Below are 57,671 nucleotides of genomic sequence, written 5' to 3'. Positions count from 1 at the left end.
TGCCTCCCTCTTCGCAGCCATCGACAACGGAAGAAAGAACGCCAAAGCCACAGTTCCCACTATTATCCTATTTCTCATTACTTTTCTACTTTATGATACTCAAAACTATCCACATCCACATAACCGCCAGCAGCCTTTGTGGCATAATTGTAGATGGCGATACGGGTTCCCATAAAGAGACGTCGATAATCATACTGCATCTTAAAATCCTTGATGGCAGGAATCCAGGTCTTTCCATCTATACTATATAATAAGGTGGCGAGATCCTGATGAAGACGGAAATCGCAACTCATCTTCAGATAGATGATGCTTGATTTCGTTGCCTTATCCTGCTTCAGATTCAAAGGCTGGCGATATACCTCCTCACGTTTTACACCGGTCACCGCCTTCTCCTTATCCGTCAGAGCCACACTCTCCTTGGTACCTACTACAAAGAGCTTCTTGCCTTCCTTCACGATAGAAAGCAGGGCTGCATCACCCTGGAAGGCAGACAGACCAGCCACATCGCCATCCTTCATCTTGCTCACATCCATCTTGATGATTCCCTCGCAGGTTGGTCCTTCGGTACGGGTACTGATGGTATTTGGAGCCAGGAAGATATTAGGAACGATACGGGATGTCTTCAGGCGGAGCCAGCCCTTGCGCTCTGTGAGCGACCAGGCATCATCCACCGGATTGTGGTTCCACTGCCACTGCAATTCCAGCTTGTCTTTAGAGAAGTCGTCGCTATACACGAGTCCCTTGCCGTCATAACCCAGTACAGGCTTCTGCATCTGGGCAGGAATATTGCCCTTCTCATCGGTCAGCATAGGCCATCCATCCTTCCAGGTACATGGCTCCAAAGTGAGAACTCTTCCTACACCACCACGATCTTGGAATACAATACCATACCAGTTGCCATCCTTATCATCTACAATCGTACCTTGTCCCACACCGTTGAATCCAGCAAACTCTGTCTCCAAAATCACCTTCTTTTCGTAAGGACCCGTTATCTTATCTGCACGATAGCACACTTCACGGCGCGGATGCCCCTTGGTCCATGAAATCATCAGGAGATAATACTTGCCATTATGCTTAATCATACGGGAACCTTCGAGCAAGCCTGTTTCATCAGCATCACGTTCAAAGAGTTTGCGGTGACTGCCTGGCACCACATCGGTTAAGTCTGCATTCAGCTGCACCATCTCTCCCGTGCCATAAACCACGTATGCCTTGTCGTCATCATCAAAGAATAGAGCGGCATCATGGAAATGCTGCAAACGGCTGTGGATGGTCCATTTACCCTCGATATCATCGGCGGTGCAGATATAAGTCTCTCCACCAGGACTGTCGTTAGGAGCAAAGAGCGCATAGAACTTGCCACGATGATGCTGCAAAGATGTAGCCCACTGACCACGACCATACACCGTACCCTCCTTCATGTCATACTTAGGCGAATCGGTGAGTTTAGGGAAAATATAGTTCACTGTTTCCCAGTTTACCAGATCCTTCGATTTCATGATAGGCGCACCCGGCATCAGATGCATGGTGGTGCTTACCATATAGAAGCTGTCGCCCACACGGATTACATCCACATCAGGCACATCAGCCCAAACCACAGGATTGGCGAAATTCTTTTCAAACTTCCACCAGTCGAAATTAAAGAGTTTGCTTCCCTTCAATCCCTTGAAAACGAAGTATATATCATGCTTTCCTGTCACTTTCTTCATCATTTGTGCCGAGAAAGTCTTCCACTTTTCCCAGCCACCAGTTTTGCTGACATCTATCTTTGCCACCAGTTCACCATCCTTTTTATCAAGATGAACCTCCAGTGAACCGCCGAGCGATGAGCACGCAGCAGAGATGGCAAATGCATCCGGACTCGCATTTCCGAAATCTACCTCGCGTACCTTGATATAATCATCATTGTGGATTTCTGAGATATAAACACCCGTATCATCGGTCTGCTCCGACTTCACACCCTTAGAGAAAGCGATGGTTTCAGCTTCCTGACGCTTGTAAGGATTGAGGGTTGCGATAGGAGCCACTCCTTCCTGGGTATGATGGATGATTGGGAAGGTGCCGTCGGCATTGTATTTGAATTCTTCCACGGCTACGCTGCGTCCGAATCCGCCACCCAGTTTACCCGTATGATAGAAGAAATAAGACTTGCCCTTGAAGTCGGTAACACCGCAATGATTGGTAAAGGAACCAGTATCTTCCAAAGGCATGATTTCTCCCTTGTATTTCCAAGGACCGAAAGGCTTCTTGCTCATGGAGTAAGCAATGTGCTCAGGCACTCCACCTGCTGCATAAATCATATAATAGTTCTTGCCACGCTTCATGAACCAAGGACCCTCTGTATAGCAATCTTTATATTTTCGGGTTGAATCGCGCTTCTCCACGTCAGGCGAACCAAATCCCTCCTCAGTCATCACGATTCTGCCCACTTCACGCTTTTCATCAACAGCTGCCTTAGCATCTATACCACCCTTGAAGCTGATCATATCTTCATTCAGTTTGGCATAGTAAAGATGTGGATTACCCCAATAGAGGTAAGCCTGACCATCCTCATCCATCCAAACCGTTGGATCGATATTATCCCAACTTCCATTATCAAAAAGCGGCTTTCCCAGCGCATCCTTGAACGGACCTGTAGGAGAATCTGCCACAGCTACACCAATAGCCATTCCGCCCGTCAGTTTAGAGTGCGCACAGATGTACCAGTAATACTTACCATTACGTTCGATGGTCTGTGCTGCCCAGGCACGGTCGTCTGCCCAGGAAAAAGAACTGAGGTCGAGCGGAGAACCATGGTCGGTCCAGTTTACCATATCAGTAGTGGAATACACACGCCATTCGTTCATCCAGAAGAAGTCAGCCTTATCTTCATCATGACCGGCATAGACATAAAGCCGGTCACCGACAGGAAGAGGAGCTGGGTCTGAAGTCAACTGTGTTTGCACGATAGGATTCTGCGCATTCATCGTTGCGCTCATACTCATGCACAAAGCCGAAGCAATCAAAAACTTATTGTTCATTGTTTGTCCAAAATTATTAGTTACTATTTTTGAGCGCAAAGGTAGCAATAAAACAGACATTTTACTTTGCTGTATGTTACAAATACTTTAGCAAAACAACCATGGTGTAAGAAAAAAACGGTGCATTTCAAAAGAAACACACCGTTTTTACATCTTTACCTAAAAGTTTTGCCCGAAATAGCTGTATCTGTTGTTGTCTGGATTGATAACCACCTGCTCCAAGACAATCTCAGGGTCTATCATCACGATACGAAGCGTATGCTTACCAGCCTTGACTGCAGATGATGATGTAGCTGCCAACCAACGCTGGTTGTCAAAGATTTCATCTCTTCGCAACTGCTTCTTCCCTTTCCACCAACCATTCAAAACCAGTTTAGGCTGCTCAGGCAATGGTTTCAACACCTTGGACACAGCGAGGTTCTGAGGAGTGTACTCGGCAAAGGTATCCACAAATCCTGCGCGAGCATCCACAATCTGCAAGGGCTGGTCGTCTATCTGCACTCCGATGCGAAGACCACGAGCTGGATAGACATCCTGGGTTGGCAGAATGCCGAGGGCGATGGAAAGCTGCTGCATATCAGAAGAAAGTTCGAAATCGTATTCTAGCGATGCCCCCTTGCCATCCGGCTCACTTGCTGCCATCACATGGTCGATGCCCATGCATCCCTTACCTCTGCCCAAGTCTGGCAAGAATATCCACTTGGCATTCTTGCCTTCCTTGATTCGGCAGTACTGATAGGCAGGAATGCCAATCTCCGTGGTGGAAACAGGTACATTTAACGGATGCTCCACCTTCATACCCAAAGTCATCGGGTTGCGATTCTTGTCTGGAATTGACCATTTAGTATAACCGATGTGATTATCCATCATCATGCCTTTCCACTTGCCTCCTGCCAACACATTATTATAATAGTCGTTCAACTGCTGGTCTTTCTTCATCAACACCTCCACACCGAGGCTGTCACCCATGGTGGCATGATTGTATATTTCTGCCACACCAGCACTTGCCACCACTGGATAATAAACCAACTGGTAGAAAGCATCCTGCTTCTCCTTAGGCATCTGCTTGCGCAACAGCTCTGCCCTTTCCACCAACGACTGCCAACGCTGTGACATCACCAGCATCTCATGCTCATTAAACAAGCCTGGCACCTGAGCCTCAGGCTTGCGCAGAAGATTATACTTGCTGTATTTGGCTATCAAGTCGGCTGTTTCCTTGGCATATTTCTCTCCGAAGATGCTTTGAGAGAATCGTTCCAACCATGGCAGTTCATCTCCTGGTTTCACCGCATCTGGGTTCCATGCATAGTCCATGATGAAGTCGATAGACACCTCCTTCGGCTTCAAGTCGCCCACGTTGATGATCCAGATGCGGTCGATGCCGCTGGCGTATGCCTCATGCAGCTGCTCACGGAGTTTCGGGATGGTTGTGGTGTTCACCCAACGGTCGTTCCATGGACCACCATTCATGTCGATGTGATAATACAAGCCCAGTCCACCCTTGCGCTTGCGTTCTGCGGCGGTACCCTTACGGCGGATATAGCCCCAGTTGTTGTCGCAGAAGAGCAGGGTTACATCATCAGGTACGTTGAAACCTGCATCATAGTATCGCTGCACCTCGGTAAAGATAGCCCAGAGCTGCGGCACAGAGCTTGCCGGCTTGCCATAGCAATCCTTGATGATGCGACGCTGTGCTTCAATCACTTTTCCTAATGTCTTGATGTTGTCCTCGTCCTTGCCGTTGCCCATCGCCACATCGCCATCACCTCGCATACCAATGGTAATGATGTTCTCATACTTGCTGTTCCGCTTCAAGCCATCAGAGAAGAACTTCTCGATGCGCTCAGGGTTCTGTGCATAATCCCATGGACCCACCTCAGCCTTGCGACGCACATACTCCTTATGTGCTCGCATCATCGGCTCATGGTGGGAGGTACCCATCACGATGCCCATGTCATCTGCCAACTGTGGTGATTTGGGGTCATCCTCATTAAAGGCAGTAGCCCACATGGCAGGCCAGAAATAGTTGGCTTTCAAGCGGAGCAATAGTTCGAAGATATGGCTATAAGCCTTGGAATTGATGCCCCCAAACTGGTTGCCGCACCATCCACCAAAAGATGGCCACTCGTCATTGATAAAGATGCCACGGTATTTCACCTTGGGTTCTCCATCGGTATAAGTGCCAGGAAGGATATACAATTGGTCATGATGCTGGATAGGCGCATCAGCCATCCAATACCAAGGCGACACACCTATCTGGCGAGACAACTCATAGATACCATAGATGGTGCCACGCTTATCGGAGCCTAGAATGACAAGTTGCCCCTTATCGGTAAAGATGAGATACTGTTCCCACTTTCCCTTCAGCAGCTTGCAATGCTTGGGATATTTCTTGGCAAGTTCGCTCTTGCCTACAGTGGCCACCAAGATGGGAGCGCATTCGCTGCCCGTTACCTGACGCAGATCATTGCGCAAGTTTGCAACAGCCATCTTCACTCCCTTCCAATCGGAAGAAGAGTAGCGGATGGAATCCTTCGTACCCGTCAGGCGAAGGGCCTTATCTGCTAAAGTTACATCAAACTTCACAAACTGTTTGGCTGCATCAGCTGTAGAGATGATGCCTAGCAGCACAAATACTAATAAGAGATACTTCTTCATAAGAAAATAAGAAAGATTTTATTATTCATTGATTTTTTCTGCAAAGGTAGACAAAAAAAAGGAACACAGCGTTTCACCATGTTCCTTTTTCTTTGCTAATTATTTCACATGCAATCATTCTTCCTCATCATTCACATTTTCCTCTTCGCCAAACTTCATTTCATAATCAGTAGGCGACATGCCGAAGTGTTTTTTGAAGACGGTCGGAGATTTCCGACTTCGATGTCAACATACTTACAGGCACATCACTGATATTGGCATCAATCTGTTTGAATACATTAACGATGTCATAGAAAAGACCATTGAATGGCAACCGAATACCCCACTAGAGAACCTGCCACCACCAAGGCACGCTCCATGCCCTTGGCAGGATGATCAAGGGTCTTGATGACAAAGCTATCCCACTTGCCCTTGAGCGAACGCTCTGGCAAGATGCCTTTCTTGGCAAGACGAGTAATAACTTCACTCACTCCGTATGTACCAATGAGGATGGGATCACACCTTGTTTTTCGTGAGCATCCATGCAGATACCAGACATCTGAGAGGCGGTGGAAATAGGGAATGCTCCCCCTTGCTGTCGGAAGCTGATAAAGGAATCAGCCATTGATGTGAGGGCAAGCATCACAAAACAACAGGCCAAGAGAGGCCTTGACCATGGAAAATTGACCTTCATTTGAAATTTCATACTGTAATTTTTAGTAAATAGAGAAATTATGAAAAACTGAACTTTCGCATGTGGGGAAGTTAAGTAAAGTTAGGGAAGTAAGAAGGAAGTTAAGGGACAAATGTCCTACATTTTAAACTAGAAGACTATTGTCTCTTAACTTCCCGAACGACCGTAGCGAGTGATAACTACTTTAACTTCAATTAATTCTTCACAAGTCGAACTCCATAAATCTGTCCAACTTGCTTGCCCTTATGAGCCACAAACTTCACTCTTATTTCCTTCTTGCCCTTAACATACTCTGAAGGAATGGCATAATCAACGGTCTTAAACTGTGTGGTGCGCCAGCGATGACTGTTGTTCACGCTGCAAAGCAACTTGTCGTTGACATAAATATCAAACTCACTTGTACGCCACTCATCCTGTCCCCAGAACTTGAGCTGAAGGCTAAGATTTGTCTCTCCCTTGGTCTGCATCAGATAGCTGAAATAATGACCATCCTTTGCATCACGGAAGAAGATACCCTCTGTATTACCCTTGTCCGAATCATCGGTCTCCATACGATGGTCGGTCTCCGGCTGTTGTTCTCCAGGGCTCACCTTATCCACAGTTCTAGCCTCCAAAGCCTGACGGGCTGTTTCCTCATCAGCCAACTTCTGCATATAAGCCTTGTAATCATTCTCACCGAGTGCCAACCAATACATCATATAGCGGGAATCATGAATCTCGAAGAAAGGCTGCAGTTCACCATCAATGGCATTCTCCATTCGGGTGGCAAGTTTAAAGTGCAATGGTTTACCAGGAATTGGCTTCAAGTCCTTGGCGATGTCATTCAGATGCTTAGGCAGAAGGATTGGAGCTTTATCGAGCGGCAACTTCATACCACCGGCATACTGTCCGAAACGACTGTCGTCAGCAATGAGCGAACGCATATCCTCCGTTCCCGTCTTCATGCCGAGCAGGATAGGACCATACATGATTGCCACATACTGAGGCACATTGATCATCGGTTTGATGTAAGCATGCATAGGCATAGAGATTTCGACCTGGTCACCCTTTTTCCATTTGCGCTTGATGCAGACAAATCCATTCTCCTCATAACTATTGGCATCAAAACCAACACCCTTCACGGTGAAGTTATCACACCAAGATGGTTTACGAATCTTCAAGGTGAAGATACCTTTTCCCTTAGTTACTTCTATATGAGATGTCTCAGCGTATGGGAAAGCGGTCTGCTGACGAATCACCATCTTCCGTTCCTTCCAGTTCAACTCGGAAGCCACGAAGAGATTCACATACAGTGCATCATCCTCCGCCTTCACACCCTTATCGTGCGTCCAGACAAACTGACCATACTTTCCATGGTCTTCCATGCCTGTTCCCACACAACACCACATCGCCTCATTAGGGGCAGAATAGTTGCGATAATGGCGAGGACGGGCGGAAGTGAAATAAACATAGCCGCCATGTTGCGGATGCTGGGCAGAGAGGATATGGTTGAACATCGCAGTCTCGTAAAAGTCGCCATACATACCATCGTGCTTCACTCGGTTCAAATCCTCAGTAAGCTTCAGCATATTATAAGTATTGCATGACTCAGGACCATCGATGTCGTTGATATAGTCTATGCAATTTTCCTTGGTTGGGAAATGCTCACGACGACTGTTTCCACCCAAAGCCAGCGAGCGCTGACGTGTCACAATTTCCCAGAAATACTCGCTGGCATTATGATATTGCACATCATGAGCCAACTCAGCGATGCGCTGATAGCCGACAACCTTCGGAATCTGCGTATTGGCATGCATATTGTCAAGGCAGTCCTTGCCGTTTTCCAAAGGCACAAGCAACTGTCTGTGGGAGAAGCGGCGGGCACAATCCAGATATTTCTGCTCTCCGGTAATAGCGTATGCATCGGCAAGCACCTCGTTCATACCTCCATGCTCGTTACCCAGCATTTTCTCCATCTGTTCATCGTTCAGATCACGCGTAATGTCCACAGCCCAATCACAGAACTTCAGAAACAGATTCTTTGCCTGTTCATTGCCGCAATAGAGCCATGCATCACGAAGACCAGCATACATCTTATGAATGTTATAGAAAGGTGCCCATGTTCCAAAGTAAGGTCCGAAATCGCCCTTACTGAAAGCTGTCCACATCTTGGCACTATTCGGAACACCACCTATATAGTTATGACACCAGGCTTCAGGACGCTGATTGTTAGCATCAAGCACCAGCTGGAGTTCGGATATCATATATTCCATGCGCTTGCGGCATTCCTCATTGCCTGTGGCTGCATTGATGGCAAGAGCCGACAGATAATGTCCGCCCACATGTCCGTCCAGTCCATCCCAGTTGGGATAAGAAGGTTTGCGAGGCTGCAAGCCAGCCTCCTTGCGATAAGGGGCCAGCATGCGGTCGCAATCATATTTCAGGAGCACCTGCACGTTCAAGTCGCGGGCATGCTTCAATGGTCCGTCCAGAAGGGTGATGTCGCCCAGCGGGAACTCATCCTTATAAAGTTTATCCTGCGCCACAACACCCAAGGCTGGCGCAATGCTCAGCAGAGCAATCATTAGTTGTTTCTTCATTTTCTTATTTACTGATTACATTTATTATTTGACTGAACTTTTACTCCCCAAACTGCCACCAATCCAGGAAGAAGAGGTTCTGTTTCTGGATATCACCTCCCTTGAAAACGAAGAAGAGATCATGAACACCCTTTACCTTCTTCACCTGGGTAGAGAAGGTTTTGTATTCATCCTTGGTGTTGCTGATATCTACCTTGCCGATACACTGACCGTTTACCCCATCAAGACGGATTTCGATGCTGCCGCCCAACATGTGACAAGAGGCAGAAACATCAAACTTACTTGCACCTTTCTTGAAGTCAACGCCCTTCACGAGGATATACTCATTCTCATCAATATCAGTTACTATCTGATTCCATTTATTCTTCTGCGCCCATTCATTCTTAGGCTGCGTCTTCAATCCATATCCCCAAGCCATTGTCTCAGCCTCAACCTGGCGATAAGGGTTGAACCATTCTATCTGCTCCAGCTTGCAGTCCTGGAAGTATGGCAACTCCTGGATGGTTCCGTCAGGATTGTATGTCATCTCGGCAGCAGATACAGAACGCTGCTCAGCATGACGTCCCGTCTTCAAACGGAAGATGTCATAATTCAAGCCGAAGCAATAGCTCTTGCCCTTGTAGTCGATGATGCCCGGATGATTGCCTCGAGTACGAGGCGTATGGTTCATGATATGTCCCTTATATTCCCATGGTCCGAGCGGATTCTTGCTCATCGCGTAACCGATGCCCTCAGGACAGCAGGTAGAAGCATAAGACAGATAATAATTGCCATTGCGCTTCCAGAACCAAGGACCTTCCTGATAATCCTGAATCTTCGGGAAGTGCATGATGGAATCAGAATAAGAAATCATGTCCTCGTTCAGTTTCACTGCCTTCAACACGGGGTTGCCCCAATACATGTAAGCCTGGTTATCATCATCAATCCATACGGTAGGGTCGATGTCGAACCAGTCGCCCTCCCATGCCAGCGGCTTTCCGAGAGGATCCTTGAACGGTCCGTATGGACTATCTGCTACCAGCACTCCGATGCCATGACCGTGGATAGGACAATACATATACCATTTGCCATTGCGCTCGATAACCTGCTCTGCCCAGGCACCATTCTCACCCTTAAACCACTTGAAGTCTTTCAATGAAGCTACGGCACCACGGTCTTGCCAGTTCACCATATCTGTTGAGGTATAGAGCAGCCAGTCTTTCATCAGGAACCCCTCAGCCCCATCCTCATCGTGGGTGGTATAGAGATATACCGTATCGTTGTGCACATAAGGTGCAGGATCGGCAGTGTACTTGGTCTGGATGATTGGCAAGTTGATGTTCTGTGCTGTTGCTGCAGTTCCCATGCCAGCCAAAAGCAGGGATAAAATCATTCTGTATCTAGTCATTTTATGATTTAAATTAATTATCAGTATTTCAAATTGTTATTTGCGCTGCAAAAGTAGCAAAAAAAAAGGAACACAGCTTTTCACTATGTTCCTTTTTCTTTTCTAATTATTACTCATGCTATCATTCTTCCTCATCATTCACATTTTCCTCTTCGCCAAACTTCATTTCATAATCAGTAGGCGACATGCCGAAATGTTTCTTGAAGACGGTAGAAGAGAGCCCTCACCTCACGTAAGGACTCTCTAGCATTCCTAGATGAGTAGGTTTATACCCGCCAAGATTGATGAGTATTTTCTCAAATACAATACCAGGCTGCATAGGACGAAGCCTCAAGGTATGTTCAGCCTTCCCCGTGTTTTCTACAGCCATCCTCACCTTCTTCTCTATGATGCGCGATGCGGCTGTAGGATACATCAAGTCGTACTTATGCTCCCAGTTCAAATTCTGATTCAGCCCTACAATCTCTTCCTTGCCACCATCCAGCGACACTGCCACATAATGACCGCCCAGCACAAAGGGCATCACTGCATCGGTAACAAGATGTACATCCACCGAATCCACATCTGCCTTAAATCTCATCTTATAGGTAAGGTATGCTCCTGCTGTTGGCTGGGTATATGGGAAGAGAGCTATACCCGACTTCGTTCGTCCTAAACCTGGGATGAGTCTCCACTGCGACTTCTCTGATTCAGCAGGTGTCAGTGAGAAGAGATGCTCTGCCTCCATCACCACCATGCCGCCATCTTGCTCGAACACGTAGCCTGTACTAGGCTGCGTAACGGCAAAAGGGGTACTCTGCTGAATGCGAGATACCATAGGCATAACTTGATGCTGCGGGGCATGCCAGTTTTGATAGCCGATATGCACTTGATCCATCATGTGATTCCACTTGCCATTGGCGATATGGTGATTATAATTGTCGCAGAGCAAGGAGTCTCTCTTGTAACATTCCTCCACCCTATCTGCCCATGTATTAGCCTCAATACGTCCCTCACGATAGAGTTGCTTGTTCATCGCCAAAGAGTAATACATATCATAAAGATTAGCCATGCCCTGTATAGGGAAGAGGACCAACTCTTGATAGGCATCTTTCGCAGTCTCATCCAGGGTGATATACTGACGCAGGGCTCGTGCCTCCAAGGCCAGGAATTCATCCCGTACGCCCTTAAACTCTCCCGTCTGCAAATTGTATGTCTTGTCATCCAGCAATTCGGCTTGCACCCTAGACGCATATCTTCCATAGCTCATCAAGAGACGAGCAGCCTCTTTCGCCTCTTTATCACCAAACTGCTGGGCACAGAATCCCTGTGCATATTGCTCCAGGTTGCTGGCATCGAAGGCATCGGGATTCCATGCCATGTTCATAAAAAAGTCGATGGCAAACTCATGGGGCTTGATATCACCGACATTGAGCATCCAGAGTTTATCCACACCATGTTGATAAGTGGCTTGCAACTGCTCCCACATCTCGGCGATATGCGACATGGTGAGCCACTTGCTGGCTCTCGGCGCACCATAATAGCCTACATGATAATACATACCATAGCCGCCCTTGTGGAAATTTTTCTTTCTATCAGGAAGTCGGCGCACATGACCGAAATTGTCATCGCAAAGCATCACGATGACATCATCGGGCACCTTGAGTCCCTGGTCATAATAATCGAGTACCTCACTGTAGAGTGTCCAGACCTGTGGGGTCTCGGAGGCTGGTTTCCTGGTGACATCAGCTATGATTTTTCGCTGTTCCGAAATGATCTGTTCCATCAGCCGGAAGTTAGCCTCTCTACTACCTGCATCGGTCATCGGACGGTCTTCGTCACCTCTCATACCGATGGTCACGAGCTTGTCGTAACCCTTGCTATTCTCGATTCCCTCTCGGAAGAAACGTTTGATGGCATTCTTGTTGGTCAACCAGTTCCATTCACCGTTGCCATAGTTCTTCTTATGTCGAATCCACTCTTGCTGCGAGCGTTGCATCGGCTCATGGTGCGAGGTACCCATTACGATGCCATATTCATCAGCCAGTCGGGCATTCTCCGGATCATCCTCATTGAAGCAGTTGCCCTCATACAATCCGTTCTCATCCTTCAGGATAGGTACCAAAGGCTTGTATTCCTTGAACGAGCCCCACATGGCAGGCCAGAGGCAATTTGCCTTGAGGCGAAGAAGGAGTTCGAAGACATGGGCATACATCTGGCCGTTCATGCCCCCAAACTTATTTCTAGCCCAGGTGGTCATACAAGGGAACTCATCATTGATGAAGAAACCACGATATTTCACCTTCGGCTCTCCACTCTCCACGGAGCATGGCTTGGCAAAGACCTCCTCATGCTTGGCTATCGGCGCATCCGCCCACCAATACCAAGGCGACACCCCCATCTGTCGGGAAATCTCGTAAATGCCATAGATGGTGCCACGCATATCGCTACCTGCCACCACCAAGGCACGCTCCATACCCTTGGCAGGATGATCAATGGTCTTGATGACAAAGCTCTCCCACTTGCCCTTGAGCGAACGCTCTGGCAAGATGCCTTTCTTGGCAAGGCGAGTAATAGCTTCACTCACTCCGTATGTACCAATGAGGATGGGATAACGCACCACATCCTCGCCCTGGCAGCACACTCTGGGTGAACGACCCGACACGGTATAGATATCCTTACGCAGGTCTTCCGCAGCTCTTTTCACACCTTGTTTTTCGTGAGCATCCATGCAGATACCAGACATCTGAGAGGCGGTGGAAATAGGAAATGCTCCCCCTTGCTGTCGGAAGCTGATAAAGGAATCAGCCATTGCAGTGAGAGCAAACATCACAAAACAACAGGCTAAGAGAGGCCTTGACCATGGAAAGTTGATCTTCATTTGAAATTTCATACTGTAATATTATTAAAATAGAGAAATTATGAAAAATAGAGAAGAAGGGGATTGCCCCACCTATTCCCTTTTTTATGCAAAGGTACAACTTTGCTCCAAGAACAACTTTTCTCCATGTTCCAAACACTTTGGCGTACATTCCCACATCAACAAAAATATGATAAATACTGCCCAATTAAGTCAACATCTAAGACTAAAGCGCTAACATGATGACCTGCCATCTTACCATTAACATAGATCACCTTTCTATATGTTGCAAAAACATCGCAAATTTAAACTTGTAACAAAACTATATATTTAAGGAACATACGAAACATCAATTATATCATTATTTTTATAACTTTGCAAGCACAAACATATAATAATATATAGCAATATGACAAAAATCAAAAATCAGTGCATGGGATTCATGCTCACAGCCATCCCATTGCTTTCGCTCAGCACTCCTTGCATGGCACAAAATCCATATCTCCCACTTTGGGAGCATGTGCCAGACGGAGAACCTAGAGTATTCGAAGACCCTGACAACCCAGGGAAGTACAGAGCTTACATCATAGGCTCTCACGACACATCCTTCAAGTCTTACTGCGGATCAGACATACGCATGTGGTCTGCCCCAACAGAAGACCTCACCCAGTGGAGAGACGAGGGAGCCATTTTTTCCTATCACATCAACAATCAATGGGACACCATGTTTGCTCCCGATTTGGTAGAGATAAAACGAAAAGATGGAACAAAAGATTACTATCTCTATCCTCACTCCCGAGGATACAAGCGTGTGAGAATGGTCTGCAAAGGCAAGCGACCTGATGGTCCTTTCACTCCCATCAACCTCAATGCAGATGGAACGGAAGAGCTGCCAGGCAGCATCCTCGACTTCGACCCTTCCGTATACATCGAGAATATCACTGACCCAAAGGATCCAGATTACGACACAGGATTCAGAGCATACGGCTACTGGGGATTCCAACATTCATCAGCCGCACAACTCGACCCTAGCACCATGTACTCGCTCAGACCAGGTACTGAGCTCATCAAGTACTCGCTGCCAGCTTGCGACGCACAAGGCAACGTAAGAGACCCTAAGGGAACAACCTACCCTATCATCAAGGGACAGAAGCCTACAGATTTCAACTTCTTCGAGGCATCATCCATCCGAAAAGTAGGCAACAAGTATGTGATGATTTACTCCGGCTATTCCGGAAAGGAATACGGATTAGGCAACACCAACTCCACCTTGCGATATGCCTATGGAGACACCCCATTAGGTCCATGGAAGAATGGTGGTGTATTGGTTGACTCACGTGGAGTGGTTCCTAACGAAGACGGCACCAAGTTAATCACCAGCAATGCCGCCCATAACACCCATGGAAGCCTACAAGAAATCAACGGTCAATGGTATGTGTTCTATCATCGCCCACCACGTGGATTTGGGTTTGCCCGTCAGTCTGTCGTTGCTCCCGTTACCATCCAATGGGATAAGAAATCTGTGGAAGAAGGCGGAAAAGTGGTTATCAGGGCATACGATCCATACAACAAGAAAGGCATCTGGACCGCCAAAGCATCCGACAACACAGAATACACGGGAGCAGAAGTCACTTCGGAAGGATTCCAGATATACGGCTTGAATCCATACCACTACTATTCTGCTGGTATCGCCAGCTATCTGAGCAACAACCAAGCCATGCAGGATGCCTGGGACGTATGGAACAACCACATGCCTGTAAACATGAACGCTGGTGACATCGTTGGATTCAAGTATTTCGGATTCGGCGGTCTCAGCAAAGCACAGAAAGGATTGCAACCTTTTGAGGGAACAAAAAAAGGAAACGGCACCCAACTTAATATCTTTGTGAAGGCAAAAACGCAAAAGAGCTTCAAAATCAAAGTAATGATGGATGGTCCATGGGCAAACAAGACATGGAAAGGCAAATTGCTTGGTGAGCTAACGGTTCCTGCCCAGACTTCAGCGCAGGGAATCCAAAAGTTGACACTGGACGTAGCAGACAAGGTAGATGGTATCGGCAAGAAACATGCCATCTATCTCATCGCCGAAGGTGAGGGCAAGCAACTTTGCGAACTGGAGGGCCTCGGATTCACCAAGAAGGGCGAGAACATGGAATGCCCAATATCGCCTACCATCGAAATCAAGATGAACGGCAGAAAACTGGATGTTCCTACCATTCCAACGAGAATGACCAATGAGAATGGCAACTTCGGTTACAATGAGTATGATGTCATCGCCTCTTTGCAAACAGGCGAGAAGAGCGCACCACGCATCACTGCATCATCCGACAACAAGGAGGTGGAGATAGAGATTCTTCAGCCTAAGACCTTGCAAGACAAGGCTTATGTGAAATGCACCTACAAGGGCATCAGCAAGAATTACACCATCCACATCAAATAATACATTCAATACATTCTAAAAAAACGCTTCGCACTTTGTTTGGTGCGAAGCGTTTTTTGGATTTGATAACCATCACAAAGCCACCACGAGGCTGTGCATTGATATAATCTTTCATACCCCTAACCTTACGGTATGAAATTTTCCAAGGATTTTTTGCCGTTCCGCTATCCTCGAACAAAACAACACGTGAGTTTTGCTTTGTCAGAGAAGATAAATTCAGGGCCAGTTTCTGGGATTCATCCTTGCCATTAATGCCAGCCACATACCAGGTGCTTCCCTTTCTGCGAGCCATCACGACACTTTCGCCCGGATAACCACTGAGCAATCGCGTCTCATCCCATGCAGTCGGCATGTTCGAGATAAAATCCTGCACTTCCTTTGGCTGGGCAAGATAACTCTCCGGCTTATCAGCCCAATGCATCAAAGCCGACTCGAACAAGATTGGCAAAGCCAACTCATGAGCATGGGTAGTGATATGCGGATGCTGAGAATCAGAAAAGGTGCAAGGCGTATAATCCATCGAGCCCACGATGCCGCGGGTAAATGGCAAGGTAGCATTATGGCAAGCAGCCTTTTTTGTCAGCACAGATTCATTATTATACCATTCCGCTCCATACACACCCTCGGTAGAGAGCAGGTTGGGATAAGTGCGCTGCCAGCCGCGGGGAACAGTAGCACCATGAAAGTTAACCGTAAGATGATGGCGTGCCGCACACTCCAATAGGTCGATGCAATACTCCATCGTTTCCTGTTTATCGCCAGCAAAGAAGTCAATCTTCACTCCAGCTACGCCCATTTTCTCCAACCAGGCAAACTCCTTCTCCCTGTTTTCCGGAGCATTCAGTCTATTGTGAGGACCTGGTGCACCCCAAGCCTTAATCCATGCAGTAGAAGAATTATACCAAAGCAAAGGCTTCACACCCCTATCCTTAGCATATTTCAAAGCCTCCTCGATGGTGGCTCCATTCTTCATCTCATCCCATTCTGCATCAATCAATACGTATGGCAGATGCAAGGTCTTCGCCATATCTACATACTTTTTAATGATATTCAAGTCGTTTGAGCCATGGTTGTAAGCCCAATAAATCCAGCTTACACTTCCCGGTTTAATCCATGAAGTATCTTTCAGACGACAAGGGGCACTGACATCAGTTACCAGGGTCGAAGCTATCAGATCCTGCTTCTTTCCAATGACAACCACTCGCCAGGGAGATTTCCAATTACCCGAATAATGCTGTGTGTTTTCATCCAGGAACACATGATAGTCCTCCGGATTCTGCCCATTCTTCAAGGAAGAGGCACTGTTGATTCGTTCTATACCAGCTTCAGTAATAAGAGAGTACACACCATTCTGCTCAAGCAGACAAGGATAGCCCCAATGTTGTTTTCCACCTTTACCGGTAGTGGATAAAGGGAAGAAATTCTCATAAGACTCCGTCCATTCCTGAAACCACCGGCGCGTGCCTTCACTGATATGATAAGTAGTCAAATCCTGCTTGATTGACGTATGCTGCAAACCCTCCAACTCATAACGGAAGGCAACGCCATCGTTATAAAGTCGAACCACCATGCGCAACGGGCGCTGCAGATCATCCTCAAAGGTATAAACTATTTCATTCGCCTCGTTCTTGCATTCACTCTTCTTTCCCATGAGCATCTGATAATGCTCCGAAATATACTTGGGTTTGGAAATGTCTTTCAAGACTAGATTTCTTCCTCCACCATCACTGGTATTCAAACCATAACCGGTAATATGAAGCACCTGGCTTTCCTTATTTCCTTTACAGGCATCGCGATAAGCTACCTCAAAAACCTTCACCTTATTTTCCTCACCCTCAGCCTTCCATTCAATCTTTCCATTGGGAGAAGAGAAAGTTTCCCGCAGATTCTGCGCAAAAGCTGCGCCCTGCATGGCAAGCAGCCATACAATCATCAGTAACGGCTTTCTGAAAGCCAAGATTTTCGTTGTATTCATCATTATGATTGTTTATTCGTTTAACGCTACAAAATTACGAATAAACAATCATAATGACTTATTTTAGTGTTTCAAAAACTTTACTCAGAGTATCTTGCCGCATATTCTGTAGGCGACATACCGAAATATTTCTTAAATGCAGTGGAGAAATGACTGTTATTGGCAAATCCCACCATATATGAAACCTGCGTAATGTTGATTTTATGCTCTCTTATCAATCGGGCAGCCTCATTGAGACGGATGTTTCTCAAGAACTCGCTAGTAGGAACACCCGTCATCTCCTTCAACTTACGATGCAGCTGGGTGCGGCTTACACCCACCTCATCACACATCTTCTCTACATTGAAGTCAGAATCGCCCATGTTCTCGTTCACCACCTTCATGATACGTTCCATCAGCTCCTCGTCGTTGCCTTTCACCTCTATCTTCTCCACCTTGTCGTCCTGCTTCAGAACTCCAGAGAACTTACCTTTCAGGCGACGTACATTGTCGATGAGATTGTCTATCGTGAGATGAAGTTCCTCCAGGCTGAACGGTTTTGCCAGATAAGCATCAGCACCCAGTTTGATGCCCTCCAGACGGTCACTGATTTCCGATTTGGAAGTAAGCATGATAACAGGCACATGGCTGATATTGGCATTACCCTTGATGTTTTTAAGGAGCGTGATACCATCCATCTCAGGCATTACCACATCGCTTACCACCAGGTCGAAATCACCAGAAAGCAACTGCTTCAATGCCGCCTTGCCATTGTTGCAGATTACAAAGCGATACCAATCGCTCAGTTCCTGCTTGATGTAACGGCATATCTCGATATCATCATCCACGAGCAGGATTTTACAGTTTCTGTTAGCTGCACTTCTCCGCTGTTTCATTCCGATATCCACGTATTCCGAATAAATCTGGTTATTCTTAAGATGCTCTTTACCCAAAGGCAATTCTATGATGAAACAGGCACCGCTCTTTCCATCCTCACGGTTGCGTGCAGTCACATCGCCTCCATGAAGCCTTACGATGGCCCGGCACAGATTCAAGCCGATGCCCGAACCACCCAGATGCATATCAGCCGAATTCTTTCCCTGATAGAAGCGTTCAAACAGGTTCTTGGCATCATCGTTCTTTCCCAATCCCTTGCCGCTATCAATCACATACAGGAGCACCTTCTCTGCCTGCTTTTCTATGCGGAAGATGATTTCGCCGCCATTAGGCGTATATTTAAAGGCATTAGACAGCAGATTGGCTATCGCCTTATCCAGCTTGTTGCGGTCTATCCATGCATTCACAGGCGTCTCCGGCATCTCCAGCCTGATATTAATACCACGCAGGTTGGCATTATAGGTGAAGAACGAAACCAAACCCTGCGAAAACTCCACCAGGTTGGTTTCCCTGCACGAGAGGTTCATCTGATGCTTGTCCAGGCGTCTTTTGTCGAGAATCTGATTCACCAGGGTGAGCAGACGCTGTGCGTTTCGGTCGATGGTATCAATATCCGCCTGATATTCCTCAGCATTTCCCAATTGCTCCTTCAATTTCTTCAGAGGCTCCATAATCAGAGTAAGCGGCGAACGGATATCGTGGGTGGCATTGATGAGGAACTGCATCTTAGCCTCTTCAAGATCTCTTTTTTTCTTGTGCAGATAGATAAAGATGACAGCAGCCATAAAGCCGAGAACCAGGCTCAGATAGATAAGCTTAGCCCAAACTGTGAGATACCAAGGTGCCAGCACATCCAGGTTGATCACCTTATTATATATAGAGTACTTACCGTTGCAATAGGTACGCACCTCTATACGATAATGTCCATACGACAAACCTGTGAAGTTGAAGCTATTGTCTCCAGCCGCATTGCTGATCCATTTGCCCCCGTTGATGCGATACTGGAACACGATGTTACCCACGCTCTGATAATCAAGCTGGGAGAAGCTGAGCACTATCGACTTGAAATCAGACGGAACACTCAGATTATCTCCAATAAACGGAGCCATCTTTCCATCAAGCAACACACCCGACAGATAAATGGCGGACGTTTTCTCATCATAATTCTTTACCTGAGAAGGCCTAAAATAAGTCAATCCTACGGAGTTTCCATAACAGATAACCCCATCAGATGTAGAACCTACTACTCCAGCCAGATATTCCTTGGTCAAGAGTCCGTTTCCCTTTTCAAAAGAGAAAAACGACTTAGCTTTACTATCATAACACCAGATACCCTGCGCAGTACTCATCCATAGGTTTCCCTTGGCATCCTTCTTCAGCGAATAAATTCTCAATCCGCTAATACTCTCGGAATGAGGCCAAGGGGTAGTCTGCTGTTTTTTCCTGTCATAGAGATAAAGCCCCATCTCTGTGGCAATAGCAATCTTACCATCCGACAGTTCTAATGTAGAATAGCACGTTTTACCCTCTAACAAAGGCCGAGAAAGAATGATGTCAAAATATCCGGTTTTGGTATCCATGCACGACACACCATTGGCTGTTGCACACCAGAGCCATCCCCGGGAATCTAACCTGATCTCCGATATCCAGTTATTGCAAATGGTTTTGTGTGGACGCTTATCATCCATCAGATATTGCGTCATCTTGCCACTCTTTCTATTCCATACATAAAGTCCGTTGCCCGGGCTCGTAAAATAAATATTACCAGCAGCATCTACCTGCATACCATCTAGAGAAAGTCCATTGGCAGGCAGCAACAACCGGTAAGTCTGATGCTTCCAATCATACTCATAAATGCCATCACGGCCATATACATAAACATTCTTCCGAAAATCCGAGTACACTTTGATTGGTCCTGCAGGACTTTGCAGTAGCTTGGTATTGCCCGTCTTCTCATCCAAGAGATACAACCCATGATTTTTGACCACAAAAAGCATCAATCCGTCAGCAACTCCCACTACAGACGAAATGGTTTCCATACCCCCCCCAATTCATCCAAAGAAACCGGATGGAACACATTCTTATCATTATTCGACAAGAAAAGTCCTTTCATATAGCATCCATACCACTGATTACCATCTCTATCTATCAGCAAATCGCTGATATGCGCATTATCAAAGATAAACGATTGGTTATTCAACTCCACCCGATAAGCCTTTCTGCTTCCATGCGGTATCTTGAAAGTTCCATCTCCCGAAGTACCCAACCATAAATTGCCATACTTATCCAAGGTAGCAGCACTGATATATCCTGCTCCCTGATGAGCTGAAAAATCGAAATCGTAGCGTGAGAAGCTATCCGAGGCATAATCATAGCGCATAATGCCGCCCGTATGCGCCACAAAGAACCCCTTCTTGTCTGTGGCATATAATTTACGGATGCCAAACAGATCTTTAGGTTCATATACACTTACCAGTTTGATAGACTTGCCATCGTATTTATATTTTCTCAACACCTTTGTATGATTAGCCTGCCACAGATATCCCTCATCATCGAAGAACAGCATACCAAAGAAATCATCCACTGAATTTGCAGATTTCCTTGAAAGGCGAGTAACTTTACCTGTAGTCATATCCAACCTATAGGCACCATACCCGGATGTACCTATCAGGAGATTATGCTTTCTATCCTCAATAAGAGAACTTACTCTTATCTTCTCATCTTTCTTTTCCAATACGATATGCTGGAAACTATTGGTAAGATAGGAATATTTATAGAGTCCACGATTTGTTGCCACAAAGAGGAACTCTTTGCTGTAAGGATAGAGTTTTACGATATCATTGTCCTGAATGGTTGTCGTATCGGCAGGATTGCAAAGATAGGTACTGAATTTATAGCCGTCAAAACGATTCAGTCCATAATTCGTACCCACCCAAATGAAACCATACTTATCCTGTATGATACATCGAATCAGGCTACTCGACATGTCGTTGGATGTATAAAGTCGTCCAGAGCTAGCATGAGAGAAGCTTGTCAACATTTGCACGAGGCAAAGAACTCCAAAAAGTAAAAAACGCTTCATAGGTTTATGATTGAATATATATAATTGTTATTTACATGATTATTGAATGATGCAAAATTATATAATTTCTGCTAGAAAAAAGAATGAAAGCCCAAGAATTTGCATCCTTTACCTGTTTTTTTACTCAAAAAGTTACAAGAGATAAAGTTTATTATACGATATACTCAAAAAGAGGATGCGTCATAAGTTTATGATTCACCCTCTTCTTGTCGTTGGAAGAGACAGGATATGTCGTTGGAAGAGACAGGATAAGTTGTTGGAAGAGACAGGATAAGTTGTTGGAAGAGATAGGATATGTTGTTGAGACAATCAGTATCTCCGGTCGCACAACAGCTGTTGTGCGCTTGCATAACAGCTGATATGCGCATGCACAACAGCTGTTGTGCATGCGGTGACCAACTGTTATGCACCAACTATTATCCAGTTTATTATTTTTTGATTACCTTTCTGGAAACCTTCTTACCATTGGCAAACAGAATCTGCTCTATAACCAAGCCCTTAGTCTGTGCGCTGATGCGCTGACCCGACAAATTGTAGGTTATGATATTCGCTTTTCCGAAGGCATCGATTGTACAATCAGTGATACCCGTACTGGTATCCGCCTTTTTAATCTTCACATTGCCAAGAATAACCGCAGCCCAACCAGAAGACATGGTGAAATAAAGTTCATAGTCACCTTCTTTTTCTACAGTGAAGTTCAAGAAGTGAGCCAGAGAACCTTTCACCACCTGATTGGCATTCTCCTTCAAGTTACCTTCCGAATCCAAGTTCTGTTCCAACAAGACAGAATTATTGTCGCTTATGCCAGCAATGCCAGCATCAAAGGTCACTGCCCCATTCTCGGAACCATCATTCCAATAAGAAGAGTTGAAAGAAAGCTGGTATTTGCCAGGAATCAAGTGCAGACGATGCCCATCATACAAGCCATAAGAGAGCTTGCATTGGTCAAAGTCACGAGCACTGAGATAGAATCCTGTATTGAAATCACCACCAGCCACGAAATCCTTGATACGAGCACCACCCGTATTGGCAGCGCCGTTCGCTTTCTCATCGCTGCGGCTCCCACCATTCATGCTATTGATGCGCTTCCACCCAGCAGGCACGCCTTCACCTACGTTGATGACCTCGTCTTCCCAATTGTCAGAGAACAATACCTCACCCTTAGCCTCGCTAGAATCTTCATTATCAGGAAGATCGAGCTTATACTGCTTGAAGAAGTTCCAAAGCTCGCGGGTAGAATAGACTGCATTAGGATCATCCGAATGCCAATGTCCCTTACCATCAATGGCGATGAGAGTAACCTCCGTACCATCCACCTTATTAATATAGCGAGTACGAGTGGCGGCAGCATAACTCATGGTTGCTGGATAAGGGCGAATCACCTCCGGATTATCCACATCACAATCTTCATAAGCAGCCCACTTCTTGACATAATCGTCAATCCTACCATAGCCACCAGCGGCATGGTTTGGATCGCCACCCCATTTCACGACATCATCTCCCGTGCCATGGATGTGCATAATAGGCACATGGCGTGGAGCCACAGGCTCACGATAATCGACAGGAATACCACTCACAGGACCAAAGGCTGCAACTACAGTTCCCAATTTGGTCATACAATGATAAGTCATCATTCCGCCCATAGAGAAGCCAGAAATATAGATGCGATTCTTGTCTACCTTATATTTCTTCTGCATGGTCTTCATGATGGTTTCGATAAACTTGACATCGCCAGAGCCAGAGATGTCCCAGGCATTACCGTTTCCCTGAGGATAAACCACCAAAATCTTTGCCGTATCTGCCACCTCGTTCCAATGAGTCTGTCCCATCTGAAAGTCAGGGTTTTGATTAAAACCATGCAAAGAGATGACCATCGGAGCCTTCTCGGGTAAGTTGGTTGGTACATAGACCAACATTTCTCGTGTAGATGTACCCACTTTTACAGTCTGCTTCACTGCCTTCTGCGTATAGGAATGCTCAACAGCAGCTACCACTTGCATGCACAAGGTAAAAAGCAAGCACATCAAGAAAGTTGTTCTTTTCATTTTAAGTTATAATTATCAGTTATACGATTATCTGTTGTTATAATTGTCTGTTGTTATGACACAAAAAAAAATCGGCAAAGTATCTGCTGGATTCAACAAATACTTTGCCGAACATCTGAACTAGGGACTACTCCCTAGTTACACAAAAGGAGTAGAATTTCTGCCATTACTTATTCATTACTTTAACAACCTTACCACTCTGGAGCTTCTTGATAACAAGGCCCTTGGCGTTGGCTGAAACCTTAGCACCAGCAGCGTTGAATGTTGCAACCACTGCATCATTTGCTACATTAACGTTCTTGATACCAGTTGCTCCACCTCCGAGTTCCTCTGGAAGGGTATTGTAAAGGTAGATTGAAGAAATAAGGATAGTACCGCCCCATGGAGCCTTGATAGTAACCAAGTGGGCAAAATCATCAGCTGCAGGTTCTTCACCAGGTACAGTACGAACCAAATCTTTCTTCAAATCAAGAACAATAGCACCTGTATTTTCATCAAAAGCTTTGTTATTGATTTCAATCATACCTCCATTAGCCTGTTGACCACCATCAACGGTACGGTTGAACATGAAACGAGGTTTGGCAACTTCACCTTTATCGTTTATGGAACCTTCACCATAAACTACCATGTAATGATAGTCTGACAAGTCGGCATAGATATTTGGAGCCACAGTAGATGTACCTACGATAACAGAACCTGGGGCATTTGGATTCTCTGCACCCACAGTCCAATCCATATAAACCTTCTCATCAGTTGGTTGTGCATCCTTTGTGAATCCATCCCAAATGTGGAACATGTCCTTAGTCAATTCAACACCCTCATCTGCACTCTCTTCCTGTGCAGAAGCTGAACCAAAACCAGCGAACAATGCAATGGCAACCATTGCTAAACTCTTAATTGTTGTGTTCATAATTGTAAAAAATTAAAATTGTTATTAATAACTAGTTATTTATAAATCTTCTCCGTATAGGTTTTGCCGCTACGAAGATAAACTTTCTTGATACTGACACCCTGCTTGGCTGCAGATAAGCGCATGCCCTGCAAGTCGTAATACTCTACATGGTCTATCAGGTCGGCATCGGTGGTTACACCGGCGATACCCGTCAAGGCACCCTTGTAGTTCAGGCGGACGCAATCGAGCACAGCTCTCTTTCCGCTCACATAGTTAACCGTCATATTTCCCTTGACATCAGCGATGTCCATGTCAAACTCCACTTCTGACCATTCCTTGCTGGAAGTAGCATTCTTTGGCAGTGTAACCTGCTTGGTCTGATTACCGCAGATAACCTTGACAACAGCATCACCCATGGAAGCCTGATAACGGATAGCCACCTTGTAATTACCCGGCTTGGTAACAGGAATGTAGCCACGAACGGAAGCCCCCTTCTGGGTACCCAGGTTCAAGCAGCCCTGACCATAGTATCCACGGAAACCGTTGTTCCAAGCATTGCCATAGCAACCAGCTACGTTCTTGTAGTCGAAGTTCTCAAACTCATACTGCATCTCTCCATCGTATGCCTCAGGCACAGCTGGCATCTCGATAACAGAAGGGGTAACATCAGAATCCTTCAACTTGCCCGATGTAGAAGTACCCTTACAATTGATGGTCAACTCCAAAGGACCGTTGTGCTTCACATAAACGATGAACTGAGAGTTCTTCCATTCGCTGGTAACAGTACTTGCAGAGTGGCTGGCATTATCCTTCCAAGAGAAGGTTGGTTCTGCCGTGGCACCCACTACGGTGATGGTATCCACCTGCTGAGCATACTCTGGGAGGTTGGCATCATCAGCCAAAGCAGGATTTCCCTGTGCATAGCGCTTGCCATCTTCCAAACGATAGTTCTGCATGTAGAGGCTCAACTTATCTGAGTTCTCACGCATAAATACCAATGAGTAAGGAGCCAGGTTCATCTTGATCTGGCGACAAGTGTTGTAAGCAGGTTTCAGTGTACCCTTGGCACTACGCTTAGTTGCTGGGAAATCACGATAGAACGTCTGTCCATGCAAAGGAGTTGCGAGGTTCACATGCTTCTCATCATACTGATATGGATTGTAGCAAACCCAAGCATTCTCATGACGAGCAGCATAGATATCACCTGTATACTCCTGCTTGAAGAGCTTGTTGAGATAAGCCTTCTTGCTATTTACATTGTTCCAAGTGCTGTTGCTGGCATAATCCTTGGCTGTAACGGCAACGGTTAGTTTCTTAGCCTCATCATCCAAGAGGTCGTAAACTACAGGAATGGCAGGATAGCGACCTGTGCTCTTCAACCACCAACGGTTATTGAGAGGAGCATTCTCAGCATTCCACTGAGTGCCACCATAGTCTTGCTCATTACGATAAACTCCATCATACAAACCCTGAGGAGAAACGTATGGTTCCATCTCGTTCTTACTTGAGTTAATATCTTTAGGAGTTACATCATTCTTCACACAGATTTTGGTGCGTTCTATCACCTCACTGCGGGTAGGAATACGGATAGTTCCATCAAGAATCTTGCGGAACATATCAATGTTGATGTTCTTGAAGTGAGGGAACCAGCCCCAGTTGCGATGTGTATAGCCATCAGCTGTCTTTGTGGTTGCTATCTCACGAGAATCCTCCAATGGAATGGTCTCAGGACCATCAATCACAGTCTCACCAGTCAAAGCCACATGCTCCAAGATAGGAATGGCACCACAAGCCTTCGGGAAGTCGTTGAAGTAATTAGACAAAGTTTTGCCGTTAGAATCTTTAATCTCATTACCATTTTCATCCACCTTGGTGGTCTCCTCAAACCATCCGCAGGCATCGAAACGGATACCATACTGTCCGGCATATCCACCAAGATAAGCACCGAGACAGTTGCTCTCAATATCGAAGAAACCATTCTTCATGGTGTACTTCTCGCAGCAGATGAAGTGATCCTTGTCTTCTGTCAAGAGGCGGTTCATCTCCGCATTACGCTTCATGTAAGCCACAGGCATCATGTTGGCAGAATAAACAGACTGGGTGAAGCTCACTACCAAATAGCCACCATACTGATGACAGAGTTTCATAATCTTAGTAAAGAGATCCAAACGAGTCAAGAAAGAAGGATTGGTTACCGTTCCATTCTCACGCTCGCGCGTCTCTCCAAATCCCCAGAACTGCTCAGCGAAATTCCAACCCAAAAAGTTAGGATATTGCTTGAAGTATCGCTCGTAGATTTCCATGTCGTCATCGGCGAAGGCACTGCAAGCACCACTGGCACACTGAATCATGGTCCAGACACGGTTCTCGGCGCATACCTTCATCCAGGAGTCGCATACCTTCTCGCCATCAGGACAGGTAGCCTCGGTGGCAGAGAGCGAGAGGTTGAATATCACGTAAGGCTTGATGTCTTCCGGTACCATATTGATGATGGCTTGCGGATTCGGAGAATTCCATGTGTCGATATGGATAATCCATGCCGGCTGGGATGGCGAGATAACTCTTCGCAGGGCAGGCCCGTCATGAGCCTGCGCCACTGCGAATGTCAGTATCCCAAAAATAAATATAAATAATCTTCTTACCATTTTATTTCTGTTTTCTGAAGTCCATTAACCACACCCACGTAAGTAGGTAGGCGATTGAAATGATTCCACAATCCTACACCCGTAGTGCCCTGATTGATAGTAGAGAAAGATACCCCATAGAGTTTGTCGCCCAACACATCCTGTGCCTTGTTCAGGATATAGGCATAGAGTTCAGCCATTCCCTTGTAATCCTCGAATGTAGCCATGCTCTGATCGGCTACTGTTCCGTTGGCATCAGCCAGGTATACGTTCATATCAGAAAGACGAATCTCCAGACCTGATGCTTTCAGCGTAGCAAGAAGATTGTCGATATTCGCCTTAGCTTCTGCCACAGAACTGCTATTGTATGGCACGTCGAGCTTCACATCGATGCCTTCAATCTGTGCACCAGCTTCATTCCACTGCCTGATGTAGTTGATGGCAGCCTCGGTCTTCTCGGCATCCGTCAGCAGATTTTCTTCACTGTAGAACAGTTTGGCATCTGCCTTCTTTGAATGGATTTCCTTGCATACATCAGCCACCCAGTTCTCATCCAGATAGTCGTTAGGATAGAATTCATCAGTAGCTCCCATGTTCTCTGAAGACTTCAGAGAGTAGAAGAGATCTTCTATCAGGTTAGAAGCCACATTCCATGCCTGCACCTTGTCTCCATAGTTCTGCATAACGGAATCAACGTAAGCAAACATAGCCTTCTTTACATCAGCAGCCTTCTCTTCTACAGGACGAGGTTTATAATAACCCGGCTTCTGATATGGAGCGTAAATATCAATATTGTCAACATACACCTGCTGAGGAACAGCTGCCTGACCAATTACCAGAGAAATATTGGAAGATTTCATATCATCTGCATCAAAGGCCTCAGTAAAGTCAATCTTTGACAAATCCACCATGAATGTTTCCCAAGTCTTAGCCTTGGTAGGAACACCGAAGTTTCTCAGTTCCTTGGCTTTGTCACCCACCTTTACTCTGATAACCACATTCTTCTTGACATTTGATGAATAATAATCAAAGGAGATGGTCTTGATAGTAGACAGCGAAGCTCCTTCAGGTAGATTCACTGGGAACTCGATGAACTTGGCAGCCTTCTTGTTGAAGAGCGACTTTCCGTTTTTTCCTGTCGGATCCTTTGCCACTTTGGAATTCGTGTCAGTTCCGAAGACATCACCGATGGCACTGCTTTCGAAATCAAACTTCTGATGGAGATCCACATTCTCACCATCTACCCAAATATCCTTAGTTGCCTCTTTCATCACGGTCAAATTCCATGCGTTAGGTGCAAAAAGGGAAGCTGTAGGAACGAGTCCTGCGGCAATAGCAGCACCAACTTCATCTTTTGAAGCATCGGCACTGACCGTACCATCATCAGCAACCACAGCAGCATGGGAGAAGCCATCTACGACATTCACTTCATTGAAGTTGGCCAAAACGGTACTAAAGCTAGTATTGGCAGCTTTCAAATCTGCAATGGTCAAGTTAGCTCCCAGCTTCATACCCGTATAGTTCTTCAGAACTTCATAACCTCTGGTAAGGTCAGCCATCGCAACGCTTTCAGGCTTATTGCCGGCAGCGTAGCTTGTATCGAAGTCCTCCGCACAACCAGTGAGCAGCATGGAAGCTGCTGCACTGGCCAAGAGGATATTATGTATTTTTTTCATAATTCTGATATCAAATTAAAAATGTTCTTACCGCTCAGGAGTGAAAGTCTGGAATCCAATACCACGATTGCGGACCACCATGGTATCTGTGGTTTCAACCGTACCCAAGGCATCGCTCTTGATGTTGTAGTTCAAATAGAGTGTGTTGCGTTTAAACTCGCCCAAAAGCTGGTCGTTCTTGACAAACTTACCATTACCCGAAACCTGAACTCCGTCACTACCGGAAGAGATGGTGCAATCATCACCGTTGAAGGTCATCAGCACGTTCACCTGATGGCTTTTGCCACTAGCATCCTTCACTTCCACAGTCATCTGTGCCTTGTACAAGCCTTTGGTCACCACCTTGATTACCTCAGCCTTCTCAATATATGGATAAGCACGGTGAGATTCCTTGCCGTTGCTCACATCCTTACCCTTGCGAAGATAAGTGGCAGTCCAAGGATTGACGAACTTCACAAGGCAGAATGTAGTATTCTTCGACTCCAGCACCTTGTCAACTCCCTGAGCCTTGGTCAGCTTCACAGGAATTACGTAGCCCTGCTCATAGCTCTTGTCATCGTTGAAGAACGCATCAGTAAGCTTCACTCTTACGCCTCCCATCTGCTGTCCCTTGGCAATGACAAACTGGTTAGGGTTCTCTATCTCATAGTAAGTGGATGGCATCATCTGGATGGCAGCGCCATTGATTTTATAGCCATCACAAAGACTGGCATCAGATATATAATCCACGGTAACGTCATTGTTGTTGCCATAACCACCGGCACAGTAGGCCTTGATGTTGATGATGTGGTTGTTATCGTCGGTAAGGTCAGCTTCCTGATCCTCACCCAGCTCCACGGTGCGCACATAACCAGCATTGGCAAAATAGACAGCAGTTTCTCCGTCATATCCAAATTCCTTGTTACCGCTCTCGCAGGAAGCGGTCATCAACAAAGTCATGGCAGCAATGCCTATTGTATTTAATAACTTAAAACTTTTCATTTTCATTATCATTTTTAACTGGTTTATTTCCATCCCTTGTTCTGATGGAGATTAGAGTACTTCAATGCTTCTGAATATGGAATATAACCATAGTTCATATAGCTATCGAAATGGCGCTCTTCTACATTTGGCAAGATGGTAAACGTATCGTTGTTCCAATCGATGCCCTGTACAGAAGTAAGCTTGTCCAACTGGTTCCAGCGGCGCAAATCCCAGAAGCGGAATCCCTCGAAGCAAAGCTCCAGGCGGCGCTCGTTGCGAATCAGCTCACGCATCTTAGCCTGGTCGCCCGCACACTCGTCGAGATAAGTATCATCTGTCAAACCTGCACGGTGGCGGATTGCCTTGATCACATCGTATGCTGAGTAAGCATGTGTGCCAGGGTTCTTAGGTCCCCAAGCCTCATTGGCAGCCTCAGCATAATCGAGGAAGAACTCGGTGAAACGTGCCTTGCAGCTATACTTGGTTACCTTAGATGTGCTGCTAGGATTACAGTTGGCAGTCATGCGCAACATCTTCTTCATATAGTAACCGGTGCGGGTAGAAGCATCACGGCGGCCGATACCGTCATCGCCCGAAGAACTACCCGTCTTGATTACCTTGTTTTCAACTCCCGCTGTGGCTCCATTATAGATAATGTATTTAGCCAGACGAGGGTCACGGTTGGCGTATGGATTACTCTCATCATATTCACTGCGTGCATCGGTGATAGGATAACCCTTGGCATCAGGGAAGGCATCTACCAGATTCTGGGTAGGATTGGTTCTGCCGTTTCCGTAGAGTGATGGAGGGAAATTGTTCTTCTCGTCATCAATCTCTTCTGCATTTCTGGTACTGCGCCAGATGATTTCAGGAGGATTGGAACCATTCTTCAAGTTTTTCATCTCATCATCGTTGTCGTAGTAGGTAAGACCTGTTTTAGGCAAACCAGATGGACCGCCTACATAGTCAACCACCTCGGCAGCTGCATCTGCAGCCTGTGCCCAGGTTACATTGTTCTGGGCAGGATCCTGGAAGGCTGGACTTGCAGCGAGCAGCAGGGTACGAGCCTTGATGGCACGCAGAATCAGTCCGTTAATCAGCTGGCGTGCATTCTCGCCCATCACCTTATTATATATACCCATCTTGCCATCCTTGACAGATGTTACCTCAGGCACATTCAGGATATCATCATACTTGGCTGGCACCTTGTCGTCGCTTGTCACTGGCTCATAATCCATAGGCAACAGCTTGTCAGCCTTCTCGATGTTCGCCAGGATGAAATCCACATGCTCCTGGAATGTCTTGCGAGGCTGGTTGAAATCAGCATCCGTACCTACAAATCCGTCAAAGAGCTGTGTGCCGAGCAACTTTCCTTCATTGTCAAATCCGGCATGGGCACGAAGCAGATAATAGGCATGGGTAGCCAGAAGGCCGTATGCCTCACCTGTAAGGCGTCGTTGCATCAGCTTGTTCTCATTGGCATTCTTCAGGAACCCGATGTTCGAAATGTTTGAGTTCAGGAAGATATGCAAATACTGCATGGAAGACAAGTCGTTGTTCCAGCGGCCCGTAGGGTCCCAACTCTGAACGGTCCATGAGCCTGTGGCATACTTAGACCAGTTGGCTCCCTTCTCATTCGTCACGGCATCATCCGTCGCTACATCCGTACCTGTGCCCACCTCGTAGTTTGGCAAGTTACGGTAAGCGGTGAGCACGAAGCCCTTGGCCATGATAGGATCATTCTCCATCTCATTGATGTCCTTCATGTTTTCTGCAGCAGGAGTAAAGACATCATCACATGCTGTCAACAATGCCGCAGAAGCCAATATCATGAATATATTTCTTAATTTCATAATTCTTTATTGTCTAATTTTTCAATATCTAAGATATGATTTCATCAGCCTTTAGAACATCATCTTCAAGCCCAGGTTGTAGAAACGGCACTGTGGTGAACCATAGCTGGTCTCCATATACTTGCGATGCTTGCTGATGGTGAGAAGGCTCTCGCCCAATACGTAAACACTCATACCCTTCACTACCTTGTTCTCAAACCACTCTTTTGGCATATTGTAGGTCAGCTGCACCTTGTTGAGGTTGAAGCAGTCTGTGCTGTAAAGCCAGAAGTTTGAGTTGCGGAAGTTGTTGGTATTGTCCTTGGCTGTCAAACGTGGATAAGTAGCAGTCTCGGCTGTCTCAGGTGTCCAGCGTCCACGAACCACAGAGGTATATTTCTTCTGGTTGTAAATCCAGTCGTTGCTCTTGAATGCCTTGGCACCCATCTGACCGGTACCGGCGATGAAGAGGGTAAACTGCTTCCAGTTCAAGGTGATGTTTACACCATAGAAGAAAGGAGTTGCACTCCATCCATACTTACCCATCACCTGCTGGTCGTTGCTGTCAATCTTGCCGTCGCCGTTGATGTCCTTGTACTTCAGGTCACCAGCCTTGATTTCACCGAAGGTATGGTTTGGCACGAAGTTAGGATCGTCCTTGTCGAGGTTTGCCTTCATGTGGTCTACGTCTTCCTGTGTGAAGAAGCCTTCGCAAACATATCCGCGCATCACGTCGAGAGCCTGACCCTGTGCGTTCATGTAGCTATATTCGTTTTTCTCCTCACGCTTGTTAACCTTTGAGTCGAACACCATACCTGTGAGTCCGAGCTGTGCCTTCACCTTGCCGATGTTCTTCTTGAAGTTTACGGCGAAGTCGAAGCCCTGTCGCAAATCCTCGTTGTAGTTCAGGGAGGTGATGAAAGAACCGTCATTATTCATCCATGAAGGATAGATGGTAGCAGTTCCCGCAGTAAGCAAGCCCGAAGTAAGCTGATGGAAATAGTTCATGTCGAAACTTACGGTTCCGTTGAGGAGTGAGCCCTCCAGACCTACTCTCCATTCCTTACGCTTCACGAAATCAAGACCGTAGTTGCTACCACGCTTAGAGAGTGTGGTGTTAGTTCCGTTGCCACCACCTTCGTTCCAGGTGTACCAGCCACCCTTCACATCATAGTATCCCTGGTAGAGATAATAATCTGAGATATCTATGTCCTGGTTGAGCACAGAGTAAGAAGCGTTCAGCTTCAGATCATCGAAGCAAGGAAGTGCATCCTTGAACCATTTCTCCTGACCGATTCTCCAACCCAGTGTTCCTGATGGAGAAAGAGCGTTGCGATGACCCTCTGCCAACTTGGATGAGTGAACCAGAGCACCGCCAAATTCTGCGTAGTACTTCTGAGCATAATTGTAGGCTGCTCGAAGGGCAAGGTTGGCATTGGTGGTGCGGTGGTAAGAAGAACCCTTTACACCAGATGAGCTCTCATGATTCTCGTCCACGGAATTCGACTTGGAGTAACCCCAGCCAGCCAAAGTAGCATTTACGTTGTGCACACCGCCAAAGGTGTTCTTATAGTCAAACTGAGCACGGAAGGTGGTGTTCTGGTAATATTTGGCTGCACCGATATATTCGGTCGTACTACTTGATTCCTTACCATATTTCTTCAGGTCGATAATCATGTCCTGTCCGTTCACATTTGCCCAGGTAGGCTCGTAAACGGCATAGTCGAGCTTGTAAGCCTCAGAGTAGTTGTTCCAGTAATCGATGCTGAAAGCTGTCTCGAAGCTCAATCCCTTGACCCACTGATCGAAGTCGGCTTTCACACCCACATCAAAGTTGAAGGTACGGGAGTGATTCTTCACGTAGCCGGCAGCAAGCGCATCACCAAAGAAAGTAGACTGGTTATCGTTGTTTCCACCCAGCAGATACTGACCATCGAGCACGTGGAATTTTGAGCCAGCTATCATCTGCTGCAAGGCTGAATTGTTAGCATCCATCATGGAGATTGGCAACAGGCCGGAATACCAGTTAGGACGAACGCTGGTAGCTGTTGACCAGTAGTCCTCAGGACGTCCACGATAGTTGTCCGAGATGTTGATGCCTACATTTACATAAGCCCCCAGCCAGTCGGTGATGGTAGCATCAATGTTAGAACGCACGCGGAAGGAATTGTCCTTGTCCTTCTTGTGCTCGCCAAACTTCACCAGGCTGTTGTTGTAGGTCATGCCCAGGTTGGCATAGTATCTGGCAAATTTGCTACCGCCCTTCACTTCCATCGTAGCATCCGTACGGTTGTTGAACTTGCGCAGGTAGTCACTGCTGTAGAAGTCCATATCCGGATAGCGGTAAGGATTCGTACCTATAGCCGTATTGTAGATCTGCTCCTTAGAGTATTTCAGCGGCTGTGTAGGGTCATCATTGGTCATCGCCTCGTTATAGAGCGACATATACTCAGCCGCACCCAGATATTCAGGATAAGCCTTAGGTGTATAGATGCCCGTATTGACGGTGGCGGCGATGCTCAATGGCTGCACCTTACCACGCTTGGTAGTAATGAGGATTACGCCCTTGGCAGCCTTGGCACCATAGAGTACTACGGCAGAAGCGCCCTTGAGCACGGTAACCTTCTCCACCTCGGTGGCATTGACGGTGCTGGCCTCACGGGGAGCTCCATCTACGAGAACAAGTGCACCCTGTCCCCAAACATTTCCGTTATAACCACTGATGAGCGACTGAAGATCATTGAGTGCATTGGCGCTGTAGTCCTTTTTCAGCAGCTCTTCGACATTCACCTCGCTGACACCGCCCATCAGGTCGGCCTTGGAAACCTGACCGAAAGCCACGTTTACCTTGGTAGTGTCAGCCATTTCCTGGGCGCTTGCCACACCACTGGCGACTAGCATGGAAGCTAGCGCCAATGACATTCTCTTATTAAATATATTATGTTTCATAATAAATTCTCGAATTGTTTAATTATTCCCAACCAGGGTTCTGAGAGAACTCAGGATACATCTTTACATCCTTTCTCAGGAATGGGAACCAGTAATGCTTTGAAGTAAACTTACGGGTAATCAATGGCTCCTCCTTCAGGTTGAGCACGTGATTTTTCTTTGGATCGTCGTAGCGGTCAACATCCTTCTGGTCGGGTGCACGGTCGAAGTAAACAGCCATCTTCTGGGTGTAAGGAGCCTTGTCTATCAGGAGCCAGCGGCGAAGGTCGGTGAAACGGTGTCCCTCGAAAGCCAACTCTACGGCACGCTCACGGCGAAGCTCGCTCATAAAACCATCCAGATTGGTAAGATACTCATCAGCAATATTATCCACATGCGCACGGTTGCGGACGATGTTCACGGCATCCACGGCACTCAGATTGAATGCCTGGCTTGATGCCTTGTAGCCATAACTCTGAGCCACCGACTCGGCATACATCAGATAAACATCAGCCAGACGAATCATACTCAAGAGTACGCGGATCATCTTATTACGTTCACCACCATCATCAAATCGATTACGGTATGGATCACAGAACTTCTTCAGGCAATATCCCGTAAAGCAGTCCTTGGAAGGTGTTGCCGTACGATACTTTCCTCCCGTATAAAGAGAAGCATACTGCACATCTGCATCTTGTCCTGCACTCTTCACACACTTCACACCATCATAGATGAAGAGATCGTAGAAGCGAGGGTCACGGTTCTTGAACGGATATTCCGGATCATAGCCGCTGTCGGCATCCTTCTTCGTGATGTCCTTGATAGGCTTACCATTTGCCATACCGAAGTAATCCACATAGTTGGCTGTAGGATAAACCTTGATACCACCTGCAATAAGGCTGGTAGGACGGTAGTCTGTCACCTGATTCCAGAGCCAGTTGTTGTTACTTGAATTCTCGTAGAAGATAGCCTCCTTCTCACCTGGAATCTTGTATCCCTGATCATAGGTATAGAAGATGTTCATGTAATTTTCATAAGAAGACAGCTGGTAAAGTCCTGTTTCCTTGTTGATCTTCAAAGCCTCGCCGAATGCCTCAGCAGCCTTCTGGCAATACTCCTTATTATATCCGTTAACATTCTTGAAGTCAGGATTCTCCTTGCTTACTTCATTCATCAGCGGCGAACCAGCCCACAGATAATTCTTACCCAGGAAGCAGAGAGCAGCAATCTTGTTAGGACGGAACTTGTTCTTGCCCACTGTCTGCTTACCCACGGTAGTCTTATCCCAATCTACAGGCAACAACTCAACAGCCTTCTTGAAGTCTTCGGCAGCCTTGTCGGCACATGCCTGATAGGTGAGGCGCGGATAGTTGAACACGGCATCAGATGGAATCAGGAAGTCGATATATGGAATACCGCCCCAATACTGCATAATCTGGAAATGGAAGAATGCACGGAAGAAATAGAGCTGACCTGCAATCAGGTTCTTCTCTTCCTGGGTAGCATCTACCAGATTACCCAGATTTTCCAAGCCCAGGTTGGTGGTATAGATTCCCTGCCAGCACATACCCCAGAGACGACCCTTGGAATCGCGGTTCACATCATTACCGCTGTTCAGGTCGATGCCCGAATGGAATGGGGAATACTGCACCTCGTCCCATGCCCAATAGTTTCCCTGGTCGATGGCATTAGTGAGCATACGGGTCTCTGATGGCTGCCAATATTCATCCTCACCATAGTTCCAGCAGCCATGATACCAGGATGTAGAGGCAAGACCAGGGATGTCATTGTAGCACTGCTCCAAGAAACCCTGAAAGTTGGTATAATTCTTATATGGCTCCGTTGGGGCAATATCACTGCCCGGTGCCTTGTCAAGGTAATCAGTACATGATACTGAAGAGAGAGACAGGGCTGCCGCAAACAGCAATGTATATATTTTATTAAACTTTTTCATATTTACGATTCATTTAAAATGTCAGGTCGAAACCTAAGTTAAATCTGCGTACGGTTGGATAAGCTCCATTTGCTGAGTTGCCGCTGAAGTTATTCTCACGGTCATCCGGCATATTGGTCCAGAGCAGCAAGTTGTCACCATTCAGATATACACGGAGTGAATTCAAGTGCATTCGTTTCACCCAAGCACCCCTGAAGGTATAAGCTATCTCGGCATTCTTCAGGCGCAGGAAAGCACCGTCATAGAAGTAGCGTGTACCGGCATTTCCATCGTCTGCCACAGTGGTCCAACGTGGCAAAGACAACTCTCCACCCTGATTGGATGCCGTGAAGTAAGAACCCTCCTTGAAGGCAATGTGGGTTTCACGCTCAAAGGTTGGGAAGTTCACCTCGCGGGTAACATTGGTTACACCATAGAACTGTACCGTTACACTCAAACCCTTCCACTCTGCTCCCAATGTAGTACTGAAGGTATTCTCTGGAATAGAGGTGTACTGATAAGGTGCCTTGTCATCTGCTGTAATCTGACCATCTGCATTGAAGTCGGAAATGATGGCATCACCCGTATATTTCTCAGAATCATGGCTACCAAAAGTTGGTACGGCATAGAGATCATCCCAGTTGCTGATAAAACCATGATCAATGTAACTATGGTTCTGACCGATGGCATAACCCGCCTTGTTCAGATAACTTGCCTGAAGCTTTGGGTCATCAGCAAACTTAATCTCGTTGGTAGCATGGGTCATATTGAAGTTTGCCCATGTACGCAGATTCTTGTTCCATGCCTTGTTCACCTTCAGGCTCAACTCGTAACCCTTGGCATCCACCGAACCAGCATTGGCAACCGTGTAGCTCATACCATAGTAAGAAGGAATGGAACGGGTGGTTAAGAGCACATCGGTACGCTTGTCGCTAAATACATCCAGCGAACCGGTAAGCAATCCACCCAGGAATCCAAAGTCGAAACCCAGGTTGCGCTTCTCTGATGTCTCCCAACGCACGTTAGGGTTTCCGATGCGGGTAAGGCGATATATAGTATAAGGTGAATCATAAGTATTATCACCACCCAGATAGGTCTTACCACCATAGGAATACTGGTCGGAATAGAGATAAGAACCTCCGGTAGAATCATCACCGATGCGACCCCAGGATGCACGCACCTTAAACATATCTACATATTTCCTGATGTTCTTCATGAATGGCTCCTCGGTGATAGTCCAACCGAGAGAAGCTGATGGGAAGAACTTGAAGCGATAGTCGGGACCAAACTTCTCAGAACCGTTGTAGCATCCGTTCAACTCGAGCATGTAGCGCATCGCATAGTTGTATGTGGCACGGAACACCCAGTCTTCACGATAATGCTTGAAAGAAGAACCGCTGGCATATTCGTTGCGGTTGAATACACCCATTGCACCCACTTCATGATTGCCGAACTTGCGGTTCCAGTCGAGCTGAGCCAGATAGTAGAGACGGCGATAAGTGGCACCCGTATTTACCCTACCACCATTGACGGTCCAAGCCACAGACTCATGGTAATCCTCGCTCTGGTCATAGGAAACTGAGCCATCATCAGGGTTAATCCACTTCAGCTGCGGATCCATATACTGGTCGCTGATACCACGCTTCTCCTCTACCATCGTATTGTCAAGAGAAACCTTGGCTACAAACTTCAGACCCTTGGTCAGGAAATCGAGTTTCTGGGTAAGAATAAAGTCGGTGGTAATCTGTGTATTGGTACGATTCTCCACACCGCTTCGGGCAAGACTCATCACAGAGTTAGGACAGTCGGCCTTACGTGGTGCATAGTATCCATAAGTACCATCAGAATAAATAGGACGCATCGCATCTGGAGCTGCATGATAAACAGAAGCCCAATAAGCACTGGAATCACTCGCCTTGTCCCAAGGGAAATGGCGGACACCGTTACTACCGAAAAGGTTGGTAGAGAACTGAGTGGTCTTGGTCAGGTTGAAGTCCAGGTTGGCACGCATGTTAATACGGTTATAGCCGAAACCAGACTTATAGCCACGACCGCTGGTGAAGTCCTTGAACAGGTCACCTTCGTGAGAGAAGTCAATAGCTGCAAAATATTTCACGAGTTTGGTACCTCCCGAAACATCCACGCTGGCATTGTAAGACATGGCTGTGTTGTTGAACAGTTCCTTCTGCCAATCCACGTTAGGATAGCGGTCCCATTCCTCAGCATTAGCAGGGTTACGATACTTGTCAATAATAGCCATTGGCTTGTAAGAACCCCAGGATTTTTCGTCGCTGATGTTCAGCTCGCGCTCTACCACTCTATTCAGAAGACGGAATGTATCGTAAGAATCATATTTCTCAGGCAACTTGGAAACCACCTTCATGGTAGCATTCGCCTTCACGTGTACGGCAGCCTTACCTTCCTTACCACGCTTGGTAGTAATGAGGATGACACCATTACCACCCTTCACACCATAAACGGCAGTGGCAGAAGCATCCTTCAATACGGAGATGCTCTCTACTGAAGAAAGGTCAACGGTGTTCATGGCACGCTCCACACCATCCACGAGAACGAGAGGGTCGTTGGAACCGTTGATAGAAGTCTGCGTACGGATCACGATCTTAGGATCTTCCTCACCTGGCATACCCGTAGAAGAGAAAGTAACGACACCTGGAAGATTACCTGTCAGTGCCTGACCCAAAGAAGAAACTCCGGCATGACGATTCAAGGTTTTCGCATCTGTCTGTGCAATAGAGCCGACAACAGAGGCTTTCTTCTGCTGACCATAACCAACCACTACTACCTCGCCCAATGTATTGTCATCAGTCAAGGTAATTTTAAACTGTCTTTTCTTACCTACTTTAATCGTTTTAGATTCCATACCGATATAGGTAATGACAAGGGATGAATTTTCAGAAGGTACTGCAATCTGAAAGTTACCATCCATGTCGGAGATGACACCCGAAGTGGCATCACCCTTCACTTTCACAGTAGCACCAATCAGTGGCTCTCCTGTGCCGTCAACAATACTACCCTTCACGGTAATCTTCTGGGCTTGTGCGTTCAAGCTGCAGAAGGCTCCCACGAGGCATAGAGCTGCTGTCCGTTTAAATGTAAACACTTGTTCAATCATGTTGTATCATTTTAATTAAGTTTGTTTCTAGGTGTTATTACTTCTTGGTTAAAGAACACGGCTGCAAAGGTAGAAAACTGTCATGAGAACGTATTTTCTTGATGTTCCAATTGTTTCATCTCTTGTTACAGCACACCGTAACTAACACATTTTCTGCATTTTAAGATAAACTAAAAAAAAGAAACATGTTATAACACAAAAAAATGGCGCATATCACTATGCACCATTCTCGTGAACAATTTAACCTGTTTCACAACAGTCTTGCAGTTCATCAATATGAACTGTTTTTCTTTATATAAAAGCATAAATCTAAAAATAAATATCTTATGATTATATATACTGCAAAATTACTACAAAACTCAAAAATACTGTTTGGCAGATGTTCCAAAATATTTGCATGATAACACATAATAAAGAAAAAGACCCAAAAATAAAAAGATGACCTCACGTTTTGCGAGGCCATCTTTCACATTTAACAATCTATCTCATATATTTTATCTCAAAACCACCTTCTTGCCATTATGGATATAGATACCCTTGGTTGGGTGTTCTACCCGCTGACCCTGAAGCGTGTACCAGCCGGAGTTCTCTTTGGTCTCCTGACCGCTGATATGCTCAGCACTCTCAACCTGCCCGATGCCCGTAGTACCATCGTTCCAACCACCATCGATGCTTCTTGAACGAGAAGCACTGGTCATGGAAATCTTCAGATGACCTACCACTACCTCAAGCCATGAACCACTGCCACCCCAGCTGTTTGCTACAGGAGTGAAGCGGAAGTGATAGTAACCCGTGTGGGAAGCAGTGAATCGTACCTGACCACTATTGCTGCCATAAGTATTTGCACCGGTGTTCTTGTTCACATTCTTGGTACACTGGATAATCTGAGAACCCAGTACGTTGTTGCTCTCGTCGAGAACCTCACACTTCAGATAAGGAGACCCCGACCACGCCACGGCATTATAAGAGAATACATAGCTGCCCTGCTTCAACGAGAAGCCATAGCCCCAAGTAGAACCAAACTCAGCGTAGCCTGCCTTGCTGGCATCGCTCTGACGGATGTAAAGACCCGTAGAAAAATCACCACCGGCAAACTTGAAGATGCGTGGACCAATGCCAGCTGCACCAGCCGCTTTCTGCTCTCCGGCATCAACAATCTTCCATCCGGCAGGAACCTGTCCCACGGCATTCAGTGCCAGCGGATTTCCCTTGAAGTAAAGAGCCACATTGCCTACCAGAGCCTCAACCCAGGCACCACCTGTGCCCTTGGCATCAGCCACAGGGGTGAAACGTACACGATAGTTGCCCTTAATCATGGAATAGAACGAGAGAGAAACCCTGGTGGTACCCGAGAGATAAGCCCCCATATTGCCATTGGCATTGCCATTTGCCTTGACGATGGTAGAAGCAAGCACGGCATTCTGAGGGTCGTACACCTCCACCTTCATATATGGAGCACCCTTCCATGCTGCCACATTGCAGCTCAGCTCATACTCGCCATATACCAGAGGCAGGGTATAACCATTTGTATTACCATATTCTATATAGCCAGCCTTATCGGCAGAAACAGTTCTCACATAGAAAGCATTCTTGAAATCACCAGAGAAGTTCATGATGCGTGGACCGCTCGATTTATTGCCGACATAAACCTGAGTGCCATTATCTGCCACCGTCCATCCCGAAGGAACAAATCCGCTGCCATTGCCCCACGACTTGATGATGTTCTCGCCCTGGGTATTGCCAGAAGTAGAAGAACCGGTAGAAGGCTGAGTATTCGGGTTAGAAGAAGACGTACCAGCAGACTTATGAGCATAGTCTTTCTTGGAATACTCGTAATACCAGTAGAAGCAGGTCTGACCGCAAGCCTCCGGATTAGCCTCCAATCCAGCCTTGATTTGACCAGTTTTCAGGAAGTTGTCGATATCCAGATAATCATCAGTACTGGTCAGCGTCATGCTGATGTTTCCGAAATGATCCATCACCTTCTTCCAGGCATTACCCCATTTGCTTGTGGTAGCAGTTCCCCATGAACCCAGGTTGCTGGCCACCCACTGTCCAAACTCATTATACTTACCTGCACCAGGTTTCTCCGGACTCCAGTCTATCTCAGAAACAAGAATCGGTTTATTTTTTACCACAGGCACCTGCTTCTGGAAATTATAGATGAAAGCATTGGAATCATAGCTGGTATCACTTGCCCCATACCATCCCGGATACACATGCACGGCATAGCCGAAGTTACTGTCGGAAACAGGATAAGAGGCATAATTCTCATACTGGCTCTGATAGCCCGTGCCAGGAATCCAGATAATACCCTTGAAGCCATTCTTGCGAATCACATCAACTACTGGCTGGAAATAATCCCGCATGGCAGTAGCAGAACTCTGACCATACCTATTATATATATGAACAGGCTCGTTGGCAAGTTCCAGCGATACGATGCCGGAATTATTCTTCACCCAACTGTTGCTGGAAACAATGTTCCACACCGTTTTAAGATAATTCTGATAAGCATCGCCTACTTTCAAATCCTTAGGACATACGCCTGGAGGACGAATCACCACATACAAGCCATGATTGATGGCCTTCTGCGCAATAGGCAGATAAAGGGCATCAAGATACTTCTGCAAACGGCTAGCACTGAAACGCGATATATTAGCCTCTCCAGTATCAGAACCCGTTGACTTCTTGTTGGGATCATTGGTCCAGCCTGGTTCGAGATGAAGACGGAAGATATTACAATAGGTACCTTTGGCAGGATTCTGGAGTGCTCCAAAAATCTTGTCATAATAGCTTATGCATGCCGAGATGTTATTGTCGGTACAGCTATAACCCCAACGATATTTGTTGAAGTAAGGACTCGGTGTATCCATCACACCATGTAAAACCACTTTGTTGCCATAGGAATCATTCAACTGATTGCCATTCACATGAAGCGGCGAAACCACTCCAAACTGGGCGAACAGACATGACGGTAGCAACGCAGCCGCCAATATCGCCAAAAATCTCTTTTTCATTTGTTTTTAGGTTGAAATATAAAAGTTTAAAATTGTTATGATGCCGATGATTTTCACCGGCTTTCTTTATTAAAGCTGTTAAAACGACGCAAAAATAGCGATTTATTCTATTCATTACTTTATCTCATGTAACAAATACTTTGTTATGGTTTTCATGTCGAATAATTATCTAAGAGTGTCTGTTTTATAAAACAGAAAAGATGACCCCGCATTTTGCAAGGCCATCTTTTCTGTTGCTACTCCCCAAACTTCCACCAATCCAGGAAGAAGAGGTTCTGCTACTAAGGGAACTATTTTGCCCAATCCAATACAATCGTCTTATCTTCATCAATCATAAAGTTCATACCAATCTTTTCCACGGTTTTGTCTCTTAGGGCAAAAGCATCAGCATAATGCTTGTTGTTGATTTGGTCAAGAGCCTCTTGTGCTGACTTATTAAATTTCAGTTCTATCACATAGATGGTATCCTTTGTTTCCATCGTAATGTCTGTTCTTCCACGGAAAGTATGCTGTTCCACCAATATACGGAAATTCGTAAGCAGGGCAAAGATGATATACATTGTCTGCTGATAATGCCCCTCATAATCGGTATTATCGCAATAAGGTACCGTCTCCCAGAACGTTTTCAATAGCTGAAGAGCACCATCCATGTTACCCTTATTGATAAGAGAAGACATCTTGGCCACGGTCGTATTGCACATTGCAGACTTTGCCGCTAAATAATGCGGTAACATACTGCGATACAAACCAATCCTCACTTCTTTGTTAGGCAGAGCCAAGGTATAGAGTTCCGTTTCCGGATCATAATTCTTGATAGTGATATAACCACTCTGATAAAGTAAAGGCATGATAGTAGTCATCGTCTCAGTGGCTGCATCAAAATCATCCTTTAATGCATCCATCTGTTCACCCAGGTCAATCGGTGTAAAGTCATATTTCCGCATCATATTAAGGAGATAAGTAGGAGTGCCTGAGCCAAACCAATAGGAATTCATCTGTCCTTCAGCTAAACAGTTCAACAAGCTATAAGGATTGAAAATATCTGATGATGGCCAGGTAAAGTGATAGCCATCATAATTTTCCTTCAGTTTTGACAAGGCTTGTTCGTGTGTCAATCCCAACCTACCTGCTAACACATCAATATCCTCATCAAACTTATCCAACAATTCCTCCTTGGTAATGCCGCAAATGCCAGCATACTCTTGGTGCATACTCACATTTGTGATATTATTGAGTTCACTGAAGATACTAAGTTGCGAGAACTTGGTGATGCCTGTCAAGAAGACGAAACGCAGCATTCGGTCGCTATCCTTTAGGGGACTATAGAAATTGCGCATCACCTCCCTTAAGACGCCCAAACTAGTATCCTCATGTACCACATCAAGCAAAGGAGCATCGTATTCATCGATGAGCACAACGACCTTCTGCCCAGTCTGTTCATATACCGTTTTTATTAAATTAAGCATACGGACATTCGGGTCGGGAGACTCATTGACGATGCCAAATTTTTCTTCATTTACCTTTAATATATATAAGAGATAGCGCACAAGTTGGTCTTTCTCCATGTGCTTTCCACCTGCCAAACTAAAATGAAGCACAGGATATTCCGTCCAATCTTTTTCTAGCTTTTCGATGGCAAGCCCCTTAAAGAGTTCCTTCTTTCCCTCGAAATAGCTCTGCATAGTAGAGACGAGGAGTGACTTTCCGAAACGACGTGGACGACTCAAGAAGAAATACTTTCCACTCGTATGAGTCATACGATAGATGTACTCCGTCTTATCTACATAGAGAAAGTCCTCCTCTCGAATCTCAGAGAAGGTCTGCATGCCTATTGGATATAACTTCGTTGCCATATTATCAACAATTTACTATTTACGTTGGCAAAGATAAGCAAAAATCCCGAAACCGCCAAGCGATTTCGGGATTTATTATGTATTCAACTGTGCACCCAATACCTTGAAGGGGATTTTATCAGTATTCTTACTATCTGTTCAGTTCCTTGATGATTTTCTCCAGATTGTCAAGCTGGCGGGCATCCACTTTCACATCTACCAGATTTCCTTCCTTGTCGAAGAGGCGATAGGAAGGGAAGGAGCGAATGTTGAGATAGTTCTCGATGGCACTCTGCTGAGCCGCTGGCAAATTGTAGTGGGCGATATTGTCGCCAACCAGATCATTCAGTTTGATGATATTTTTCCATGACTCTTCAGGACTGTTGTTTGCCATGTAAAGATATACCACATCGTATGGAGCCAAGCGTTCGAACTCTTCCTTCGAATGGGCTAGAGCCTCCTTGCAAGGGGCACACCAGGTTCCCCAGACATCCAGCAATACAAGCTTTCCCTTATAAGGCTCCAATATATGGCGAAGAAGCTTCTCACCATCGCTCATATCCTGCGGAGCTGTCTTGATACTGGCAGTAATGTCCCTGTTCTGCAAAGACAGGTACTTACGGTGTTCTGCCAATACTTTCTCCCTGAGAACTTCAGAACTGATACTATGTTCTGCCAGGTCAAGCCCATAACTATTGAGTGGCATGGCTAGTCTTTCCAACATCTGAAGAATGGCTTTGGTGATGATGACATCTTTCTGCTGCTGGCTGCATCCCATGCTATCAGCTATATGCTGGGCATAATATACATCGATGAGAGGAGTCTCATCCTTAAGCATCTTGGCTATGTCTTCTCTTCCAATAATAGCCGTAGCACGCTTGGCAAGGGCTGAGTTGGAAAAAGCATTTTCTATTTTCTCCTGCTCCTTGGCATCTGTCGTCTGATATTGCTTGATAGTCATGGCATCCAGATTCTTAGCCCATTGTTCCACCGTAGCAATTTCAGAATTTGTTATCGCAATATCCCCCTGAGCCTTGTGCTTTCTCAACAGTTCCGGATAATAATTGGTGAACAAGAATCCATAGGTCTTCCCCATGGGTGTACTGTACTTTAACCTTGCTTCCTGGTCGATGAGATCTTTAGTCAGCATACTATAGTCACGAAACTGAGTATAAGGCTGCGGAATCTCCTTCCATATTTTTTTCATTTGGCTTACATATTCCTGAGGGAAAATATGGTCTTTTACACGATATGCTCCCTGTAAGATTGATGATGCATAACTACAGAGAAGATATCGGGCAGCATACTCCTGATAACATTTGGAAATAGATGCCGATTTTTCTATCTGTTTCCGTAAGTTCCCTTCAGCCTCCTTATATCTGGATTCAAGAATCTGCATCATCTCCTGGGCTGGAACCTTATTTTCATACTTACCTGCATAGTCTGCGTTAATCATTGGGATAGGATGCGCCAGCAGTTCATTTTGCAAGCGACAGTTCTTACCCATGAAGATAGCATGTCCAGACTTGAAGTCATAGAGCAGATAATAGGTCTCACCTGGCTCCAACACCGTGTTGATATAAGTATGTTTCCAGTCCATGAAAACCTCGGTAGAGTTGATGAGAGGCACTTTGATCTCAAATCTGCCAAGTGAATCGAGCTTGCTACAATTGCTCACTTCCTTGAATGTGGAAAAGAGATCATAATACTGCACACTATACTCCTGCCCTCTATCCCAAAATTCCTTAGGCATATTTCTGAGCCATCCCACAACAATAGCCGTATCGGGCTTGTTATGAGTATCCTTCAGACTTGTGGTCTCATCTTTCTGCGGATAATCCGGAAGGATGGAAGTGGTAATGAGCGAATATTCGGCTTTCTTGCCGTTGATGCTCATCGTGCGCTTGCCATGTTGAGGTTTGTCGATGTTGACAGCCAGGTCGCTCTTGCCATCGGTAAGGATGAAAGAGTACTTGTCGCCCTTCTGATTCTTCTGCTTGTATTGCCAGTAACGGCAGTCGTAGATGGCGAAATCTTCATAGAATCCTATCTCCCAATCGCCGGTCGCATCGTTGCGCCAAAGCGAGGAGAAGAGCTGTTTGATGCGGGTATCGATATTCTCGATGCCCAATATCTTGAAGTTCTTTTTGCCGTCACCTTCCAGGAAGTCAAACATTCGGGTCTTCTTGGGGAGCGGTGCGAAATGGAAGACCACATCCTCCTTGCCAGAGCTAGGCATATAGTGTTCTTCGTCAAGTTTCAGTCCATCACAGCTCTTGACGAGATATTTCTTGCCATCAGCAAGGAGATAGGTTTCCTTCACAAACTTTATCCAATAGTGTGGGGGAAAAGTGATGTGCATGAACACTCGTGTTTCATCATCTGCGAATTCCACACGATAGATGTTGAGTTGAGATTGAAAAGGATCATAAAATAGCTGGTTCGATTCAGCTATCGGCTGTTCCCAGACAATAGGTTTCTTGCCATTCCCAGCCCAGCAAGTACAGAGACATAGGACTGCGATAAGTACACAAAGGATTCTTTTCATAATTCGATTATTTTATTGGATTGATACTATTGAAAGCAGTATATATTAATTAGTATACCGTTACTTAATATTCAATAGAAACATCCAGTTTCTTCAAATCCTTATCAGCCGAACTGCTGCCGTAATAAACCTCATACTTTCCTGCCTTGGCACGGACGGTATTGGTTGCAGCATCGAAGAGTTCGAAGTTTCTGCTATCCAGCGTAATGACAGCCTCAGCAGTCTTTCCTGCCTTCACCTCCACTCTCTCGAAAGCCTTCAAGCTCTTCAATGGTCCTTCGGTATCGGCAGGATCCTTTACATACACCTGCACCACCTCGGTTCCATCTTTCTTGCCAACATTACTTACAGGCACCTTCAAGGTAATCTTCTCACCCTTCTTCAGGATAGAGTTGGAAAGTGTAGCATCGCCAATACGGAAAGAAGTATAGCTCAAGCCGTAACCGAATGGGAAGAGCGCATCGTTCATATAGCGATAGGTTCTGCCCTTCATGCTGTAATCCTTGAAATCAGGCAACTGATTGGAATTGCGATAGAAAGTGATTGGTAACTTGCCGGCAGGATTGTACTCACCAAAGAGCACACGAGCCACTGCCTCACCACCTTCCTGACCAGGATACCAGGCTTGGAGAATAGCATCGCAACTCTCTGTCTCTGGAGTCAAGGCGATAGCCGAACCCGAACAGTTGACAAAGACAACCTTTTTGCCCGCCTCCTTCAAAGCCTTCAGGAAATTGCGCTGAACCTTAGGCAATTCGATGTTGGTGCGGTCACCACCCTTGAAGCCAGAAATCTCGATAGGCATTTCCTCACCTTCCAACTGTGGAGAAATGCCACCTACGAAGACTACAGTCTCGCAATCCTTCAACTGCTTGAGCGAAGCCTGATAGTCGATAGGATTCTCATGACCGATATTGATCTTCATATTGGCATTATAGGTTGGCATCTCAGCATATCGTATTTCTATCTTATACTCCTTGCCTTTCACGCCCTCAAACTCGATGCGGGATTCTGCTGTGCGCCAATCACTCTTTTCTGACTTTTTCTCACCATTCAGATAAACCTCATAATGACCGCAGGCAGCCACATCGAGCAATACCTTGGCGTTCTGCTTAGGACGGAATACGGTTTCATACTTGGCAGAAAAGCCCGTCAACTTCACATTGGGTGCAAACGAATGCTGACCATAGGTAGTTACCTGCACAGGATTCTTTTCCTGAGTGATGGTAACAGGCTTACCTTCCATTTCACGATTGTTCCAGAAAGTGCCCTTAAAGCCCATCTTGCCATCCATGCTACACTGGTCGAAGTAAGAATCCAAAGTCTGGTCGTTCACCAGGTCGCACCCTTTAAAGGTGACGATCTGGTTTTTCTTCAAACGACTCTTGATACCATCCAGGATGGTAATTGTCTGTCGTGGAGTACCATTATAGTTTCCCCACATCATCGGTTCGTTATCCACATTTGGTCCGATGAAAGCAATCTTCTTTAGCTTTTTATCGAGAGGTAATACCTCATTATTGTTTTGGAGCAGCGTCATGGTCTGCAGAGCCATATCGAGCGAGAGCTGGCGATGTGCCTTGCTGCAAAGCACAGATACAGGAATCTTCGACCATGATACTATCTTGTTGTCATCCATCTCACCCAAGTCGAAACGACCTTCGAGCAGACGAATCACATGCTTATCAACTTCTTCTTCAGTCAGGGCACCATACTTCACAGCCTCAGGCACTGATTTATATACATAATTAAATCCACATTCTACATCGGTTCCAGCCAATACGCCCTTAGCTGCTGCATTTCTGGCATTGCTCGAAACCTTATGATTCTCCCAGAAATCAGTAACAGCGCCACAGTCAGAAACTACCAGGTACTTGAATCCCCACTCGTCCCTGAGAATCTGCTGCAAAAGGCGGGTGTTGCCGCAGCATGGTTCATCATCCCAACGCTGATAGGCACACATCACCTCACGCACCTTGGCATCCTGCACCAGCGATTTGAAGGCAGGCATATAAGTTTCCCAAAGGTCGCGCGGTGTAACATCGGTAATATTGTCTGTATGGCGAGCCCATTCCGGTCCGCTATGAATTGCATAGTGCTTGGCACAAGCCCAGAGTTTGCGGTATTTCGTATCTTCAGGTCCCTGCAATCCGCGCACCACGGCACATCCCATCCTACTGGTAAGATAAGGATCCTCACCATAGGTTTCCTGTCCACGTCCCCAGCGAGGATCACGGAAGATATTCACGTTTGGAGTCCAGACAGAGAGGGCATGGAAACGGGTTACATCTCCTCCCTTCTGCTGCAGTTCATTCCATTTGGCACGCATCTCATCAGATGTTGCATCAAAGACTCTATACACCATTCTGTCGTTAAACGAAGCTGCCATTCCGATAGGTTCCGGAAAGACGGTTACATCTCCCATGTTCGCCACACCATGCAGTGCCTCGCTCCACCACTGGAATCTCTTGATTCCCAATCGCGGAATAGCCGGCGAATCATCCAGCATCAGAGAAGCTTTCTCTTCCAAAGTGAGACGACCACATAAATCTACCGCTCTCTCATGAGCCGAGAGGGCTGGATTCTGATAAGGAAACTGCTGAGCTGAGGCATTGCCGGAGGACATAGTTACCACAAACATCAAAGCTGCGTATATAACATTCTTGTTCATTGTAATTACTATTAAGCTATTAGTATATTAAATTGTTATTTGTGCTGCAAAGATAAACAAAAAAGCAGAATACTACTTTATTACAAGTATCAAATACTTTATATAATGTAACACTTACAGCTGTATCTTTACAGCCTTTCCGTCATATTCCACACTCTTGCTTGCCTGCATAGGCTGATCGCCCGCACCACTATTGGTATCCACCAGTACGATATGGAATCTGCGATGCTGGAGCATTCCCTTATAGCTGCCCTTGCGTGGAGCGATGCTCAGGGTTCTGTCTGCTTCATTCCAAACAAACTGGATTTCCGAGAATTTACCCTTCTCGTAATTATAGTTGTCGCCCTCATCCTCATAGAGCGTAAATTTACCATCAGCACCAGGATAGACACGAATTTCCAGCTCATCCCAAGGTTTCTCTGAACTATACTGCACTTCAGGACCGAATGGCAGGATGGTACCTGCCTTGATGAATACAGGCATGATGTCGATAGGACAAAGGCGCTGGATATCCTGACCGCCCTCATACTGGGTGTTGCTCCAGAAATCATACCATTTATTACCCTTTGGCAAGTAAACATTCACAGGCGCAGCTGCCTTCCTTACATCAGGATAGATGGTATGGCCCTTCTTCTCCTTATCCTTCCAAGTGTATAAAGGATCGGTTACCGGCTTCACCAGAATGTTGCGGCCGAAGAGATACTCATCGTTCAGACGGGAAGCCTTCTTGTCTGCCGCATAATCCATTACCAGGGCACGCATCATGCTTCCGCTATTCTGTACACAGTCACCAGCCGTACTGTAGATATAAGGCAAAAGGCGATAGCGCAACTTGATGGCCTTAATCATAGCATCATAAGCCCAGTCGCCCTGCTTTCCGAATTCATACAGTTCGCTTACCATCGGCGAAGAACAGTGGTTGCGCATCAATGGCATGAAGGTTCCCCACTGCATCCAGCGGGTCTGCAATTCCTGAATGGCTGGATTCTTTGGATTCTGTTCAAACTCCCAGTAGAAGAAACCACCCAGGTCGGTGTTCCAGAATGGGATACCGCAGAGCGAGAAGTTCAAGCCCGATGGAATCTGATTCTTCATCTCGTCCCAGGAAGCCACCACATCACCGCTCCAGCAGATGGTGCCATAATGCTGAATACCGAGACTGCCGCTTCGGGTCATCTGGAGCGAACGCTTTGTGTTGCCCTTCATCGCTCTCTGGTGCTCGTAGATGCTCTTGTTGTGCAATAATGGGAAGGCGTTCTTCACACCCAACCATGAACCATCGAAGGTCTGATAGTTCTCATCGCCCGGCTTCTCAAAATGGTCTGGCTCCGTAGAATCGGTCCACCAGGCATCAAAGCCCATCTGGTAGAGATGAGTAAGATACTTCCAGTAGAGGTTGCGAGCCTTCGGATTGAAGACATCGTATGGCATCACGCCACTGTTTCTTGGCCACGTTTCAAAAGGAAGGAGGGCATTCATCTTCTTCAGTTCACGATACTGCTCTGTCCAAGGACCGAAACTTGCCCAGATGGAAATCATCAGATGGGCATCGTTCTTATGAACATACTTCACCATCTCTTCCGGACTCTTCAGACGGGGTTCTCCCTGTACCTTCATCTGCTTCATATCGGTAGGAAGATACTTGGCATAGGCTGGGTCGCCCACCTTATTTATATAGTATGGGTTCTGGAATTTCATCGCATTCCAGTTGGAGTCGCATCCCCAATACTGCCAGTCCTGCACGATGGCATCAGTAGGAATCTTCAGTTCGCGATACTTGTCCAACACGCCAGCCAGTTCATCACTGGTCTTATAGCGCTCACGGCATTGCCAGAAGCCCATCGCCCATTTCGGGAACATGGTAGCCTGTCCGGTGAGTTCACGGATGCTGGCGATGACTCCATCTTGCGTACCATCCTTATACATGAAATAGTAGTCGGCGCAGGTTCCCACTTCACTGGTAAAGGAAGTACATGATGGCTGGTTGCCATTATTCTTGGATGCTACGATATCATTGAAATAGGTTTTTCCTGCATTGTCCCAGTAAAGACCATAGCCCTTCTCACTGGTGAAATAAGGGATGGCGATATAAGTATTATTGTTCCAGAGCACGATGTTCTGGCGGCCACGCTGATTCATGTAAACATCGCGCAACTGTCCCAGACCATAGATGGCCTCGTCATCAGCAAGACGGAAGTCCTGCTCTATACGGTACTTGCCCTTGTTGGCTTTATCCTTGCGAGCTTCCAGACGGGTCTTCGTATCAGTAAGCAGCAGCTTTCCATCCTTCGAAAGGAAGCGGATTTCGCCAGTCTGCTGATTCAGTTCAACGGAAATAAAACTAGAATTGATTTTTACAATATCACCGTTTTCCTGTATTTGAACGCCCTTCATCTGCTGAGGTTTCAAGATGACAGAATAGCTTTTCTTCTGAACAGGAGCACCAAGTCCGGCATCAGATTTCAAGATGCGGACGATGGATGGAGAATAGAATTCGATGGTTACATTCTGCTGAGCCACCTGACGGGTGATAGACTTGGCAGCCGCACCTTTCTGGGTGCCTGCCACCTTTACATTCTTGGCGCTGAGTTCACTTGGAACGCCAACGACAGCGATGCCCAAAAGGGCAATGAGAGATAAATTCTTTAGCATACTTCTGTTTATTTTATTAGAGGGTTTATGATTGGAACGCTTCTCGATTGTCAAATCATCATGAATTTATTGTTGTCTGAAATTCCATTTAGAATTATCGCTATTGAAATCGAAAGGAGCCAAGCCTGGGGTACAATCGCCGAGTGAAACCAATGCCAGTTTCTCTTCTGTGCCTGGCACTGCCTTAGGCATGATGCGATAGGTGCCATCGGTGAGCAGTTCGATGCGCCAAAGCTGGGCATCTTCACCCGTAAACTCAGGTTTGGCAATGACATCATGCTGAGCGGTTGCGGTAAGATAGCGAGTAGTGCCTTCTATGCAGATTTTATAATTAGGACCATCGCAACAGGTGCCATGGGTGCCGAGAAGATAATACCAGCCGTTGCGGTAAATCAAATCAGTAGCCTCGCAGTCGATGGCGATATTGACGGGTTCGTTGCCTTCCATCCGCTTACCTGTCTTCGGATCAAGTTCTACCAGACGGATAAATCCGAAATAGGTACCATAACTGAGCCAGAGTCTGCCGGTAGTAGGGTCGAGCAACAAGCCCGCATCAATGGCATCACAGTCTTCATCATCCAATGAAGAAGCTACCACCACCGGTTCAGTATATTTGAAATCAGGCGATTTCGGATCGAGCGTTTTGTTCCACATCGTCAGGACATCACCGCGATGACTGCCACCCAATCCACCCCCCGTAGCACTGTAGGCTACAAGATAACGGTCGCCAATCTTCAACACATCAGGAGCCGCTCCTCTGCCGGGACGAACAGCACCACCCTGCCAGGTCCAGCCATCCTCCGACCAGATTCCACCTTCACCCGTTCCAAAGGTATAATACTTTCCATCACACAGGGCAATGGTAGAAGGATCATGAATGAAAGGTTCGCCCACCTGGGCTTCTGCCTCGTAAGCAGAGGAAGACAACAAGGCAACCAAAGCAGCGGCATAAAGTTTCTGCTGAGCAGCAACCGGGCTAAAATATCTGAAAAATATATTGTTCTGTTTCATAACTTTCTTTATTGATTGCACTACTTCACGTGAATAGACAGGTTTCTGACAGGCTTGCCCTGTCCGTCGATGAATCGGACACAGAAGTCGCTCATACCAGGTCCATTGATTACAGCACCACGAAGAATATTCCTACCTTTCTTCAAGGTAAGCTTCTTAGAAACCACATCATCGCGAACCATTCTTCGGTCGCCTTCGAGCATCACCGCCTCCTCACCATTGAGCCACCACATGGAAGCACCATTCGAGCCAACAGACAAGCGGACGTCTTTCATCTCCTCAGGACAATCGATAATGGTAACCGCCCAGAACAAGACACCATACTTGGGCTTCTTAAACGAAGTGGCGAAACGGAAGAGTTTCACATTAAACAGTTTACTGTCCAGCGCATGCCATTTCAGTTTTTCCTTGCCCACCTTCACGACGGCTCCATCCTTAGGAACAGTTTCCATCTGTTTAGGGAAATACTGCGTATGGAATATCTCCTTCAGATAAGAATCTGTAAAAACGACATTGCTCTTGACCGGCATAGAGATGGGCTCCAGGAGCAACCATCTCTGAATAAAGCCAGCCGCATTAGGCATGACAGCCTGCTTGCCGACTGGTCCGAAATAAGGATTGATGTCTGCAGGTAAATTCCTATTTTGGGCATCCGCAGAGGAATGCCCCAAAAGGAATACACATAAACAAAACAATCTAACTATTTTATTAAAAAATTTGTACATAGACTATTCATTATTATTGAGGTTCGATAATCTGATAACGGCCACTCAGATGCATGAAGGCGAAGAGACGCAACAGTCCGTCGTAATAGCCATCGAAGAAGCCTTCTTTATCTGGTTCATGCTTGGCATTCCAGAAATGACTGACGAATTCCCTGCCCTTCACATGATTGCTGACCAATGAAGCCGCAGCCGAAGTGGCAACAAAACCGATAGAATGGCGGAGTGCCTTAGGAGCCGTACCTGCCGGCAGAATATCTTCTACCATCGTTCCATCTACATTATACTGGTCCAGGAAAGAATCAATGCCCTTACTATACAGGAAGTTCTGCAGCGTATTGGCATATTTCTGCTGCCACTCCTTATCCTTGCAAGCCCAGGAATAATCGAGCGCTATGTTCATTGGAACACGCCATGAATCGTAGCGGAATGCATCACCCAGCAACCGACCCGTCTTCATCAGACTGCCATCATAGTTGCAATAGTCCGGGTTCAAGCCCGTCTTCTCATTGATACACTTATGCAGGAACTCACGGCTTTTCTCAGCACACTCCTTCCAGAACTGGGACCGTCCGTCGTTAGCCCATTTCGCCCAAACCTCGTAAAAGGCAGGGAGATGGTAAGAAGGGTCGGTAAACTTCCCGCCCCAATGATCGGGCGTAAAGGTGATGAGCTGATGTTCAAGATTGATGAGCGGAGCTGTGCGGTCCATTCCCGCCTTCTGCATGCTGCAATCCAGAATATGCTGCGCTTCCTTCAGATAGTTGATGCCCGTATCATTTCCCCATCGGTTGGATGCAAAGATGAGCGAAGTTACGAAATAGAGTTCACCATCCGATGCGGCTCCCTGCGCATTTCTCGTTCCATCAGTCTTGCAGCTCCATGCGAAATAGCCCTTATAAGGTCCTTCCTGATGCTGCATGTATTTCTTGCTCCATCGCCAGAGACGGTCGAAGATGTCCTTCTTGTCAAACTGCACGGCAGCCATCATTCCATACGACATGCCTTCGGTTCTCACATCATTGTTCTTTATATCGCTGACATATCCCATGGAATCGCCCACTTCGAAATAAACCTTGTTCTTACCGTAGAATACATCATTGAACACTTCGTTCACCTTCCTGTCTATATCAGCCTGCTTATAGCCCATCTCGGCAAAGAGATTACGATACTGGTGAGTTTCGAAAGCTCCCTTTTCCCAAGGCAACGCATCGAAGCCCAGCCAGTCTACCTCTACGTCGGCTCCACTCTGCAAGGATACATGGAGAGCATGAACGCCCTGAGGAGCATGGAGCACCTGGGCTCGGACATTCTTCCAGGCTGCCGACTTTGGAATCTTCACCTTAGCGATGATATTACCCTTCTTGCCATCGGCTCTGACTACGAGCACACCGCCCTTTGAAGACTTGGCACGAACGGTGATTTCTTCCACCTTCTCATTACCGAAATCCACCTTATTATATATAAGGGCAGTATTCTCTTTAGAAAAGAGAGTCTTCCATCCTTCAAAACAGTTGTTCTTATCCAGATAATCAATACCAATACCCTTGCCTTGCAGCGCAGAATAGCGGTCAATCTGAATACGCGAACGAGCGTTCGTCAATCCCACACCTCTTAGCGTAGGTATCACCTTCTGTATCGTTCCGTCAGGATTGAAGTTCAGAGAGTCGATTCGCACCGAGCGGTTCTTGTCAAACTTAGGCGAATAATCATTATGATGATAGAAAAGATACCACTGTCCCTGATATTCTACGATGCTATGATGATTGGTCCAGCACTTCGTAGGGGACTCATCCATGATGATGCCCTTGAACGTGAAAGGTCCCATCGGATGGTCAGCCATGGCATAAGCCAGCGTTTCGGTTCCATCCTTTTCACGTACCCAAGGGAAGGTGAAATAATATTTGCCGTTACGCTCGAAGGCAAATGGTCCTTCCTTGAATCCCTCAGGCAATCCCTCTACCAGTTTGGGTTCCGAGGCAAGTTCCGTCATGTTTGGTTTCAGCTTAGCCATGTGCAATCCTGCTCCAGCCCAGTAGATATAAGCCTGTCCGTCCTTATCTATCAGCACACAAGGATCTATGCCGTGCACACCCTCTATGGGTTTCCACATCGGCATAAACGGTCCTTCAGGCTGGTCGGCAACCGCCACACCTATTCCGAATCCCTTCTCCTCCCCTTTCGGAGCAGCAGGGAAATAGAAATAATATTTCCCGTCTTTCTCTACACAGTCAGGAGCCCACATCGTATAACTGCCGTCCTGTACCCAAGGTACTTTATCCTGCGAAACGATGACTCCATGATCCTGCCACTCCGTAAGATTAGTGGAAGAGAAAACGTGATAATCTGCCATGCAGAACCATTCCTTCAGTTTCTCGATAGGACTCGGAATATCATGAGAAGGATAAAGATATACCTTCCCGTTGAATACGCGAGCCGTAGGATCAGCAGAATACTGTCCGCTGATAATCGGGTTCTGAGCCGAAGCTCCTGTCGATAACGCCAGCATCAAGGCACACATCCATGTTTTCATATGTAAATTCCTTTAAAGAAGAAAAAAGGGAGTGCTTTTTTTCAAAACACCCCCTAATTGTCAAACAATCTATAGTTCTTTAAACTAAAAACACTATATTAACAAAACAACTTCATGATTACCAACCAGGATTCTGCTTTAGGTTAGGATTCTTATCCAACACGGTCTGTGGATAAGGGAAGAACTCATGCTTGCCCTCCTTGAAACCTACCTTGAAATTAGTCTCAGGAGTGTTGGTCGTATAGAAACGGCTGTTTGCTTCTGATCCATGCTCCCAAGTTACATTCTGGTCGTCTGCCTTTGGAGTTCTGAAAACCTTATCAAACAAATGTGGCACGACTGTACCAGCCTTAGTCAAACGCTCAATGGCCTTTGTATCATTCCATCGCATGATATCGAACCAACGACAGCCTTCAAGCCAAAGTTCATATGACTTTTCTTTCTTCAACACATCCATATCAACAGTTTCACTGATTGTCTTGGAACCAGCACGTTTCTGAATCATGTTGATATATTTCTTAGCTTCAGCCTGATCGCCTGTCTGAAGACAAGCCTCTGCATAATTGAGCAAAACCTCAGCGTAACGCATGACAAGATAATTATTCAAGCGAATGTTATCACCATATTTCTTGCCTTCAGTATCAGAAGCTCTCATTATTTGCTTGAACGCCAACCAGGTAGAGTTGCCGTAGAGTCCCTGAACAGGGTCATTGATGCCAATCTTGTTACTGGTTTTCTTCTGCTCGTCAGTCATATTATCGATTTCATCCTTGCCGTAAGACATATGATAAACCGCATCATCAATATGCTTTAAAGTAGCCTTCAAGCGATAAGAGTCACCATCATTTTTATAGAACTCGTCACCAAACCACTGAGGCACGCCAAGGCCACCCCAGCCATCAACGCCGCCACAATAAACCTTGTTAGGAGAAACCACAAAGTGATCAGCACGCCAATCCCAATAGTTGGTTTCCATCCAGCTAGAACGCTGAATCATACCACCCCAATCGGTCTTACCTGCATTATACTCGAAGTTGACTTCAAATACCTTCTCCTCGTTGGCATCACCCTCGATATGGAAGTTGTCAGCATATTTCTCACCAGGAACAAGGTCATACTTGCCCGAGTCT

Annotated in this window: 29 protein-coding genes (2 of these 29 only partly in view); 1 reads left to right on the top strand and 28 read right to left on the bottom strand. The window is 46.2% G+C overall.

The features are described 5' to 3' along the window. From KUA48_RS11200 to KUA48_RS11170, 7 genes are all read right to left on the bottom strand, one after another. Positions 1-78 carry the 5' portion of a glycoside hydrolase N-terminal domain-containing protein gene (locus KUA48_RS11200; protein WP_218432542.1) on the bottom strand. Its footprint begins 2,343 nt before the window's first position, so the window shows 78 of its 2,421 coding nt (coding positions 1-78); the start codon lies at positions 76-78; its stop codon lies beyond the left edge, outside the window. Further along, the gene (locus tag KUA48_RS11195; RefSeq protein WP_218432540.1) at positions 78-3,020 is read right to left on the bottom strand and encodes a family 43 glycosylhydrolase; all 2,943 of its coding nucleotides are present in this window, start codon (positions 3,018-3,020) and stop codon (positions 78-80) included. The genes KUA48_RS11200 and KUA48_RS11195 overlap by 1 nt, the downstream gene beginning before the upstream one ends. Positions 3,021-3,179: 159 nt before the next feature. Beyond that, positions 3,180-5,678, bottom strand: coding sequence for a glycosyl hydrolase 115 family protein (locus KUA48_RS11190; RefSeq protein ID WP_218432538.1), 2,499 nt, complete (start codon positions 5,676-5,678; stop codon positions 3,180-3,182). 287 nt (positions 5,679-5,965) lie between these two features. Further along, on the bottom strand, positions 5,966-6,148 hold the full coding sequence (locus KUA48_RS11185) for a hypothetical protein (protein ID WP_218432533.1): 183 nt from the start codon (positions 6,146-6,148) through the stop codon (positions 5,966-5,968). 397 nt (positions 6,149-6,545) lie between these two features. Then, a complete protein-coding gene (locus KUA48_RS11180; RefSeq protein ID WP_218432531.1) occupies positions 6,546-8,930 on the bottom strand; it encodes a beta-L-arabinofuranosidase domain-containing protein in 2,385 nt (794 codons plus the stop codon). A 40-nt stretch (positions 8,931-8,970) separates the two neighbouring features. Beyond that, a complete protein-coding gene (locus tag KUA48_RS11175; RefSeq protein WP_218432530.1) occupies positions 8,971-10,317 on the bottom strand; it encodes a glycoside hydrolase family 43 protein in 1,347 nt (448 codons plus the stop codon). Between the two features lie 223 nt (positions 10,318-10,540). Next, a complete protein-coding gene (locus KUA48_RS11170) occupies positions 10,541-13,108 on the bottom strand; it encodes a glycosyl hydrolase 115 family protein (protein WP_256624433.1) in 2,568 nt (855 codons plus the stop codon). 481 nt (positions 13,109-13,589) lie between these two features. On the opposite strand from KUA48_RS11170, the gene KUA48_RS11165 reads away from it, so the two are divergent. Next, the gene (locus KUA48_RS11165; protein ID WP_228114438.1) at positions 13,590-15,596 is read left to right on the top strand and encodes a hypothetical protein; all 2,007 of its coding nucleotides are present in this window, start codon (positions 13,590-13,592) and stop codon (positions 15,594-15,596) included. Here the strand turns inward: KUA48_RS11165 and KUA48_RS11160 are convergent. The 21 genes from KUA48_RS11160 to KUA48_RS11060 all read right to left on the bottom strand — a co-directional run. Further along, complete coding sequence (locus KUA48_RS11160) at positions 15,589-17,574, bottom strand: glycoside hydrolase family 97 protein (protein WP_228121582.1); 1,986 nt, start codon at positions 17,572-17,574, stop codon at positions 15,589-15,591. The two genes, KUA48_RS11165 and KUA48_RS11160, sit on opposite strands and share 8 nt — an antisense overlap. Positions 17,575-17,651: 77 nt before the next feature. After that, positions 17,652-20,486, bottom strand: a complete 2,835-nt coding sequence (locus KUA48_RS11155) for a response regulator (protein WP_218432529.1) — start codon at positions 20,484-20,486, stop codon at positions 17,652-17,654. After that, the gene (locus tag KUA48_RS11150; RefSeq protein WP_218432527.1) at positions 20,465-21,529 is read right to left on the bottom strand and encodes a two-component regulator propeller domain-containing protein; all 1,065 of its coding nucleotides are present in this window, start codon (positions 21,527-21,529) and stop codon (positions 20,465-20,467) included. The genes KUA48_RS11155 and KUA48_RS11150 overlap by 22 nt, the downstream gene beginning before the upstream one ends. A 428-nt stretch (positions 21,530-21,957) precedes the next feature. Further along, the gene (locus KUA48_RS11145; RefSeq protein WP_218432525.1) at positions 21,958-23,574 is read right to left on the bottom strand and encodes a PHB depolymerase family esterase; all 1,617 of its coding nucleotides are present in this window, start codon (positions 23,572-23,574) and stop codon (positions 21,958-21,960) included. A gap of 166 nt (positions 23,575-23,740) precedes the next feature. Continuing rightward, on the bottom strand, positions 23,741-24,484 hold the full coding sequence (locus KUA48_RS11140) for a hypothetical protein (RefSeq protein WP_218432522.1): 744 nt from the start codon (positions 24,482-24,484) through the stop codon (positions 23,741-23,743). Positions 24,485-24,519: 35 nt separating this feature from the next. Next, the gene (locus KUA48_RS11135; RefSeq protein WP_218432521.1) at positions 24,520-27,111 is read right to left on the bottom strand and encodes a glycoside hydrolase family 98 domain-containing protein; all 2,592 of its coding nucleotides are present in this window, start codon (positions 27,109-27,111) and stop codon (positions 24,520-24,522) included. Continuing rightward, complete coding sequence (locus KUA48_RS11130; RefSeq protein WP_218432520.1) at positions 27,105-28,766, bottom strand: endo-1,4-beta-xylanase; 1,662 nt, start codon at positions 28,764-28,766, stop codon at positions 27,105-27,107. Before KUA48_RS11130 ends, KUA48_RS11135 begins: the two co-directional genes overlap by 7 nt. A 27-nt stretch (positions 28,767-28,793) precedes the next feature. Next, a complete protein-coding gene (locus tag KUA48_RS11125; protein WP_194253013.1) occupies positions 28,794-29,747 on the bottom strand; it encodes a DUF5627 domain-containing protein in 954 nt (317 codons plus the stop codon). Positions 29,748-29,770: 23 nt separating this feature from the next. Then, entirely contained in the window at positions 29,771-31,582 is a 1,812-nt protein-coding gene (locus KUA48_RS11120; RefSeq protein ID WP_153093782.1) for a RagB/SusD family nutrient uptake outer membrane protein, read from the bottom strand. A 51-nt stretch (positions 31,583-31,633) separates the two neighbouring features. Beyond that, the gene (locus tag KUA48_RS11115; protein WP_256624432.1) at positions 31,634-34,483 is read right to left on the bottom strand and encodes a SusC/RagA family TonB-linked outer membrane protein; all 2,850 of its coding nucleotides are present in this window, start codon (positions 34,481-34,483) and stop codon (positions 31,634-31,636) included. A 49-nt stretch (positions 34,484-34,532) separates the two neighbouring features. Then, complete coding sequence (locus KUA48_RS11110) at positions 34,533-36,443, bottom strand: RagB/SusD family nutrient uptake outer membrane protein (RefSeq protein WP_153093784.1); 1,911 nt, start codon at positions 36,441-36,443, stop codon at positions 34,533-34,535. A 13-nt stretch (positions 36,444-36,456) separates the two neighbouring features. Then, positions 36,457-39,555: a TonB-dependent receptor gene (locus KUA48_RS11105; RefSeq protein ID WP_153093785.1), complete on the bottom strand. Its 3,099-nt coding sequence runs from the start codon at positions 39,553-39,555 to the stop codon at positions 36,457-36,459. A gap of 494 nt (positions 39,556-40,049) precedes the next feature. Then, positions 40,050-42,572 carry a cellulase family glycosylhydrolase gene (locus tag KUA48_RS11100; RefSeq protein WP_218432514.1) on the bottom strand — a complete coding sequence of 841 codons (2,523 nt, stop codon included), beginning with the start codon at positions 42,570-42,572 and terminating at the stop codon, positions 40,050-40,052. Between the two features lie 290 nt (positions 42,573-42,862). Then, positions 42,863-44,425, bottom strand: coding sequence for an ATP-binding protein (locus KUA48_RS11095; protein WP_218432512.1), 1,563 nt, complete (start codon positions 44,423-44,425; stop codon positions 42,863-42,865). 130 nt (positions 44,426-44,555) lie between these two features. Then, the gene (locus KUA48_RS11090; protein WP_218432510.1) at positions 44,556-46,952 is read right to left on the bottom strand and encodes a thioredoxin-like domain-containing protein; all 2,397 of its coding nucleotides are present in this window, start codon (positions 46,950-46,952) and stop codon (positions 44,556-44,558) included. A gap of 64 nt (positions 46,953-47,016) precedes the next feature. Beyond that, a complete protein-coding gene (gene xyl3A / locus KUA48_RS11085; RefSeq protein WP_218432508.1) occupies positions 47,017-49,623 on the bottom strand; it encodes a xylan 1,4-beta-xylosidase in 2,607 nt (868 codons plus the stop codon). Positions 49,624-49,737: 114 nt separating this feature from the next. Further along, complete coding sequence (locus KUA48_RS11080) at positions 49,738-52,275, bottom strand: TIM-barrel domain-containing protein (protein WP_218432501.1); 2,538 nt, start codon at positions 52,273-52,275, stop codon at positions 49,738-49,740. 66 nt (positions 52,276-52,341) lie between these two features. Continuing rightward, the gene (locus KUA48_RS11075) at positions 52,342-53,286 is read right to left on the bottom strand and encodes a family 43 glycosylhydrolase (RefSeq protein ID WP_218432500.1); all 945 of its coding nucleotides are present in this window, start codon (positions 53,284-53,286) and stop codon (positions 52,342-52,344) included. 20 nt (positions 53,287-53,306) lie between these two features. After that, positions 53,307-54,011: an acetylxylan esterase gene (locus KUA48_RS11070; RefSeq protein WP_118254771.1), complete on the bottom strand. Its 705-nt coding sequence runs from the start codon at positions 54,009-54,011 to the stop codon at positions 53,307-53,309. A 13-nt stretch (positions 54,012-54,024) separates the two neighbouring features. Further along, positions 54,025-56,541 (bottom strand): glycosyl hydrolase family 8, encoded by a 2,517-nt coding sequence (locus KUA48_RS11065; protein WP_218432499.1) that lies wholly within the window; start codon positions 56,539-56,541, stop codon positions 54,025-54,027. Between the two features lie 118 nt (positions 56,542-56,659). Continuing rightward, positions 56,660-57,671, bottom strand: the 3' portion of a protein-coding gene (locus tag KUA48_RS11060; RefSeq protein ID WP_218432498.1) for a RagB/SusD family nutrient uptake outer membrane protein. The gene runs 782 nt beyond the window's last position; the window shows 1,012 of its 1,794 coding nt (coding positions 783-1,794); its start codon lies beyond the right edge, outside the window; the stop codon is at positions 56,660-56,662.

The organism is Segatella copri (genome assembly GCF_019249795.2).
In the GTDB taxonomy this organism is placed as follows: Bacteria; Bacteroidota; Bacteroidia; order Bacteroidales; family Bacteroidaceae; genus Prevotella; species Prevotella copri_B.
Note: the sequence above shows the minus strand (reverse complement) of the source record. Positions and strands in the feature narration are given on the sequence as shown.

Coding starts and splice junctions, on each gene's coding strand:
- KUA48_RS11095 (WP_218432512.1), bottom strand. CDS start 44,425: ATGGCAACGAAGTTATATCCAATAGGCATGCAGACCTTCTCTGAGATT.
- KUA48_RS11145 (WP_218432525.1), bottom strand. CDS start 23,574: ATGAAAAGAACAACTTTCTTGATGTGCTTGCTTTTTACCTTGTGCATG.
- KUA48_RS11105 (WP_153093785.1), bottom strand. CDS start 39,555: ATGATTGAACAAGTGTTTACATTTAAACGGACAGCAGCTCTATGCCTC.
- KUA48_RS11180 (WP_218432531.1), bottom strand. CDS start 8,930: ATGAAGAAACAACTAATGATTGCTCTGCTGAGCATTGCGCCAGCCTTG.
- xyl3A (WP_218432508.1), bottom strand. CDS start 49,623: ATGAACAAGAATGTTATATACGCAGCTTTGATGTTTGTGGTAACTATG.
- KUA48_RS11140 (WP_218432522.1), bottom strand. CDS start 24,484: ATGAACACAACAATTAAGAGTTTAGCAATGGTTGCCATTGCATTGTTC.
- KUA48_RS11090 (WP_218432510.1), bottom strand. CDS start 46,952: ATGAAAAGAATCCTTTGTGTACTTATCGCAGTCCTATGTCTCTGTACT.
- KUA48_RS11080 (WP_218432501.1), bottom strand. CDS start 52,275: ATGCTAAAGAATTTATCTCTCATTGCCCTTTTGGGCATCGCTGTCGTT.
- KUA48_RS11170 (WP_256624433.1), bottom strand. CDS start 13,108: ATGGCTGATTCCTTTATCAGCTTCCGACAGCAAGGGGGAGCATTTCCT.
- KUA48_RS11195 (WP_218432540.1), bottom strand. CDS start 3,020: ATGAACAATAAGTTTTTGATTGCTTCGGCTTTGTGCATGAGTATGAGC.
- KUA48_RS11135 (WP_218432521.1), bottom strand. CDS start 27,111: ATGGTAAGAAGATTATTTATATTTATTTTTGGGATACTGACATTCGCA.
- KUA48_RS11065 (WP_218432499.1), bottom strand. CDS start 56,541: ATGAAAACATGGATGTGTGCCTTGATGCTGGCGTTATCGACAGGAGCT.
- KUA48_RS11160 (WP_228121582.1), bottom strand. CDS start 17,574: ATGATGAATACAACGAAAATCTTGGCTTTCAGAAAGCCGTTACTGATG.
- KUA48_RS11110 (WP_153093784.1), bottom strand. CDS start 36,443: ATGAAAAAGTTTAATAAAATATATACATTGCTGTTTGCGGCAGCCCTG.
- KUA48_RS11120 (WP_153093782.1), bottom strand. CDS start 31,582: ATGAAATTAAGAAATATATTCATGATATTGGCTTCTGCGGCATTGTTG.
- KUA48_RS11150 (WP_218432527.1), bottom strand. CDS start 21,529: ATGAAGCGTTTTTTACTTTTTGGAGTTCTTTGCCTCGTGCAAATGTTG.
- KUA48_RS11130 (WP_218432520.1), bottom strand. CDS start 28,766: ATGAAAAAAATACATAATATCCTCTTGGCCAGTGCAGCAGCTTCCATG.
- KUA48_RS11125 (WP_194253013.1), bottom strand. CDS start 29,747: ATGAAAAGTTTTAAGTTATTAAATACAATAGGCATTGCTGCCATGACT.
- KUA48_RS11070 (WP_118254771.1), bottom strand. CDS start 54,011: ATGTACAAATTTTTTAATAAAATAGTTAGATTGTTTTGTTTATGTGTA.
- KUA48_RS11100 (WP_218432514.1), bottom strand. CDS start 42,572: ATGAAAAAGAGATTTTTGGCGATATTGGCGGCTGCGTTGCTACCGTCA.
- KUA48_RS11115 (WP_256624432.1), bottom strand. CDS start 34,483: ATGTCATTGGCGCTAGCTTCCATGCTAGTCGCCAGTGGTGTGGCAAGC.
- KUA48_RS11175 (WP_218432530.1), bottom strand. CDS start 10,317: ATGACTAGATACAGAATGATTTTATCCCTGCTTTTGGCTGGCATGGGA.
- KUA48_RS11155 (WP_218432529.1), bottom strand. CDS start 20,486: ATGGAAACCATTTCGTCTGTAGTGGGAGTTGCTGACGGATTGATGCTT.
- KUA48_RS11190 (WP_218432538.1), bottom strand. CDS start 5,678: ATGAAGAAGTATCTCTTATTAGTATTTGTGCTGCTAGGCATCATCTCT.
- KUA48_RS11075 (WP_218432500.1), bottom strand. CDS start 53,286: ATGAAACAGAACAATATATTTTTCAGATATTTTAGCCCGGTTGCTGCT.
- KUA48_RS11165 (WP_228114438.1), top strand. CDS start 13,590: ATGGGATTCATGCTCACAGCCATCCCATTGCTTTCGCTCAGCACTCCT.